Origin of the sequence: Pseudomonas sp. MOIL14HWK12:I1 (assembly GCF_000510705.1) — a bacterium.
GTDB lineage: Bacteria > Pseudomonadota > Gammaproteobacteria > Pseudomonadales > Pseudomonadaceae > Chryseomonas > Chryseomonas oryzihabitans.
Genome location: NZ_KI783308.1, coordinates 115,435 through 172,473, shown reverse-complemented (window position 1 = coordinate 172,473; position 57,039 = coordinate 115,435). Strand labels below are relative to the sequence as shown.

The following is a 57,039-nucleotide window of genomic DNA, read 5'->3' as shown; positions in this document are numbered from 1 at the left end:
CAGCCCGACGAGGGGCGCCTGCTGGTGCTGGTGGATCCCCTGGAGACCCACTGGAAGGAGCAACTGATTCTGGCCCAGGGCATGTGGCCCTTCGAGACCTTCCTGCGCAGCCTGGCCTTGCGCCTGTGCGACGCCCTGAGCGAGCGGGCCAAGGTCTATCACGTGGACACCAAGAGATTCGCCTTCCTGCTGCCGGAGGACTGCGATTATCAGCCGCTGCTCGACGCGCTCATCGCCCAGTTGCGGATGCCGGTCCAGGCCGACCGCATTCCCATCGATCCGCCGGTCAAGGCCGGTGTGGTGCCCTTCCTGCTCGACGCGGGCGAAGTCCGCGACCTGCTGCGCAAGGCCATGGTGGCGGTCGATCAGGCGGCGCTGAGCAGTCGTCACTGGGTGGTCTACGAACGCCCCCGGGACGAGGCCTTCCAGCGGATCTTCCAGCTGGTCCGGCAGATTCCCGAAGGCCTCGAACGCGGCGACTTCAGCCTGGCCTTCCAGCCACGCCTGGCCCTGCCCGGACGTCGACTGTGCAGCGCCGAAGCCCTGTTGCGCTGGACCCATCCGCAACTCGGTCCCATCGCGCCCGGCGACTTCATTCCGGCGATCGAGAAGACCGCGCTGATCCACAGCGTCACCCGCTGGGTGATCCGTACCGCCATCGGCCAGCTGGCGCACTGGGACACTAGCTATCAGGGGCGACTGTCGCTCAACCTGTCGCCACGGGATTTCGACGAAGGCGATCTGGTCGAGTTGTTGCGCGAGACCTGCCAGCGCCAGGGTGTCGATCCGCGGCGGCTGGAAGTGGAGATCACCGAAGGCGAATGGCTCAGACGCAATCCCGAGGCCATCGCCCAGCTGCATGCCCTGCGCGAGCTGGGCCTGGAGATCGCCATCGACGACTTCGGCAGTGGCTACAGCAACTTCGCCTATCTCTACGAATTGCCGGTCACCAGCGTCAAGCTCGACCGCTCGCTGATCCATGACCTGCCCGAGGATCCACGCAAGCAGGAGGTCGTCAGGGCACTGCTGGCGCTGATCGGCAAGCTCGGCTATCGCAGTGTCGCCGAGGGCATAGAGACGCCCGAGGTGCTGGCCTTCCTGCAGGAAGCCGGCTGCGACGAGGTCCAGGGCTATCTGCTGGCCCGGCCCATGGCCCTGCCCGCTTTCGAGGCCTGGTACGCCGAACGGGGTTAAGCCGAATGGATGAGGTCATTTGACTGACAAATTCATTCCAGGCTCTACACTGGTTCAGGTCGTAGTTTCCCGGGAGTGAGGACATGAGGGAATCAGGTACCGAGTTGTTGGAGGTGGTTGGCCTGGATACCGGCAACCTGAGCAGCCAGGGCTGCATCGACAAGGTGCTGCACGCGCTGCGCATCCACCTGGACATGGACGTGGCCTTTCTTGCCGAATTTCGCCAGCAGGATCGGGTCTTTCGCAACGTCGATGCGGCGCCCGATGCGCCGCTCAAGGCCGGCGATGCCCTGCCGCTCAGCCAGGGCTATTGTCAGCAGGTGGTGACCGGCCACCTGCCCGAACTCATCCCCGACACCCGCGCCGTCGGCGCTACCCGGCTGATCCCGGAAACCCGCAGCGTGCCCATCGGCGCTCACGTCAGCGTGCCGGTGCGGCTCAGCGATGGCGAACTCTATGGCACCTTCTGCTGCTTCAAGTACCAGCCCGATCCGACCCTGAGTCCCCGTGACCTGGAGTTGGTGCGGACCTTTGCCGAACTGGTGGCCGATCGCCTCAGCCTGGACGTCTCCAGTCGCCGCGGCCAGGTGGAGATGCGCGAGCGCATCCAGGGCGCGGTGGCCGCCCACCAGCCGAGCATCGTCTACCAGCCGATCTATCACCTGACGGATCTGCGCATCGCCGGCTGGGAATCCCTGTCGCGCTTCCACTGCCCGCCGCAGCGCAGCCCGGACCTGTGGTTTTCCGAAGCCAGCGCCGTCGGTCTCGGCGACGAACTGGAAGAAAGCGCCATGCGCTTCGCCCTGCAGGGACTGCAGAGTCTGCCCGACGACAGCTACCTGACCATGAACTGTTCGCCGCAGACCATCCTGGGCGGGCGCCTGCCAGCGCTGCTGGCCGGCAATCCTCCCGGACGCCTGGTGCTGGAGATCACCGAACATGCCGAGGTCGACGACTACGACGCCCTGCATGCCCAGCTGCAACCGCTGCGGGCCCAGGGCGTGCGCCTGGCCATCGACGATGCCGGCGCCGGCTATTCGAGTCTGAGACACATCCTTCGACTGCGGCCGGACATGATCAAGCTGGACATGAGCCTGGTGCGCGACATCGATCGCGACGCCGAACGGCGGGCGCTGGCCTCGGCGATCATCGCCTTCGCCCGCGAGACCCACAAGGAGGTGATCGCCGAGGGGGTGGAAACCCTCGCCGAGCTGGAAGCGCTCAAGGCGCTGCAGGTGGACAAGGTGCAGGGCAACCTGCTGAGTCGCCCGCTGCCGCGCGACGACGCCCTGCGCCTGCCCCGGCAGCGCCAGCTGGAAGGCCAGGCGGACCGCTGAACCGGGAAGGATCGGCGGCCATTCAAGTCGTCGATCCTTTGGCCGATACGCCTAGGCGAATGATCCCTTCCTCTGACGCCAGAACTATTCTCGGCCGATCTTTGCCCTGCAGGAGTTACCGGTGCGCTCCATCCTGGTCATCGAAGACAGCCCCATGGTCCTCAAGATTCTGGCGCACCTCTTTCGTCAGCAGCGTGACTTCGAGCCGGTATTCTGCGCCACCCTGGCCGAAGCCGAGCTGATGCTGGAAACCTCGGCCAATCTGTTCTTTGCCGCCCTGGTGGACCTCAACCTGCCCGATGCGCCCAATGGCGAAAGCGTCGATCTGGTGCTGCGCTATCGTCTGCCCTGCATCGTCCTCAGCGGTTCCTACGACGAGCGCCGGCGCGACGACCTGCTCACCAAGGGCGTGGTCGACTATGTGCTCAAGGAAAGCCAGTACTCCTACGAATTCGCCTTTCGCCTGCTGCGGCGGCTGGACAGCAATACCGCGGTCAAGATCCTCATCGCCGAGGACTCCGACGCCACCCGCAACTACATCCGCCATGTGCTGACGCCCCACCGCTACCAGTTGCTGGACGCCTGCGACGGCAACGAGGCCCTGCGCCTGCTGCAGGAGCAGCCGGACATCGACCTGCTGGTGGTGGACCACAGCATGCCCGGCCTCAGCGGCTTCGAACTGGTGCAGATGTTGCGGCAGAAGCTGCGCCGCCACGACCTCAGCATCATCGGCCTGTCGGCCGACGAAAAGGGTTCGCTCAGCGCCAAGTTCATCAAGCAGGGGGCCGACGACTTCCTGCGCAAGCCCTTCTGCCCCGAGGAGCTCAATTGCCGCGTGGTCTCGACTCTGGAACGGCGGGATCTCATGCGCGCCCTCACCCACGCCGCCCAGTACGATTCCCTCACCGGGCTGCGCAACAGGCGCGCCTTTCAGGATCAGGCCCAGGAGCTGTTCCGCCAGGCCGAACGCGAGGGCCACGCCCTGAGCGTGGCCATGCTCGACCTGGATCACTTCAAGCGCATCAACGACGAACACGGCCATGCCAGCGGTGACAGTGCCCTGGTGGTCTTCGCCCAGGCCTTGGCCCGGACCCTGCCCCAGGATCTCACCGGTCGCCTGGGTGGCGAGGAATTCGCCCTGGTCAGCCGGATGCCACCGGAGCAGCTGCTGCAGGCGCTGGACCTGCTGCGCCGCTACTGCCACGCCCAGAGCTATGCCCCCGGCGCCCCGCCGCTGTCGTTCAGCGCCGGCGTCTTCAGCGGCCTCGCCGACGACCTCGAAGGCTTTCTCCACGAAGCCGACCGGCGCCTCTATCAGGCCAAACGCCAGGGCCGCGGTCGGACCTGCCTGGTGCTCGAGGCCGACTAGGCCCGTGCCCCGGTTGGCGCCATCCATCACAAGACATATGATGTCATACGATTGACCTGCCGATGCAGGTTGATCCGCATTGCCTCGTCTGAACAATAACAATCAAGGACCTGCACCATGCATGACTCCCTCCCGGGCCTCGCCCGGCCATTGTCACGTCGCCAGTTGCTCCAGAGCGGCCTGGTCTGCGGCGCCGCCCTCGCCCTGCCCGGTCTCGCCCGCGCCGGGGAACCCCTGAGCCAACGCTATCCCGATCCGCTGATCGAGATCCTCGACGACCGCTTCCTCGAGCTGCGGCTGTTCAACGCCAGTGTCGAACGCCTGGCCACCGGCCTGCGCTGGGCCGAAGGCCCGGTGTGGATCGGCGATGGCAACTACCTGCTGATGAGCGACATCCCCAACAACCGCATCGTACGCTGGGATGAGGTCAGCGGCCGGCTGGACACCTACCGCGCCCAGTCGAATTTCGCCAACGGCCTGACCCGTGATCGCCAGGGTCGGCTGATCGCCTGTGAAGGCTCCACCACTCACGGCCTCGGGCGGCGGGTCACCCGCACCGAGCACGATGGGCGTATCACGGTGCTGGCCGATAGCTTCGACGGCAAGCCGTTCAATTCGCCCAATGACGTGGTGGTCAAGCGTGACGGCTCCATCTGGTTCAGCGACCCGCCGTTCCAGGCCAACAGCGACTACGAGGGTCATAGGGTCAAGACCGAGCAACCCGATGGGGTCTATCGCATCGACGGCGAGAGCCTGGCGGTGACCCGGGTGATCGGTGATCTCAACGGCCCCAACGGCCTGGCCTTCTCGCCGGACGAAAAGCTGCTCTACGTGGTCGAGGGCCGCGCCAAGCCCAATCGCCTGGTGTGGGCCTATACGGTCAGGGACGACGGCAGCCTGGGCGAGCGCCACAAGCACATCGAGGCGCTGGAATACGGCGCCCTGGACGGCATCAAGTGCGACGTGGCGGGCAATCTCTGGTGCGGCTGGGGCAGCAGTGGCGCGCCGGCGGCCAAGCCCGAGGCGCTCGATGGCGTGCGGGTCTTCGATCCCAGCGGCAAGGCGCTGGGGCACATCCACCTGCCGGAACGCTGCCCCAACCTCTGCTTTGGCGGCCCGGAAGGCAACCGCCTGTTCATGGCCGGTTCCCACTCGCTGTACAGCCTCTACGTCAAGATCCGCGGTGCCGGCCTCTAGCGGCTAGCGGGACTCGGGCGGCGACTGCTCGGCCAGGACGGTCAGGGAGTCGAGCACGCTGTCCAGGGCATAGGCCGCTTCGAAGCGCGCCAGATTCTGGGTGAGGTCGGCCAGGCTGGTGGTGATCCCCAGCCAGTTGCCCAGGCCGATCTGGCGCGCCGCTTCCGGCAGCGAACAACCGCCATCGCGGCGTTCCAGCCAGGCCAGCACCAGTTCCGGCGGGGTATCGGCTTCGAGGCCCAGGGTGCGCAGCAGTCGCAGGGCCTTGGCTTGTTCGCGGGGTGGCAGCCGATGGCGGGCCGTGGGAGTGGGCTGGTCGACGATCAGCGTCAACCGGGAGCCGGGGGTATCGGTCATCTGGACCTCTAGGGACTACACCAGAACCGTACGGCGCGAGGCCGCTTCATCGCCCCATGTTAGGCGAATAGTCTGGCCAATTGCCATCCCCGGGCCCGACCCTCGTCACCTGGAAAACGCCGTTCGGCCCCCTGCTCCCCTCAGCGCGCGGCGCGGCCCCGGCAGCGCTGCCAGCGTTCCTCAACCCGCTGGGCGAACCAGGCGGTGGTGAGGGTGCGGGTGATCTTGGGACTTTCCAGGGTGATGCCCGGCAGGATGGCGCGCGGCAGGCTGCGACCGGCCTTGCGCTCGGCCAGGGCATAGACCTTGGCATAGAGATCGGTCTTGGCGAAGTCCTCGGACTCCCCCGCCTCCAAGTCGTGGCGGATGGCGATGTCGCTCATGCCCAGGGCCGGCGCCAGGCGATTGACCGCCCGCTCGGTCTCGCCCTGGGTCCGCGAACCGGGCACCACCAGATCGCCGTCCAGCGCCAGCTTCATCCCCGTGGCCCGGCTTACCGCGCTCTGGAAGGCGGCATTGCGACTGGCGTACCAGCCGGCGTTGAAATCGGCGAAGCGATACAGCGGCGTGGCATAGTCCGCGGGATAGCCCAGCAGGTGCGCGGTGCCGAAATAGAGACCGCCCCGCCGGCTGAACACCTCATGGCGGATGGAACCCTCGCGCTCATAGGGATAGCCGCGGGCATGAGCCTCGGCGAAGTCGATGCTGACCTGCATGGGGCCGCCGGTGCGCACCGGATTGAAGCGCCCGAACAGCTGGCCTCCCAGGGGCACCATGGCGATGAAGTCCTCGAAGATCAGACTCAGCTCGCGCTCGGTTCGGGCACTGTCCAGGCGCTGGGCGTAGGTCTTGCCGGTGGGCGACCTGAGGTTGAGCGCGGTGCGCACCAGCAGTTGAGGCACATAGGCCCGCGCCGCACGCCTGTCGATCTCTTCCCGGGCGATCCGCCCCAGTCCCGGCACCGGCGGATCGACCTGGTAGGTGGATTCCTGCTCCGCCACCGCCAGCACGGCGCAGAGGTTGTCCGTGGAGGGCTCGAGGCCCTGGGCGCTGAAGGCGGTCTGGATATCGCTGGCCCAGCCCTGCCGATCCGCCACGCTGGCCGGCAGCAACCGCAGGAGCTCGGCGCGCACCTCGGCCGGCGAACGGGTCGGACCCTGGGAGCTGGGCGTCAGGCTGCAACCGGCCAACACCAGGGCAGCGGCCAGGGCGGTCCAGCCGCGCAATCGCGACAGGGTGGGCAAGGCGGGAACAGACGGCACGGCAGCGGCGGACACGGCGACTCCAAGGGATTCCTTTGGCCGCTTTGACCACGCCCTCGGCCAAACGGCTGCCCTGAACGCTAGATAACTTCTGGCTATATCGATGTAACCCTTTCATTGAACCAGAGCTGCCGGGTGGCTGGGATTCCCGGGCAAGTCCTACTAAAATGGTCGGACTTTAGTTCGAAACTACCGGAACCATGATGCAGCAGACCTCTATCCTTTCCTCTCCTCGCCTGCCCTGGGCGGCCCTGTGGGCGACCTGCCTGCTCGCCCTGGGCATGGTCTTTCTAGGCCAGGCCGTGGGCGGCCGTCAGGCGCTCCTGCTGCTGCTCGTCGGCGCCCTCGGCCTGACCCTCTACCACGCCGCCTTCGGCTTCACCTCGGCCTGGCGGGTGTTCATCCTCGACCGCCGCGGCGCCGGCCTGCGCGCCCAGATGGTGATGCTGGCCCTGGCGGTGCTGCTGTTCTTTCCCGCCCTGGGCGCCGGCAGCCTGTTCGGCGAGGCGGTGCGCGGCAACGTCTCGCCGCTGTCCACCTCGGTGGTGGTCGGCGCCTTCCTGTTCGGCATCGGCATGCAACTGGGCGGTGGCTGCGCCTCCGGCACCCTGTTCACCGCCGGCGGCGGCAATGCGCGGATGCTGGTGACCCTGCTGTTCTTCGTCATCGGTTCGCTGATCGCCACCCAGCACCTGGGCTGGTGGTTCGCCCTGCCCAGTCTGCCGCCGACCTCCCTGGTAACCAGCCTGGGCGTGCTGCCCGGCATCCTGGTCAGCCTGGCGGCCTTCGCCCTGATCGCCGGGGTCTCGGTGGTACTGGAGCGCCGTCGCCACGGCTCGCTGGAAGTCACGGTGCCCGGTGAACACCAGGGCGCGGCGCGCCTGCTGCGCGGCAGCTGGCCGCTGGTCTGGGGCGCCATCGCCCTGGCCATACTGAACTTCGTCACCCTGGCCCTGGCCGGTCGCCCCTGGGGCGTCACCTCGGCCTTCGCCCTCTGGGGCGCCAAGGGTGCCGGTCTGCTCGGGCTGGACGTCTCCGGCTGGGCCTTCTGGCAGCAACCGGCCAATGCCCGGGCGCTGGCCGAGCCCTTCTGGTTCGACGTCACCAGCGTGATGAATCTCGGCATCATGCTGGGCGCCCTGGCCGCCGCGGGCCTTGCCGGGCGCTTCGCCCCCAGCCTGCGCATTCCCGCGCGGTCGCTGGTGGCGGCGGTGCTTGGCGGCCTGCTGCTGGGCTACGGCGCGCGGCTGGCCTATGGCTGCAACATCGGCGCCTACTTCAGCGGCATCGCCTCGGGCAGCCTGCACGGCTGGCTGTGGCTGGTGGCCGCCTTCTTCGGCAACAGCCTGGGCGTGCGCCTGCGCCCCTTCTTCTTTCCCGGCGAACGCCGCGTCGAACGCCTGACCGGCTGCTAGACCGGCAGGACCTGGCGACCGGGCGGCAGCGCTCCCGGTCGCTCCGGCAGGCTGATCACTCCGTACTGGGGCGCGCCGTGGTAGGTCTTCAGCGCCTGCATGACGAAGAGCAGGGCCGCGGTGCCCTGGTATTCGAACAGTCCCTGCAGCGGCCAGATGGTCATGAAGGCGAGGAATACCGCCAGGGTGAATTCCAGGTCGCGGCTCAGCTTGCGCGCCACCAGGTAGTGGACCGCCAGGCCGATGGGAATCACCAGGATCGACAGGAAGCCGAAGCGGAACACGGTGCCGAAGATGCCGACGTCGGAAAGGAAGAAGTAGTCGCCGAAGATCGGCTTGAAGCCGTCGTTCCACATCAGGCTGAGGCTGCCGCTGGGCAGGCCGTTGTACAGCTGCAGGTGGTTGATGATCTGGGAAATGGTGTTTTCCCGGACGTTGTCGGTGGGGCCTTCCTGCACCGAGCGCGCATAGAAATCCAGGTTGAAGCCGAGGGTTTCCAGGAGGTGCGGATAGAGGATCAGCGGCGCGATGATGATGGCGCCGAACAGCGCCGGGCCGACCAGGCGCGCGCGCAGGGCGAGGATGGTGAACACCAGGCAGACCACGATCAGCTGGCGAGTCTGCAACACCACCACGATGGTCGCCAGAAAGAACAGCGCCAGCAGGCCGTGCCTCAGCTTGGGCCGCAACTGGCCGTCGATGAAGGAACGCCCGCGACCGGCGAAGTAGATGCAGATGAAGTAGCCGAAGAAGATGGCGCCTGCCCCCGTGGAGGCCCGTCCGGGACGGCTGAGGTCCTTCACCTCCTCGCGCAGGTCCGGCAGCATCTTGAAGTAGGACAGCCAGCACAGCAGCGCCGAGAGCAGCCCGACCAGGATGATCAGATTCTCGAACTGCACGGCATTCAGCCGCTTCGCCAGGTAGAGCACCAGGAAGGCGCTGAAGCAGTAGAGCACCCGCCGCTCCTCGATGAGGCCGTAGACCAGCGGCTGGCCCCAGAACAGCTGGGCGAACACCGCCGGCAGGCCGACGAACACCGCCGTGGAAAACAGGCAGAAGCCCATCAGCAGCCGATAGTCGCGCTGCGGCCGATGCCAGGTGCTCAGGGTGAAGAGCGCGAAGAAACCCAGGCAGATCGCCAGGTACAGCTCGCCCACGTAGCGGATGCCCACCGGATTGGTCGGACTCTGTTCGAAGACGCCGAACTGCAGGACCATCAGGCCACCCAGGGCCAGAAAACTCAGTCGATTGATCAGCGTACCCGGCATACCCGGTTTCCTCGCAGCACGTTCATGGATGGGGCGTTCATTGCAGGCGCCAGTCACCCTCGACCTTGGCGTAGGTCAGTTGGCGACCGTCCGCCAGACTCAGGCGGGCGCGGGTGTATTCGGGCAGGTCGACGCGGAAATCCCGGCCTTCCAGATAGAGTCCGCCACAGGCCCCCGGCTCGCCGTGGTAGTCCAGCGGCTGGCGCTGCAATTCGTGGATGCTGCGGTGGAACAGCAGGTTGGCGTAGCCGCGCACCGTCATGTCGGTGGAGATGAGGGTGCAGTCCAGCGCGACCTGGCCTTTCACCAGCCCGACCAGGGCCTGGTTCTGCCGGTCGATGGCGCCCCAGCCGGCATAGCCGGCGAGGTCCTGGCGATAGGTCTGGCCGTTCTGCAGGGCCGCGGCCACCAGCACCACGGCGAGCACGGCGCGCCCCGGGGTCTTCAGGGCCAGAAAGGCCAGGCCGAGCAGCAGCGCGGCGGGAAAGATGAACTTGAGGCGATCGAAGGAAAACTGGGTGGCATGCTGCAGCAGCAGCAGATTTTCCAGCAGCGGCACGCTGGCGGCGACCAGCAGCAGCGCGGTGCTGCGCGGCCAGTTCAGGCTCTTGCGCTTCCAGACCAGTACCCCCAGGGCGATGGCCACCGCGGCCAGGAACAGGCCGAAGGACAGTCCGTAGCCAGCGAAGAAATCAGTCAGGTGGGCATTGTTCGGACTGCGGGCGAGAAAGCGCCGGGCAAAGGCCTTGAGCGTCGGCAACAGGCCCGCCGCCAGGCTGTAGTGCAGCAGCACCAGTAATCCGGCCAGCGCCGTGGCGAAGGCCAGGCGCCAGGCCATCCGCTGGCCTTCCGGCAATTGCCGGCGCTGCAGCCAGAACAGCGCGACCAGCCCGCCGCCGAAGACGTAGCCGGTCCATTCGGTCAGGGCGCCGAAGCAGACCAGGCCGGCCAGCAGCCAGCCCAGCCGCTGGCGCTGGCCGGCAGGCGCCTGCAGGTAGTGGAAGAGCGTCAGCAGACTGGCCAGCAGCAGCACCTGGTAGAAACTCTGCACCCAGTAGAGCAGGCCCTGGGACAGCAGCGCCTCGCGGCTGAACACTGCGATCAGGCAGCCCAGCACCGCGCTCGTGGCGGCCAGGCCGCGGCTGGCGCCGTGACTGCGCAGCACCAGGTAGAGCAGGCGGAACAGCAGCAGCGCCGTGAGGGCGCCGAGGGCGGCGTTGAACAGCGCGAGGCTGTGCAGCGAAGGCGTCAGCCCCGCGGCCTTGAGGCCGAGATAGGGCGCAAGGAAGCCGTAGCTGCTGAAGCTGGTGTAGACGTAGTCGCCACTGTGGGTGGGGATGGTCGCGCCCCAGGACACCTGCTTGTCGTGACTGCCGCCCAGGGTCACCGTGGGCAGCCACCAGTGGCGGGTCACGCCGGATTCGTCCAGGGCATTGAGACTGAGCAGGACGTGATAGCTGGCTTCGAGATTCTGCGCCCCGGTGCCGTCGCGAAAATCCGGCAGGCGCCAGAGCAGCGCCAGCAGCAACAGCAGACCGACCACCAGACCGCCCAGCCAGAACGGCCACCGTCCCACCCGGACCCCGGGATGGGTAACGTCAGATACCACGCTCATTGTCCTGTCTCCTGACAGCCATGCAGTCGAGAACGCCGTCCAGGGCAGTGAAGAACCAGGCGCCATCCTCCGCAGGCCTGGTACAACCGGTGCAAGACCGCCCACGCAGGCCAAGAGGCGCGTGGGCGGGTAACCGGGCTTCAACCGCTGACTACATTCAAGAAGCCGTCAGGAACACGCCGGTGCCAGGGGGCCGCGGCGTTTGCATTTGCTACCTGGGGTGCCTTCGCCAGCAAGGGCACGGGCACGAGCGACTCCGGAACACCAGGCGCTGGCCATGGCTTGTCGTCCGGAGACACGACAGGTCGCGAAGAAGACTGCCTTAGCACCTTGACGCTGCCAAGCGGGCATCCGTCGCGTTCTGCACGGAGTGTCACATTTTTGGCTTTTGCTTTCGCTTAGAGTCGACGCAGCACTCCAGCCGACAAGGCGCGGATCCCCGATCCAGCGCCTGGCGTTCCCAGCTGTGCCCTGCCTGGTGTGATGATTTCGACCCCCGGTTCGCCGCGCGCTGCCCTCTCGCCAGCGTGTGGCTGCGACGGCTGTCCTTTCTCGTACCTGCCCCAAGGCCCGCTCCTGCATGGACAAGTCGCATCAGACGCTCCCCGCCGCCACCCAGGCCGCGGACATAGGTTTCGCCCGTTACTGCGCCGCGCTCTGGCGCCATCGCCGCAGCCTGCTCGTCTGCATCGTCCTCTGCACCCTGCTGGGCGTGGCCTATGCGCAACTGGCCGCGCCGCGCTATCAGGCGGTGGCGACGGTGCAGATCGAATACCAGCGCGGCATCGTGCGGCTGGACGAAGCCGACAACGGCCGACCGCTGCCGCCGCCGGAAGCCATCACCGAGATGCAGCTGCTCACCTCGCGGCGGGTGGTCGGCGAGGTGGTGGACGCCGAGGGCCTGGACCTGAGCGTCACCCCGCGGCGCCTGCCGCTGCTGGGCGACTGGCTGGCGCGCCGCCACGAACGCGCGGGCACCGGGGTGGCCCCGCCGCTGTTCGGCCTCGCGCGCTTCGCCTGGGGCGGCGAACAGCTGACCATCGCCAGGCTGAGCGTGCCCGATGCCCTCTATGGCCAGCCACTGACCCTCACCGCCGAGGCCCCGGATCGCTTCCTGCTGAGCGATGCCCAGGGCAAGCGCCTGCTGGAAGGTCGGCTGGGCCAGCCGGCCAGCGCCGGCGAGCTGCAGCTGGACATCGCCCAGCTGCACGCCTATCCGGGCACCGAATTCATCCTCCTCAAGCAACGCCGCGGTGTGGCCATCCAGGCGCTGCAGGAGCGGCTGATGGTCAGCGAGCGCGGCAAGCGCTCGGGCATCCTCTCGATCCAGCTGCAGGACACCGACCCGCAGCGGGCGCAACGCATCCTGCGCGGCATCACCGAGGCCTATGTACGCCAGGACGTGACCCGCAACGCCGACGAATCCACCCAGCAACTGGCCTTCCTGCGCCAGGAGTTGCCGCGGGTGAATCAGCGCCTGGCCGACGGCCGCCAGGCGCTGGACCGCTATCAGCGCCGCCAGGGCTCCATCGCCATCGGCGAAGAGGGACGCAGCCTGCTGCGCCAGGCGGTGGACCTCGATGGCCAGCTGTCGGCCCTGGAGATGGAGCGTCTCGGACTGGCACTGCGCTTCACCACCACCCACCCGCTGTACCAGACCCTGCTGGCGCGCCGCCAGGTGCTCAACGGCGAGCGCCAGGCCGTGCAGCAGCGCCTGGCCAAGCTGCCCCAGACCCAGCAGGAGGTCCTGCGCCTGCAGCGCGACGTCGAGGCGGCGGACAAGCTCTATGCGCTGATGAGCAAGCGCATCCAGGAATTGTCGGTGGTGCGCGCCGGCACGGTGAGCGATGTGCGCATCATCGACAGCGCCTATACCCAGATCGCCCCGGTCTATCCCAAGAAGCCCCTGCTGATCCTTAGCGCCCTGCTCTTCGGCTGCCTGGCCGGGATGGCCTGGGTCTATCTGCGCGCCAGCCTGGAGCGCGGCATCGAAGACGCCGAGGGCCTGGAAAACCTGGGCCTGCCGGTGCTGGCGCAATTGCCGCTTGCGCCGAGCCGCCAACTCGGCGGCCCGCTGCAGACCTCACTCGACAGCGGCTACCAGGAGGCCCTGCGGATCCTGCGCACCAGCCTGGCCTTCGCCCGCACCGAGGCGCGCAACGACCTGCTGCTCATCACCAGCGCCAGCCCCGGCGCCGGCAAGTCCTCGGTGGCCATGCAACTGGCGCGGGTGCTGGCCGAAGGCGGGACGCGGGTGCTGCTGGTGGATGCCGACCTGCGGCGCGGACGCCTGCACCGGCGCCTGCAACTGGCCCGCCGCCCGGGTCTGGCCGAGGTGCTGGCGGGGCTGGCGACGCCCGAGCAGGCGATCCAGGCCTCGGCGATCCCCGGCCTGGATTGCCTGGTGGGCGGCGTCCGCCCGCCCAATCCGGCCGAATTGCTGATGAGTGCGCGCTGTACCGAGCTGCTGCGCGGCCTGCAGCAGGACTACGAACTGGTCATCCTCGACACCCCGCCGGTGCTGGCGGTGACCGATGCGGTGCTGCTCGCCGCCCAGGCCGGCACCTGCCTGCTGGTGTCACGCCATGGCTGCAACACCGCCAAGGAAATCGAGGCCACCCAGCGCCAGTTCGCCCACAGCGGTCTGGTGCTCCAGGGTGCGGTGCTCAACGCCGTGCCGCCCCCACCGTTCACCCGCGCCGCCCTGGGGGTCCTGACCGGCTGACGCCCACCTGGCCAGGCCCGGCGCTATGCTGGCGCCTGGCCAGCTCCTGTCATCAAAGCTCAACACGGAGCGCCTAGGCTGCATCGACCTCCCGAGAACGGATTCGTATCGATGTCGTCCGCTCCCCTGCCCTCCGCGCGTGCCGCCTCCCGCCCCAGCCAACGCTGCGCCCTCGACCTCTGCACCCAGTGGCCCGCCGTCGAGGCCGAGCACACCAACGCCATGGTCATGGACCTGTTCAACGAACGTCGCGAGATCACCAGTCTCGCGGTAGTCGAGCACGACCGCCCGATCGGCCTGATCAACCGCGACATCTTTCTCTCGCAGATGAGCAAGCCGTATCACCGCGAAGTCTACGATCGCAAGAGCTGCATCGCCTTCATGGACAAGGAGCCGCTGGTGGTGGATGCCGGTCTGTCCATCGAGGAGCTGACCCGGCGCACCGTCGAGGTGGGCGAAAAGGCCCTGGCCGATGGCTTCATCGTCACCCGCGAAGGGCGCTTCGCCGGGCTCGGCCTGGGCGTGCAGCTGATGCGCATCGTCTCGGACCTGCAGGCCGAGAAGAATCGCCAGATCATGCACAGCATCGAATACGCCAGCGTCATCCAGCGCGCCATGCTGCGCAGCTCGCGCGAAGCCCTGGCGGTGATGGAACAGGACGCCACCCTGGTCTGGCAGCCGCGCGACGTGGTCGGTGGCGACTTCTATCACTTCGCCCAGCACGCAGACGGCTGGTTCGGTGCCATCGCCGACTGCACCGGCCACGGTGTGCCCGGCGCCTTCATGACCCTGATCGCCTCGGCGTCCCTGACCCAGGCCCTGCAACAGCTGGGACCGCGCGATCCCTCGGCGTTGCTCTCGGCGATCAACGCCAGCGTCAAGGCCATGCTGGGGCAGTCCGGCGGCATCTCCGAATCCAACGACGGCCTGGACCTGGCCTGCTTCTGGGTGGACAGAGGCAGTCACAGCCTGACCTACGCCGGCGCCCGCATGCCGCTCCACCTGCTGGCGCCCGACGCCGCGGACGTCCTGACCCTGGCGCCGCTGCGCCTGGGGATCGGCTACGCCGACAGCCCGCTCGACCAGTGCTGGCCGGCCACCACCCTGCCGTTGCCGCCGGGCAGCCTGCTGTTCGCCACCACCGATGGCCTGATCGACCAGATCGGCGGCCCGCGGCGCACCTCCTTTGGCAAGCGCCGCGCCCTGAGCCGGCTGAGCGAATCGCGTGCGCTGCCCACCGCGGCCTTCTGTGAGCAACTCAGCGCGGACCTCGCCCACTGGCAAGGCGACGAACTGCGTCGCGACGACCTCACCTTCCTTTGCATCCGCGTGGCCTGACCGACATGACCGCCTCCTTTCCCGCGAACGGCGCCTTTCTCGACATCGCCCAGCAGCAGCACGTGATCTTCTATCACCGCGGTTATTTCTCCCATGGCATCGTCGCCGCCATGGCCGAAGTGGTGAAGCTGCAACTGGAATTCGAAGGCATCAGCGGCGCCACCCGGCGCAAGCTGTTTTCTTCCTTCATCGAATTGTCACAGAACGTCCTGCATTATTCCGCCGATGCCCTGCCGCCGGACGCCCTGGCGGACACCAAGCTGGGCCAGGGCTCGGTCTGTATCACCCGCCAGGACGGCAACTACCAGATGCTCTGCGCCAACCCCATCGCCAGCGACAAGGTCGACGCCCTGCGCGAGCGGCTCGAGCCGCTGTGCAGCATGTCGCTGGAACAGATCAAGCAGGCCTATCGCGAATCCCTGCGCGCCGAGACCCCGGCCGACAGCAAGGGCGCCGGTCTCGGCTTCCTGACCATGGCGCGCGACGCCAGCGCGCCTCTGGAATTCGCCTTCCATCCCTCGACGCAGACGCCGGGCACCACCCTGTTCTGCCTGAAAGCCATCATCTGACAGGGACCTCCACCTCGTATGGACACCATGTTCATCGCTCCCACCGCCACCTCTCCGGAGGTGGACTTCCGTTTCGCCGAGGACGAACTCTGGCTCAAGGGCGAATCCTTTCCGGAAAACGCCGCGGCCTTCTATCTGCCGGTAATCGAGTCGCTGCGGGCCTACCTCGACCAGCGTCGGGACGCCTGCATCCGGGTGCACGTGGCCCTGGCCTACTTCAACAGCTCCAGCACCAAGATGCTGTTCACCCTGTTCGACGCCCTGGACCAGGCGGCCCAGGCCGGCAACCGGGTGGAGCTGCACTGGTATTACGATGCCGAGGACGAGACCATCCAGGAATTCGGCGAAGAACTGCGGCTGGACTTCCAGGCGCTGACGTTCATCGAGCATCCCGAGCTGCCGGCATGACCGCCAGCGTCAGGCGCTGCAGCCCGGCCGAGGCGGGCCCCGACCTGTTCGAGCAGGAAGCCGGGGTGCTGCAAGCGGCGCGCGCCCTCTATGGGGCCGACGACGCCGATGCCGAGCGCTACCGAGCCGCCCTGGGCGACCTGACGCTGCACTTCGAACGCCTGATGCGCGAGACCCGCCGGCTGATCGCCCGCAGCGATCGCGCCGAACGCGAGATGAATGCCCTCAACCAGCAATTGCAGACCCTCAGCCAGCAGCTGGAGTACCGCGCCACCCACGACGCCCTCACCGGGATGCTCAATCGCGGCGCGGTGATCGACCAGGCCGGCCAGGCCCTGCGGCAACGGGGTGGGGCCATGATCGTGCTGGACATCGACCACTTCAAACGCATCAACGACGAGTTCGGCCATCCCGCCGGCGATCGGGTGATCCAGGCCATCGCCCGCTGCCTGCAGGAGCTGGTCCAGGCGCCGGCCATCGTCGGTCGGGTGGGTGGCGAGGAATTCACCGTGCTGCTGCCGACCCTGGCGCGGGACGAGGCCCTGGCCATGACCGAACGCCTGCGTCTGCGCATCGCCCGGGAGGCGACCGGACCGGCGCCGGTGACGGCCAGCTTCGGCCTCAGCCTCAACCTGCCGGGGACCGACTTCGAGCTTGCCTACGGCCTGGCCGACGCGGCGCTCTACCGGGCCAAGCGCGCGGGGCGCAACCAGGTGGTGCTGGCCGACTGACCACCGCGACCAGTCAGCCCCAAGCCCTTCTTCCGGGCACAAAAAAGCCGCTGCGCCGGGGAGGCACAGCGGCTTTTTGCTGACCGCTTAGGACTGCTTCCAGTCCGGATAGCGGCGCTTATCGGCAGCTGGCGGGAAGTACTGGTACAGCCAGGTTTCGCTCAAGGCGCGATCCTGGGTGCGGATGAAGGCACGCATCTGCACCGGATCGGCCTTGTCGCTGGTGGGGTACCAGTCGAAGATCACCCGGTAGCCGCCGATCTCGTCGATCTTGAGCACGTGGAAATCCTGCACCTTGCCGTCGGTGACGGTGACCACCGGCTCGATGCCGGTACCCTCGGGCAGGAACGACAGGCCGCCGCCATTGAAATCGATGGCGAAGCGCCGCGCCCAGACCTTGGGCCAGTGCTCACCGGGCGCCCAGCCCTCGGGGAAGCCGCCGATGCCGGAACGGGTGGCATAGACCCGCGCCAGCGGCGTGCTCACCGGCGGCAGCGCACTCCAGTGCAGCTTGTAGCCATAGTGCAGCGACTTGCCGGCGGTGATGGTCTCGGCCGGCGCCCAGAAGGCCACGATGTTGTCCAGGGTCTCGCCGGTGGTGGGGATCTCCAGCAACTGGATGGCACCCTCGCCCCAGGCGGAGGTGGGTTCGACCCACAGACTCGGCCGGCGGTCGTAGCGGACCATGACGTCCTGGTAGCTTTCGAATTCGTGGTCGGTCTGCACCAGGCCGAAGCCCTTGGGACTGTCGTCCTTGAAGGCGTTGAACTGCAGCTTGGGCGGATTGTTCAGCGGACGGCAGATCCACTCGCCGTTGCCCTTCCACATGGCCAGGCGGTCGGAGTCGTGGATCTGCGGGTGGTAGGTGTTGCAGGTCTGCCGCTCGTGGGTGCCGCAGCCGAACATGCTGGTCATGGGCGCGATGCCCAGTTGCTTGATGTCGCGGCGGGCGTTGACGTTGGCGTCCACGTCCATCACCACGCGGTCGTTCAGGCAGTCGATGTCGAAGCGATAGGCGCCGGTGGCGCTGGGCGAATCCAGCAGCGCATAGACCACGAAGCGGGTGCTGTTCTTGTTCGGGGTGACGAACCAGAACTTGGTGAAATCGGGGAATTCCTCGGGCCGATCGGCATAGGTGTCGATGGCCAGACCGCGGGCCGAGAGGCCGTACTGGCGGGTCTTGTCCACGGCGCGGAAGTAGCTGGCGCCAAGGAAGGAGACGATGTCGTACTGGGCCAGGTGCGGCGCCTTGAACAGCTTGAAGCCGGCGAAGCCCAGGTCGCCCTTGAGCTGGCTCTTGTCGACGCCGCTGTCGTTGTAGTTGAACAGCTCGGGGCGGAAGTGGACTTCCTTGGCCTCGTTGGTCTTGGGGTCCACCGAGAACATCCGCACCGGGGTCTTGAAGCCCATGCCGACGTGGAAGAACTGCACGTCCAGCTGGCCCTTGAGGTCGTGCCAGAGCGAATGCTTGGCATCGTAGCCGATGGCGTTGAACTGCTGCGGCGTCATGTTCGCCAGGGTGTCGGGCAGTTTCTGGGCGGTGGGCTGGTAGGCCTGGCCGGCCAGCTCCTTGGCGTGCTGCTTGAGCCAGTCGAAATCGAAGGCCTGGCCATCGCCATTGGCCGGATTGGCAAAGGCCTGGAGGGCGAACAGCCCGGTGGAGGGAATGCCGGTGTAGGCCGCCAGGGCCAGGGACGCTTTGAGCAGGTGTCTACGCTGCATGGATCAACCTTGGTCACTAAGGATGAAAGATTCGGCCCAGCCGAACCGCCAGAAAGGAAAAAGAATGCACGATACCCGGATAGGTTCGCCATCGCACCGGTGAACTGCAGCCTAGCGCACGCTCTGGCCTGCCAGAGGGGTTACCAAAGCTTTCCGGATCACAGTTCCGGTTGCCGGGCCGCCCGGAAAGGGCATCATCGACCTTCCCTTGCCGCTTCCCTGGAGATCCTCATGGCCGCTGCCGCCATCGCCTTCGGGCCACCCAGCCCCATCCTGCGCATCTTCGATGACGAAAAGGCGCGTGAATTCTACTGCCACTTCCTAGGTTTCCGCCTGGTCTGGGAACACCGCTTCGAACCGGGGCTGCCGCTGTACGCGGAAGTCGAGCGCGCCGGCCTGCGCCTGCATCTCTCCGGCCACCACGGCGATGCCTGCCCCGGCTCGACGGTCTTCGTCCGCCTGACCGGCATCCGCGCCTTCCAGGCCGAATTGCTGGCCAGGGACTACGGCTTCGCCCGCCCGGGTATCGAGGAATTGCCCTGGGGCCTGGTGATGGAGATCGCCGATCCCTTCGGTAACAGGCTGAGGTTTTGCGAGGAGACGCCGGAGGCCTAAGCAACGGCTGGACGGTGATCGCGGCCATGGGCCGCTCCTACAGGCTCGATGACGGAGATGACCGCCTGCGCGGATGGCTCCCTCTCCCCTCGGGAGAGCGTTGGGGTGAGGGCGCCCTCGCCACGAAGTCCTCAGTGGAAAAGGCTGCGCCGTTTTCCACGCTACGGCTCTACACCTGGTGCGCCCCTATAACGGCTAAGACAGTTGCTCCTACGGGCTCGATGTAATCGTAGGAGCGGCCCATGGCCGCGATAGTCTTCAAGCCGGCGCAGGTTCGCCCGTGTGCACCGCGCCCTCCTCCACCTGCCACCAGCTCGGCAGCAGCGCCCTGACCTCGGGCTGGGTGAATCTGTCGTCGATGAGATAGAGGCAGCCGCGGTCCTGCACGGTGCGGATCACCCGGCCGGCGGCCTGGATGACCTTTTGCAACCCAGGATAGAGGTAGGCATAGCGATAGCCGTCGCCGAAGCGCCGTTGCAGGCGCTGGCGCAGCTGTTCGTTGACCGGATTGAGCTGGGGCAGGCCCAGGGTGGCGACGAAGGCGCCGATCAGGCGGTCGCCGGGCAGGTCGATGCCCTCGCCAAAGCTGCCGCCGAGCACGGCGAAGCCGATGCCGCGGCCGTCGGCCTGGAAACGCTCGAGAAACGCCTGGCGGGCGGCTTCGTCCATGCCGCGGGACTGGCGCCACTGGGGCACGTCGGGCGCCAGCTCGGCCAGCGCCTCGGCCACCTGGTCGAGGTAGTCGAAGCTGCTGAAGAAGGCCAGGTAGTTGCCCGGGCGCTGGCGATAGCGACTGGCGATCAGGGCGGCGATGGGCGCGCGGGAGGCGGCGCGGTCGGCGTAGCGGGTGGACAGCCGCACCAGGCGCACCTCCAGCTGCTCGGCGGCGAAGGGCGAGGCGACGTCGACCCAGGCGCTGCCGGCCGGGACCCCGAGCAGGTCGCGGTGGAAATGCTGGGGAATCAGGGTGGCGGAGAACAGGGTGCAGCTGTGCGCCGCCGCCAGCCGCGGACCGACGAAGGGCGCCGGCACCAGGTTGCGCAGGTTGAGTTGCGACTGCGCCTTGCCGCGACCCTTGAGCAGGGTGACATCGAACAGCGAGTGATCGCCAAAGGTCTCGCCCAGGCGCATGAACTGCAGCAGGTCGAAGAACAGCGTCTGCAACTCCGGGGCCGGCGGCTGCCCGGATTCGCCGAAGTGCTCGGTGAGCAGACCCACCACCCGTTGCAGGGCGGTCAGGAAGGCGGCGGGCAAGTCCGGCTGCACCTGGTAGTCGACCTGCTGCTCCTTGTGCAGGCGATTCCATTCGCGATTGAGCGCCTGCAGGCCCTTGGCGATGGCCGGTGGCGCTACCGTCTTGCCCGCCGCCAGGCGGCGCTGGTCGAGGCTGGCGCTGTACATCCCACGGGCGCGGTCGAGCAGGTTGTGGGCTTCGTCCACCAGCACCCCGACCCGCCACTCCTGGGTCTGGACCAGGGCGTGGAGCATGGCGCTGCCGTCGAAGTAATAGTTGTAGTCGCCCACCACCACGTCGCTCCAGCGCGCCAGTTCCTGGGCCAGGTAATAGGGGCAGACCTCATGGGCCAGGGCCGTCTCCCGCACCCGCGCCCGGGTCAACTGCGTGGGTTCGGCCAGGGCGGCGGCGCGGGCTGCCGGCAGGCGGTCATAGAAGCCGCGGGCCAGCGGGCAGGACTCGCCATGGCAGGCCAGCGCCGGGTGCTCGCAGGCCTTGTCCCGCGCCACCAGTTCCAGCACCCGCACCGGCGCGGCCAGGGACTCCAGGCCATGCAGGGCCAGGGCGCGGCCAGGGGTCTTGGCGGCGAGGAAGAACAGTCGGTCCAGGTTCTGCCGCGGCATGGCCTTGAGCAGCGGGAACAGGGTGCCCACCGTCTTGCCGATACCGGTGGGCGCCTGGGCCAGCAGGCAGCAGCCGACGCTGGCGGCCTTGTAGACGGCTTCCGCCAGGGGCCGCTGGCCGTGGCGAAAGTCGGGATGGGGAAAGGCCAGGGTCGCCAGCGCCGCATCCCGCGTGGCGCGATGGGCCAGCTCCTGGCGCGCCCAGGCGAGAAAGCGCGAACACTGGAGTTCGAAATGCGCGGCCAGGTCCGCCGCCGTCCACTGCTCGGTGAAGACGGTCTCGGCACCCGTGCCGATGTCGAAATAGACCAGCGCCAGGGTCAGCTCAGGCAGCTCGCGGCTCTGGCAGAGCAGATGGCCATAGACCTTGGCCTGGGCCCAGTGCAGGTGGCGATGGTTGCCTGGCTGGCGCTCCAGACTGCCCCTGTGGGTCTTGATCTCCTCCAGGCGCTGGGCTGCGGCGTCGAAGCCGTCGGCACGGCCGCGCACCTGCAGGTCTTCGAAGTCGCCCTGCAGACTGACCTCGCGCTCATAGCCGGGGCCGCGCCGGGCGGCCACCCGCTGGTGGCCCTCGATGCCTTCCAGGGCGGTGGGCGACGGGGTGAATCTGAGATCCAGATCGCCGGCCTTGGCGGTGAATTCGCAGAGGGCGCGAACGGCGATGCGATAGCTCATGCGGAGGTCGCGGCCACCTGCCACTGCACGTGGCAGACGCTGACCGGGATGTCATGGGCAGCGAAGAAGTCCAGCCAGCGGCGCTGGTTGTCCTGCAGACGGTCGCCCGGGCCCTTGACCTCGATCATCCGGTAGCGGCCTTCCGCCGGCCAGAACTGGATCAGGTCGGGCAAGCCGGTGCGGTTGTTTTCCGGATCCTCCAGCAGCCGTTCGAAGCACAGCCGCAGGTGCCGCGCCGGCAGGCAGGCCAGGGCCTGGTCGAGCAGGTCGCTGCCGAGGATGCCCCAGGCGACGAAGGGCGAGGCCAGGCCGCGCTTGCTGGCGAAGCGCTCGCGGATCACCGCGGGATAAGAGCCGTCGTCCAGGCGCGCCAGGCAGGCGGCGAAGGCCTCGGCCCGCCGCTCGCGAAAGCCCGGCAGACGCAGGTCGGCCGGTTCGCGCTGATAGGGGTGGAAGAAGGCGCCGGGGATGGCGAGGAAGATGGCGTCCCAGCATAGCAGCCCGAACAGGCTGGTGAGCAGGGTGTTTTCCACGTAGTGCACCGGCGCCTCGTCGCAACCCAGGTGCTCGCGCACCAGCCACTCGACCCGGCGCAGGCCGTCGTTGACCAGTTCGAAGTCGAGGCGCTCCACCGGGCTGGCCGGACGGCGCCTGTTGGGCGGGCCGCCCTGCTTGCGCACCAGCCGCGGCAGGATGCGCGCCACCTGCTGGCGTTCGGCGTCATGGGCCGGGGCGGCGACGATGGCTTCCGCCAGCGCCTGGGCAGCGGGCCAGTCCTCCAGCCGTTCGAGCATGCGCAGGGCGCGGATGCGCGATTCGGGGTGCGCCGAGGCGGCATAGAGCGCCTGGGCCTGGGCCAGTTCGCCGAGGCGTTCGTGGTGCTGCGCCAGTTCATGCAGCAGCTTGCCACGGCGCAATTCCAGCCAGGTGTTGGCGAAGCGTTCGGCCGGCAGCAGCGGCAGCAGCTCGGCGGCCGGCAGGCCATCGCGCAACGCCTGGCGGCAGCGCTGGATGTGAAGGTAGGCGTCCACCTCGTGGCGCTGGCCGAAGGCGCGGGATTCGGCGCTGAAGGCCACCGTCTCGTACTGGAAGATACCCAGATCGGCCAGCACGAAGTCGGTCCAGTCCTGGTGCAGGTTGCCAAAGAACAGCAAACGCAGGCGATCGCAGAGGTCCATCAGCGTCAGCCGCCAGACGCCCTCCGCCACCAGCTCGGGCACGGTGGCGGTCCAGCCGCTGAAGGTCAGGGGCGTGGCCTGCTCGGCTTCCAGCCGCGCCAGCCAGTCTTCCTTGCGCCCGGCCTTGGGCAGGCGATTGCCAAAGCAGCCGAGCAGCTCTTCCTTGCGCAGCAGGGCGAAGAGTTCGATCAGGTGCAATTCCGGATCGGCCAGCAGCCAGCCGAGCTCCACCAGCGGACTCGCCGCGGCGCGGGGGCAGCCGATCTCGCCATAGACCAGCTTGCTGGCACGGAACACCTCGCCCTTGCGCATCACCAGGCGCACCAGCAGCGCCCGCGAGGGCTGCGGCAGCTCGGCGAAGGCGGTGATGAAGGCCTGCTCGCGGTCGTCGAGCAGGTCGGGATAGCGCAGGGCGACCCAGTCCAGTACCCGCTGGAAGTTGTGCAGATAGTAGAAGGGATCTTCGAGCGGAGCTTTCATGCGAAAGGTGCGAATAGGGTGGCGGCTGGCTATTTATCCAGCCCCGACCGGAGCGGGCAACCCCGATGCGATATGCGGTCATCCCGCCGGGGTCATGGCACTTCTTTCGGTTGAAGATCCCGACCGGTAGTCATACGATGACTGACAAAGACCACCACAACTACAAGTCCAGGAGTCTGAGCGTGAAGATCAAACGGATCACCGTCACCCCCATCGCCTTTCGCGATGCCCCGCTGCTCAACGCCAGCGGCATCCACGAACCCTATGCGCTGAGATCCATCATCGAGGTGGAAGGCGACAACGGCCACATCGGCCTCGGCGAGAGCTATGGCGACGCCCCGGTGCTGGCGGTGTTGAAGGCCATGGAAAGCAGCCTGGTCGGCCTCTCCGCCTGGGACCTCAACGGCCTGCGCGCCCGGGTGGTGGAGACCGTCGCCGGCCTCGCCGGCGGCGTGGTGGCCGGTGCCGAACTGGCGCCTGGCTCCCATCCGAGCAAGCAGGTGGCCAACGCCTATTCCGCCTTCGAGGTGGCCTTCCTCGATCTGCAGGCGCGCTCCCTGGGCATTCCCCTGGTCGAATTGCTGGGCGGTGCGGTGCGCCGCGAGGTGCCCTTCAGCGCCTACCTGTTCCTCAAGTACGCCGAGCATATCGATGCGCCCTACCCGCCCGATCGCTGGGGCGAGGCCATCAGCCCCGAGCAGGTGGTGGCCCAGGCGGCGCGGATGATCGAGGAGAACGGCTTCCAGAGTATCAAGCTCAAGGCGGGCACCCTGCTCGGTCCGGATCACGAGGCGGCCTGCATCAAGGCCCTGCGCCTGGCCTTCCCGGAAGCGCCGCTGCGTATCGACCCCAACGGCAACTGGTCGCTGGAAACGTCGCTGCGCATCGCCGAGGTGCTGAAGGACGACCTGCAGTACTACGAGGATCCGACCCCGGGCCTGGACGGCATGGCCGAACTGCATCGGCGCACCGGCATACCCCTGGCCACCAACATGGTGGTCACCGATTTCGACGAATTCCGCCGCAGCGTGGCCCAGAACAGCGTGCAGATCGTGCTCGCCGACCACCACTACTGGGGCGGCCTCCGGGACACCCAGATCCTCGCGCGGCTGTGCGACACCTTTGGCCTGGGCGTCTCCATGCACTCCAACTCGCACCTGGGCATCAGCCTCATGGCCATGACCCACGTGGCCGCCGCGGTGCCCAACCTGGCCTATGCCTGCGACACCCACTATCCCTGGCAGGAAGAGGACGAAGAGGTCATCCGGGGCGGCAAGCTGCCGATCCGCAATGGCTGCGTGGCGATCACCGATGCGCCCGGCCTGGGCGTGGAGCTGGACCAGGACCAGCTCGCCAAGCTGCACGAGCAGTTCCTCGCCATCGACATCCGCAGCCGCGACGACGTGCGCCAGATGCGCAAGTACCAGCCGGACTGGGAAACCCGCAAGCCGCGTTTCTAGATCTTCGCCCCCCTCTCCCAGGCCCCTGACGACCGGCTCGCCCGCCGGCCGTCAACGGCTCCGCTTCCCGGCGTCGCGGCTGTACAATCCCCTCGGCACAAGGGTGCCCAAGAACAACGAGAAAGTACGCACAGGGAATTGGGGGACGATGTTGAACGCACCACGCCTCACCGCACTCATGCTCGGCCTGGGACTGGCGGTCAGCGCCACCCTCGCCCCGGCGCAGGACAGGGATCCGGCACGCGCCTACGTCGACGCCCTGCTGGCGAAGATGACCCTGGAGGAAAAGATCGGCCAGCTCAATCTGGTGAGCGTCGGGCCGGACTATCCCAAGGAAGCCATCATGGCGGACATCCGCGCCGGCAAGGTGGGCGCCATGTTCAACACCGTGACCCGCCCCGACATCCGCCAGATGCAGGACCAGGTCGCCCACAGCCGGCTGAAGATCCCGCTGTTCTATGCCTATGACGTCATCCACGGCATGCGCACCATCTTCCCCATCAACCTGGGCCTGGCCAGCACCTGGAATCTCGACGCCATCGCCACCAGCGGGCGCATCTCCGCGCTGGAAGCGGCGGCCGATGGCCTCAACCTGACCTTTTCCCCCACCGTCGACGTGACCCGCGAACCGCGCTGGGGCCGTGCCTCGGAAACCTTTGGCGAAGACACCTGGCTGACCTCGCGCATTGGCGCCACCCTGGTGCACGCCTACCAGGGCAGGGACCTGCGCGCCCCCGACAGTCTCATGGCCAGCATCAAGCACTTCGGTGGCTACGGCGCCGTGGAAGCCGGGCGTGACTACAGCAACGTCGACATGAGTCCGCAGCGACTCATGCAGGACTACCTGCCGCCCTATCGCGCCGCCGCCGAGGCCGGTGCCGGGGCGGTGATGGTGGCGCTCAACAGCATCAACGGCGTCCCGGCCACGGCCAATCGCTGGCTGCTGCAGGACCTCTTGCGCAAGGACTGGAACTACCAGGGCCTGCTGATCAGCGACCACGGCGCCATCAACGAGCTGGTGCTGCACGGGGTGGCCAAGGACACCCGCGACGCCGCCGAACAGGCGCTCAAGGCCGGCGTCGAGCTGAACATGCACGACGACGTCTACGGCAAGCAGCTGCCCGCACTGCTGGCCGCCGGCAAGGTGACTCAGGCCGAGATCGACCAGGCCGTGCGCGACATGCTCTTGACCAAGTACCGCATGGGCCTGTTCGACGATCCCTATCGCCGCCTGCAGGGCCAGGATCCGGCCGACACCAACGCCGAATCGCGGCTGCACCGCGCCGAGGCGCGTCAGGTGGCCCGCGAGAGCCTGGTGCTGCTGAAGAACGAAAAGGCCGTGCTGCCGCTGCGCAAGGGCGCCACCCTGGCGGTGGTCGGTCCGCTGGCCGACAGTCCGCGCGACGTCATGGGCAACTGGTCCGCCGCCGGCGTGGCCGCCCAGGCCGTCTCCATCCGCCGCGGCCTGGAAAACGCCGTGGCCGGTCAGGGCAAGGTGCTCTATGCCAAGGGCGCCAACCTGCTGGACGACCGCGATGTGCTGGCCTACCTGAACTCCTACGAACCGGCGGTCGCCGTGGATCCGCGCAGCGCCAGCGAACTGATCGCCGAAGCCGTGGCCACCGCGCGCCAGGCCGAGGTGGTGGTGGCCGTGGTCGGCGAATCCCAGGGCATGGCCCACGAGGCCTCCAGCCGCGCCCGCATCAGCGTGCCCGACACCCAGCGCGAGCTGATCAAGGCGCTCAAGGCCACCGGCAAGCCGCTGGTGCTGGTGCTGATGAACGGCCGCCCGCTGGCGCTGGAATGGGAGCAGGAACAGGCCAACGCCCTGCTGGAAGCCTGGTTCCCCGGCACCGAAGGCGGCAACGCCGTGGCCGATGTGCTGTTCGGCGACCACAACCCCTCCGGCAAGCTGACCATGACCTTTCCCCGTGAAGTGGGCCAGGTGCCGCTGTACTACAACCACCTGAGCAGCGGTCGCCCCTTCGATGCGGCCAAGCCGAACAAGTACACCTCGCGCTACTTCGACATCGTCAACGGTCCGCTCTACCCCTTCGGCTACGGCCTGAGCTACACCTCCTTCGAGGTCTCGGCGCCGCAGCTGTCCAGCGCCACCCTGAAGAAGGGCGATACCCTGACCGCCAGGGTCACGGTCAAGAACACCGGCAGCCGCGCCGGCGCTACCGTGGTGCAGCTCTATCTGCACGACGTGACCGCCTCCCTGGCGCGACCGGTCAAGGAGCTCAAGGGCTTCCAGAAGGTGATGCTGCAACCGGGCGAGAGTCGCGAGCTGGACTTCCCCATCACCGAGGCGGACCTGCGCTTCTACAACAACGATCTCAAGCTGGTCTCGGAACCGGGCGAGTTCAAGGTGATGGTCGGCCTGGATTCGGAGCGGGTGCGCGAGGGGAGTTTCACGCTGCTCTGAGGGGGCTCAGCCCTCACCCCAACCCTCCCCCAAGGGGAGAGGGGGTAAAAATCCTGCATTTTGATGCCGCCGCATCCCTTCATGCCCCAGCCGCCCCCTCTCCCTCCGGGAGAGGGTTGGGGTGAGGGAACGGGTGCGCGCCCTGAGTCCAACCCGTTGGGCTTCGCTGGCGCTCAACCCCACCTACGGGGCCCGTAGGTGGGGTTGAGGCGACTCCATCGCCGAAGCCCAACGAATCGAACCACGCCTCGTAGCGGCAGGCTCGCGGCCGATCGAGCCCCGCTCCTATTACAGTCCGTTATACGCAAGCAACGACTTGCTCTAGGCTAGAGCCCTCGGGATCAACCATAAGCAACCGCGGTATAACGGTCGGTCAATGAAGCAGCTCGCCAGCCTCAACGCCATCATGTCGCGCCTGCACGCCAAGCAGCTGCGCCTGCTCATCGCCCTGGCGGAAAAGGGTTCGCTGCTCAATGCCGCGGAAGGCCTGGGGCTCACCCAGCCGGGCGCCAGCAAGGCGCTCAAGGAGCTGGAGTCCGCCCTGGGAGTCGAGTTGTTCCTGCGCACCAATCGCGGCCTGCTGCCGACCCCGGCGGGCACCTGCGCCATTCGCTTCGCCCGGCTGATTCAGGCCGACCTGGACAATCTGCGCCTCGAACTCCACGCCATCGCCAGCGGCTCCGGCGGCAAGCTGGCCATCGGCACCATCATGGGCGCCGTGCCCCTGCTCACCCATGCCATCTCGCGGCTGCTGGACTTGCAGCCGCGGCTGTCCATCGAGGTGGTGGAAGACACCAGCACGACCCTGCTCGGCCTGATCGACCAGGGACGGCTGGACGCGGCCATCTGTCGCCTGTCGGTCAGCGAGCGGCCGGAAAGCTACGACGCCCTGGTCATCAAGGACGAGTCCCTCGCGGTCATCGCCCACGCCGCCCATCCGGCCGCCCAGCGAGAGCGGGTCGAGTTGCGGGATCTCTCGGACAGTCGCTGGGTGGTCTATCGAGCCAACATGCCCATGAGACGCACCCTGGAACACGAATTCTTCGAGGCGCAGCTGCCCTTTCCGCTGCACCTGATCGAGACCACCTCGGCGCTGACCACCCTTTCGCTGTTGAGCCGCAATCCCCGGCTGGTGGCCCTGGTGTCGGTCGAGGTGGCGGACTATGTCTGCCAGCATGGCCTGGTCAGCCGCCTGCCGCTGGAGCTGAGGTCGCACAGCGAGCCCTATGAGCTGGTCTCGCGGCGCAGCGCCCAGCAGAATCCGGCGTTCGCGCTGCTGGTGGAATCGCTCTACGCCATCCAGCGGGAAGACTGAGCCGTCCCGCAGCTCAGGACGTGCGACTCGTCTCCGCGGCCTCCGCCCGGGCCGCCTTCGCCACCGCGGCGATGGCATCGCCGGCATGCGTGGCGCAGCAGTCCTCCTGCCAGCGATAGCGCCGCGTCAGCTGCCCGATGCCCGGATTGAAGGCGTTGGTCGGATCGAGCTGGCGATAGTGCCGCTCCAGTTCCGGCGCCGCGGCGTAGAGGTGACCGACATTGTGCTCGGCGGGATAACGGGCGCCGCGGGCCTCCAGCAGGGCCAGCAGGCGACGCTTGAGCGCCGCGCAGTCCCGGCCCTTCTTCACCAGGTATTCCTGGTGCAGCACGTGGCAGAAGAAGTGCCCGCAATACATGGTCACCTCGATCTGCTCCGCCAGCTCCGGCGGCAGGGTCTCGAACCAGTCCTGGGTGTTGCGCGGCAGGGCGATGTCCAGGGCGAGGATGTCCTCCACGGTGTCCCGGTGCACCGCCCGGTAGCGATTCATGGCATTGCCGACCGCGAAGCGATTGAGGAAGGCGGCGTTGCCCTCCTCCGCGTCGCACTCGATGAAGTCCGCGTCGGCGCTGGGCAGCCAGGACTGCAGATAGGCGCGGGCCTCGTCGATGCCGTCTTCGCCCATCTTCAGCAGCAGATGATGCTCGAAGCGCGAGGCAAAGGCGTTGAGGCGCGCCGGCAGGTGCTCCGGCAAGGGCGCCGCCAGACGTTGCAGCAGGCGATCGCCAAGCTGGGCACCCAGGCCCAGGCGTTCGCTCAGGGCATCGAAGCGGGTCTTCCAGGCAAAGGCCTGGGGCACCCGTTGCGCACCACAGCGCTGGATGAAGAGGAACAGGTCCTTGCCGTAGGTACGACTGAGTTCGTAGGCCGTGCGGTGCATGTATTCGCCGGCGATGGGCAGCTGGGCGAAGTTGACCAGGATGTGCCGGCGGATGGCTTCCAGATCGGCGGCCCGATTGGAGCCGATGTAGAACACCCGGGTGTTGCGATCGGCGGCGAAGGTGTCCAGGCGCAGGGCGAACACGGCGATCTTGCCCGCCGAACCCGAGGCTTCGTACAGCCGCCGCGGATCGGCGTTGTAGCGCGCCGGGGTGGCCGAGGCCACGTCGCGGACATGGCGGGCGTATTCGCGATCGGAGGCCATGTCCCCGGCCGGATCCTGCACGACGCTGTCGTCGAAGCGGCCCTCGTCGAGTCGGCTGAGGATCTCCTCGGGGGTATCGCCCAAGGCCAGGCCCAGGTGATTGACCAGTTGCAGCTGCCCGGCTTCGTCGATGCGGGCGAACAGCGACAGCTGGGTGAAGGCCGGTCCGCGGCGGATCAGCGAGCCGCCGGAGTTGTTGCAGACGCCACCGGTGACGGAGGCGCCAATGCAGGTCGAGCCGATCACTGAGTGCGGCTCGCGCCCCAGGGGTTTCAGCGTCGTCTCCAGCTGGCTCAGGGTCACACCCGGCTGGGACAGCACCTGTTCGCCCTGGCGCAACAGGGCCAGGCGGGTCAGGCGCAGGGTGTTGATCAGCACCACCGGCCGGTCGTAGCCCTCGGCCACCGGGGTGGAGCCGCCGGTCAGGCCGGTGTTGGCCGCCTGGCAGATGATGATGGTGCCGGCGCTGTGGCAGCGCTGCAGCACGCGCCACATCTCCAGCAGGCTGCCGGGCCGCACCACGGCGAGCACCGCCCCGCCACCATAGCGGATGCCCAGGCGGAAGCGTCGGGTCGCCGCGTCGCCCTGCAGGACATGGCGCCGCCCGACGATGGTGTGCAACTCGCTGACCAGATCCATGACGTCCTCTTCACTGACAGGGAAAGCGGCAGCGAAGGATAGTCGCTTCCGCTCGAAAGGCGCGGCTGGCGCGGCGTGGCTACTCGGCCAGTAGCCCGGTAGTCGACGGCGCGGGCCGGCGGGTCACCCACAGCATCAGCGCCGCGCACCCCAGCAGGCAACCCCCGAGCAGCATCAGCCCGACCTGCGCCGAGCCGAACAGCGTGGTCAGCAACCCCAGCAGATAGGGCCCGGCGAAGCCGCCGAGATTGCCGAAGGAGTTGATGATGGCGATGCCGGCCGCGGCGGCGGCGCCCTGCAGAAAGGCGCCGGGCAGCCCCCAGAACAGCGCGATGGCGCTCAGGCTGCCACCCACGGCGAAGGCGACACCCAGGATCATCAGCAGCAGGTGCTGGGGAAAGGCCGCGCAGAGGATCAGGCCGATCCCGGCCAGCACCGACATCAGGGCGCCATAGGCGCGCTGGTTACCGGTACGCTGGGCCTGGCGGGTGACCCAGACCATGGTCGCCGCGCCGAACACATAGGGGATGGCGGTGATGAGGCCGATGTCCAGAACCGAGGCCACCCCGGCGTTCTTGATGATGGTCGGCACCCAGAAATTGATGCCGTAGTTGCCAAGCATCAGCAGGACGTAGATGAGCGTGAGCAGCCAGATGATGGGCAGGGCATACAGCCGCTTGAGGGCGATGCGCGGCTTTTCCGCGGCCTCCAGGGCCAGGCGCCGGGTGAGTTCGGCCTTTTCCTGCTGGTTCAGCCACCGGGCGTCCTGGATGCCGTTGTCCAGCAGCCAGAGCACCACCACCCCGACCACCACGGCCGGCACCGCCTCGATGACGAACATCCACTGCCAGCCCGCCAGCAGGCCGTTGCTGCCCATGTAGTACATGATGGCGCCGCTGAGCGGACCACCAAAGATGAAGGACACCGGATTGCCGAGGATGACGATGGCCATCATGCGGCTGTGCAGCGCCGCGGGAAACCAGTAGGTCAGGTAGAGGATGACCCCGGGAAAGAAGCCCGCCTCGCAGATGCCGAGCAGGAATCTCAGGCCATAGAAGGTCAGTTCGTGGCTGATGCCCAGCAATTGGGCGATGGGCCCGGTGAAGGCCATCAGCGACGAGACCAGGCCCCAGGTGATCATGATGCGGGCGATCCACAGCTTGGCGCCGACGCGATGCAGCATCAGGTTGCTGGGAACCTCGAAGATGAAGTAGCCGATGAAGAAGATACCAGCGCCCAGGCCATAGGCCGCATCTGACATGCCGAGGTCGCTGAGCATGGCGAGCTTGGCGAAGCCGACGTTGACCCTATCGAGATAGGCGATGATGTAACCGAGCAGCAGCAGCGGCAACACGCGCCAGGCCACCTTGCGATAGAGCGGATCGAATTGCACCGGGGATGCGGCGGTACTGGGATGGGCCATGATGTTTCGCGTCCTTTAATTGTTGTGATTGTCGCGAGGGTCTTGCAGAACGGCTGTCGGTCATCCGCAGCCCACTACCCGCCCGGATCGAGTCGAGGCGCAGGGCAGGACGGCGGATGGCACTGCAGCGGAAGGGCTTGCCGCTACACAAGCCAGGGCCTCAGAACGAGGCCTGGATCAGGTCGGCATAGTCCTCCGCCGAGGCTTCCCGGGGATTAGTCCGGTGGCTGTGATCGGCCAGGGCGCCGGTGACGATGCGCGGGATGAGTCCCCTGTCGACCCCCATCTGCGCCAGCCCCGTCGGCAGCCGCAGGGCTTCGGCCTTGTGCGCCAGCGCCTGCTCCACCGACAGCTGCGGCGGCAGTTCCATGGCCTGGGCGAGGCGTTCGAGTTTCTCGTCGCGGATCACCGATTCGGCGCTCCGGTTGAAGGCCACCACGGCCGGCAGCAGGACCGCGTTGAGGGTGCCATGGTGCAGCCGCGGATCGATGCCGCCCAGCGAGTGACTCAGGCTGTGCACGCAGCCCAGCCCCTTCTGGAAGGCCAGCGCCCCCTGCAGCGAGGCGCTGAGCATCTGGGTACGGGCTTCCAGGTTGCTGGGCTCGTTGAACGCCAGTTCCAGATGGCGCCAGGCCCGGCGCAGGCCGTCCAGGGCGATGCCCTCGGCCGGCGGATTGAAGCCGGGCGCGAGAAAGGTCTCGATGCAGTGGGCCACCGCGTCCATGCCCGTGGCGGCGGTCAGGTGCGGCGGCAGGCTGAGCGTCAGCAGCGGATCGCAGATGGCCACCCGCGGGATGACATGGGGCGAGAGGATGCCAACCTTGCGGCCATCGTCGAGAATGATGATGGCGCCGCGTCCCACCTCGCTGCCGGTGCCGGCCGTGGTCGGAATGGCCACGATGGGTACCGTCGCCGCGGTGATCCACGTCAGGCCGCCTTCGATGAGGGCGAACTGCTTCAGCGGTCCGGGATGGCGCGCGGACACGGCGATGGCCTTGGCCAGGTCGATGGGCGAACCCCCGCCGACGGCGATGATGCCGTCGCAGTCCGCATCCCGGAAACAGGCGACGCCCTCGCGGGTGGCGGCCTCGGTGGGATTGGCCGGGGTGGCGTCGAACACCTGGTAGGCGGCCAGGGGATTCTGCTCCACCAGTTGCTCGATAAGACCGGCGGCCACCACGCCCCGATCGGTGACGATCAGTGGCCGTTGGAAGCCCAGCCGGGCGTTGACGTCGGCCAGTTCGGCCGCACAGCCGGCACCGAAGCGGATCTCCGTTACATAGTTGATTATCGCCATGACCCGTCCTGTTATTCTTGAAATTGATAGACGGCCCGACTATAGCGAGGCGCCTCCCGGCCAAATACTGAGAGGTAGCGATAGCGGTATAACCAGGAGGCAACCCAGCCTGTTCAGCTAAAGCCGGCATAGCCCTGCCTCCCCTGCCGGACGCCCTCCCCATAGCGATGGCCGGGCCCGCTCTCCCGGGCGCTGCCGCTTTCCCTGGAGTCCCGATGCCCACCCCTACCCTGGCCGCCGCCCAATCCGTTTCGCTCGCCGGCGACCTCGCCGCCAATCTGCGCACCCATCTCGATTTCATCGCCGCGGCTGCCGACGTCGGGGTGGAGCTCCTGCTGTTTCCGGAACTGTCCCTGACCGGCTATGAGCCGACCCTGGCGGCGGCGCTGACGCTGGAGGGTACCGATGCGCGTCTGCGGCCCTTGCGCGAGGCCTGCCGCGTGGCCGGGCTCACGGCCGTGGTCGGGGCGCCCATCCAGGGTCTGACGGGGCTGCAGATCGGTGCGCTGATCCTTGGCGCCGATGGCAGCTGTCGCGTCCACACCAAGGAATACCTGCATCCGGGCGAGGTGCCGCCCTTCGTGCCCGGCCATGGCGGGGACTTGCTGGAGGTGCGCGAGCTGAAGGCCGCACTGGCGATCTGCGCCGACAGCAATCACGAGGCCCATGCCGATGCCGCCCGTGCCCGCGGCGCCGATCTCTATCTGGCTTCGGCGGTGATAGGTCCGACCGGCTATCCCGCCGACAGCGCGCGCCTGGCCGGCCATGCCCGACGCCTGGGCATGCCGGTGCTCCTGGCCAATCACGGCGCGCCCACCGGCGGCTATGCCTGCGTGGGCCGCAGCGCCTTCTGGCAGGCCGATGGCGGGTGCCTGGTCGCGGCGCCAGGCGACGGTCCCTGCCTGGTGATCGTCCGGCAGGTCGCCGGTGCCTGGCAGGGCGAAATCCGCACCGCGCGACCCTGATCGTCGCACGGCGCAATCCTCTGACCGGAAAGCGGCTGCCAGGTCACGCCGCGACTGGATTCGCGTCCCGGTATCCCGCGCCTCCTGCGACTAAAGGTCACACGTCAGACGCCGATAAGGCTCTGACATCCTCGTTCAGAACACCGCCAAGGATGCCTTTCGCAGCGTGAACGACGCTGTAACCGCAGGAGCGACACCATGGCCTTGAACACCATTCGGACCCGCTACACCCTGATCTTCCTCGGCTTCATCGGCGCGACCCTCGCGGCCACCGTCATCGGCATTCGCCTGTGGGTGACGCCGGATCTGGTCGCCGCCGGTGAATCCGCCGTGCTCACCCGCGTCAACGAGGTGGGCACCCGCATCTATCGCGAACTCAACCAGATCCAGGCGCAGCAGCGCGCCATCACCCAGACCGTGCCGCTGCTGGACAGCGCCGCCATCGACCGGGTGCTGCCCGGTCTGGTGGACCAGTACGGCGATGCCAAGGTGTTCGGCGGCGGCATCTGGCCGCTGCCCAACCAGCGCGAGCAGGGTCGCGACAAGTTCAGCACCTTCTATCACCGCGATGCCGGCGGAAAGCTGATCGTCAACACCCACTGGAACTCCCCCGAGTCGCTCAACTACTGGGAGCAACCCTGGTTCCAGGCTGGCCTCAAGGCTCCCGCCGGCCAGTGCGTCTGGGCGGCCGCCTACAAGGACGCCGCCAGCGCCGAGCCGCGCACCAACTGCGCCATGGCCATCCAGCGCGACGGCAAGGCCTTTGGCGTCTCGACCATCGACCTCACCCTGGGCTTCTTCAACCCCCTGGTGGACAGCCTGCGCAAGGAACTCGACGACACCGACATGATGATTGTCGAGGCCGACGGCAAGATCCTCAGCAACCTCAGCGAACTCGGCGATTCGCAGATCCTGAACAACGTCTCGGCCTATGCCACCCGTTCGCCCTTCGTCGCCGCCATCCAGCAGAACCTCGGCAAGCTCAAGGGCGAGGCCGTGGTGCGCGACACCTATGTCGACGAGCACGGCACGCCCCACACCTTCTTCCTGCGCCCGCTGGCCGGCACCCCCTGGCTGCTGGCCACGGCGCTGCCCACCTCGCTCATCGCGGCGACCAACACCGGTATCCTCAAGACCCTGGCGGCGATCCAGCTGCCGCTGGTCCTGCTGCTGGTAGGCATCATGGTGCTGGCGCTCGGCAAGCTGATGGGTCGCCTGGGCCTGCTGCAACGCAACATCGAATCCCTGTCCGCCGGCGATGCCGACCTGACCCGGCGCATCCCGGTGCACGGCCAGGACGAGGTGGATGCGGTGGCCGGCGCGGTCAACGGTTTCATCGGTTATCTGCAGCGGCTGATCGGCGAGGTGGGCGATGCCACCGACCGCATCGACACCGGTCTCAAGCAGCTGCACGGCCAGGCCCAGCAGAACGGTGCCATCCTGGCCCGCCATGCCAGCGAGACCGACCAGGCGGTAACCGCCATCACCGAGATGAGCGCCACCTCCGACTCCGTGGCGCGCAGTGCCAGCGACACCGCCACCCTCACCCAGGCCGCCAACGGCCAGGCCGAGCGTTCCCGCGCGGTGGTCCAGCAGGCCTCGGCCAGCGTGCTGGCCCTGGTGGATCAGGTGGAAGACGCCACCCTCAAGGTGCAGGCCATGCAGAGCGATGCCCAGCGCATCAACGACGTGCTCGGGGTGATCGGCGGGATTGCCGGTCAGACCAACCTGCTGGCGCTCAACGCGGCCATCGAGGCGGCCCGGGCCGGCGAACAGGGTCGCGGCTTCGCGGTGGTGGCCGACGAGGTCCGCGCCCTGGCCGGCCGTACCCAGCAGAGCACCGCCGAGATCAACGAGATGCTCAACCGGTTGCAGCAGGGGGTGAGTTCCGCGGTCGCGGCCATGGAAATGACCAAGGCCAGTTGCCAGAGCACTGCCGAGCGCACCCGCGAGGTCACCGAAGGCCTGGACGAGATGAGCGGTTCGGTGGTGCGCATCAGCGATCTCTCGACTCAGATCGCCGCAGCGGCCGAAGAGCAGAGCGTGGTGGCCGGCGAGATCAACCAGAACATGGTTGCCGTGCGCCATATCGTCGACGACCTGGTCACCAGCGGTCAGCGCACCGCCGAGAGTACCGCGGCGGTGCAATCGTCCAACGAGCAGCTGATCGCGGTAGTGCGGCGCTTCCGGGTGAGGTGACCCGAGCGCCGCAACATGAAAAAGCCGGGCACTGTGCCCGGCTTTTTCGTCTAGCCCACTAGATGCAGAAAATGCATGTGACGCTCGTACTGGTCGAGGATGTCGCCGATGACGTCTTCGCGGGACCAGCCCATGACGTCATGGTCCTGGCCCCCCTCGCGCAGATAGACCTGGGCGCGGAAGTACTTGCGCTCCTCCCCCGGCTCGCTGCCCATGACGAAACTGGGCATGGCGTAGGCGTGGGGTCTGACCTGGTAGACGAACTCGGGCTGCTCGGCCGGACCGACATACAGCCGCACCCCGCCATCCTCGCGGTCTTCCACGCCACAGACATAGCCCTGCTTGCGCCATTCCTCGGCCACCGCCAGGCAAGCCGGCTTGGCCACCTCGCCGATGAAGCGCACCACGTGGCTACGCCGCGGAAACATCGCCAGGCCGCGCAGGCGGCGCTGCCAGCCGCCCGGCGTACGGCTGGTGGGCGGGGTGAGACTCAGCGACTGATGGCGCAGGCCGCGCTTGGTGGCGTCCAGCTTCAGGGCCTTGAGCAGGCCATGCATGCTGAACAACAGGGCGAGGGTGAACGGCAGGGCACTGGCGATGGTGGCGGTCTGCAAGGCCTTGAGGCCATCGGCCAGCAGCAGCGCGATGGCCACCAGCCCCATGCTGGCGCCCCAGAAGACGCGCTGCCAGACCGGCGTCTGGTCCTGGCCGCCGGAGGCCAGCATGTCTACCACCATGGCGCCGGAATCGGCGGAGGTGACAAAGAACACCACCACCATGACGATGGCGATCAGCGAGATCACGCTGGCGAAGGGGAAGTGCTCGAGGAAGGCGAACAGCGCCAGGGAGCTGTCCTGGGATACCGCGGCGGCCAGATCGGTGATGCCCTCGGTGAGGATCATGTGGATCGCCGTGTTGCCGAACACCGTCATCCACAGCAGGGTGAAACCGGCCGGCACCAGCAGTACGCCGGAGACGAATTCGCGGATGGTCCGCCCGCGCGAGATGCGCGCGATGAACAGCCCGACGAAGGGCGACCAGGCCAGCCACCAGCCCCAGTAGAACAGCGTCCAGCCGCCGATCCAGTCGGTGGGTCGATAGGCGTTGAGGTTGAGGGTGCGGCTGACGATCTCGCTGAGATAGCCGCCGGTGTTCTCGACGAAGGTCTGCAGGATCAGCACCGTGGGGCCGAGGATGACCACGGTCAGCATCAGCAGCACCGCCAGGCCCAGATTGAGTTCCGACAGCCGCCGGACGCCCTTGTCCAGCCCCGAGACCACCGAGAGGGTGGCCAGCGCCGTGGTGACGACGATCAGGCCGATCTGCACCGGGGTGGACACCGGCACGCCGAACAGTACGTTGAGTCCGGTGTTGATCTGCGAGACGCCGAAGCCCAGGGAGGTGGCGACGCCCAGCACCGTGCCGATGATGGCGAAGATGTCCACGGCATGGCCGATGGGGCCATGGATGCGCTCGCCGATCAGCGGATAGAGCGCCGATCTCAGGGTCAGCGGCAGGCCGTGGCGATAGCTGAAGTAGGCCAGGATCAGGGCGACGATGGCATAGATCGACCAGGCGTGCAGGCCCCAGTGGAAGAAGGTGATGCGCATGGCCTGGCGCGCGGCGTCCACCGTCTGGCCATCGGCATAGGGCGGGTTGAGAAAGTGCATCACCGGCTCGGCGACGCCAAAGAACATCAGGCCGATGCCCATGCCGGCGGAAAACAGCATGGCGAACCAGGTGGTGTTGGCGTAGTCCGGCTCGCTGTGGTCCGGGCCGAGCTTGATGTCGCCATAGCGACTCATGCCGAGAAACACCACGGTGCCCAGGATGATGGCCACGGCGAGGATGTAGAACCAGCTGAGGTTGGTGATGATCCAGCCTTGGATGGCGGCGAACAGCCACTGGGCGTTGGCCTGGAACAGACTGGCATAGAGCACCAGCACGAGTAGCAGCAGGGTCGAGGTCCAGAAGACCGGAGGACTGAAGGTGGGACGAGCGGCGGATTCTCCCTGGCCGGTCATAAAAGGGCTCCTGTTCATGAAGTGCGCACAGGTTGACTGCCCTCGCCCGTGATCGTTTCGCTGGCGACGCTGCGGGAACGGCGCATGCCGCTGTGTGCTACCGCACCAATCGCTGGGGCGCTAAGGGTCGGATACGCCAGCCAGCACAGTGGCGCCGGGTGCTCCCGCCAGCCCGCGAAACCAGCGCGCCGGCGCCACGCCGAAGGCCTGGCGGAAATGTTTCGTCATATGACTCTGGTCATAGAAGCCGGCGGCAACGGCCGCCTCGGCCAGCCCCCGACCGAGGCGCACCTGCAGACGCACCTGGTCGAGGCGGCGCAGGGTCAGGTAGCGATGGGGACTGGTGCCGAAGTAGGCACGGAAATCCCGGGTCAGACTCCAGCGATCCCGACCGGCGCAACGGGCCAGGTCGTCGAGGGTGACCGCCTGGTCGAGATGATCCTCCAGGTATTCCCGCGCACGCAGCGCGGCGGCGAAGTCCACCCGTCCGCGACTGGGCCAGGCCTGGCAGACCTCGGCCAGGATCGCGACCAGGCCATAGAGGGCGTCGTCGCGAGCCAGGACATCGGATTGCGCGTCGAGGGCGGCGAACACCGCCTCGGTGGCCTGTGCCAGGCGCGGGTCAAGGGAAACGCCCTCCCGGTGGAAGGGCAAGGGCCGTCCACCCAGGATGTCCTGCACCAGGGTCGGCGGCAGATAGACCATGCGATAGCGAAAGCCATCGGCAGCGCCGGCACGCCCGTCATGGACCTCGTCCGGATGCAGGATCATGGTCTCACCGGGCAGGCTGTTGGTCCGGGCGCCGCGATAGGAAAAGCTCTGCACACCGGCCAGGGTACGGCCGATGGCATAGGTGGCATGGCGATGGGGGTCGAAGGCATGGCCACTGAAGAAGGCCTCGATGGACTCCAGCTCGGCATGGGCCGGGGCGTGCCTCACCCAATCCGTGGCACCGGGCAATTCGATCTGGCTGCTCATGGCGACTCCTCCGGCGCTCAGCCTAGCAGACCGCGCCAGGCGTCGTGGAACAGCAGCAGGGCACAGCCAACCAGACTCAGGCCCAGCAGCCGATTCACCGCGCGAAAGCCGCGTCCCCGCACCAGGTAGCGCCCGAGCAGCGCCCCGAGCAAGGCGTAGCTCGCCGGGGCGCCGCAGGCCGACAGCGCCAGCGGCAGCGACCAGAGGGCGATCTTGCCCCCGGTCACCTGGGCCGCCGGAAACATCACCGTGGCGATGGGCAGCACCGCCAGCCACGCCTTGGGATTGAGGCCCTGGATCAGCAGGCCGCTGGCAAAGGTCAGCCGCGTGGCGGCGCCCTCCCCCTCCGCCGTCGGCGGCGCGGCCCGGGCGATGCGATAGCCGAGGTACAGGCAATAGCCACCGCCGAGGAGCGCCAGCCATGGCAGCAGCGCCCCCGAGACCACGACCGCCCCGGCATAGCCCAGCGCCAGAAAGAGCATCAGCATGGCGCAGCCCACCCCGGCATAGAAGCCCAGCGCCCGGCGGGCCTGGCCGCGCAGACCGGCATTGAGGCCCAGGGCGTTTACCGGGCCAGGGCTGTAGATGACGCTGAAGGCATAGAGGACGATTTCCAAGGGGCACCTGCCAGGCTTCGAGAAGGAAGCCCAGGCTAGCCAGCGCGCCCGGGGTCTGGCTTGTACGTCTGTGGCTGAGATGAGCCACCCGCTCTGGCACTCGAACTCCGCCGGGGTGTGGCACTCTATCCAGGCCAAGGCCTGGAAGAGAAAGCCCATGTTCGGATCGCTGCGCAGTCGTCTGATTGCCCTGCTGCTGATGCTCGGCGGCATGGCCGTCGGGGTCGGCTGGCTGATGATCCTGCTCTTGCGCCAGTCGGAAAGCGCCCAGCTCGGCCAGGCCACGGTGGAAGCCGAGCAGGCCTGCCAGGCCATCGCCAGCAGCTATCGCTTCTACAGCAATGGCTGGTCCGGCCCTACCGCGGGCCTCGCCGACCCGACGCTGCAGCGCAGTCTCGGGGGCGTGGCCAGTGTCGCCCTGCTGCGCTATCGCGGCATGGCCGGCGGCCTCTGGCAGGAACAGGCGGGACTGCTGGCCGATGCCAGTCCCTTCCCCCTGACCGCCGCCGAACGCCAGCACCTGGCCGATCTCTCCGCCGCGACCCTGGCCGAGGCACGCAGCCTGAGCGACAGCTTCAGCGCGGACGGCGCCACGGTGCTGGTGGCCGCCTGCCCGCTGTCCGGGCCCATTGCCGATCTCGCCGCCTGGACCCTGACTCGCCTGACCTTCGCCGAGGGCAGCGGGCAGCGCCAGCTGAAACTGGGCCTGGGCCTGCTGCTGCTGGCCATGCTCGCCGCCACCCTGCTGCTCGGCCGACTCACCTGGCAGTGGTCGCGCCATGTCGCGCGGGTCGAGCGCGATCTGGGCGCCAATGCCAGCCACGACCTGCCCACCCTCGCCCTGACTGGCGAACGCGAGCTGGACCGGGTGCTGGCGGCGCTCAACCAGGCCGGGCAGCGCCTGACCCAGGCCCGGGACGAGGCCCAGCGGCTGACCACCCAGGTCCACGCTAGTGAACGGCTGGCCGCCCTCGGTCGGGTGGCCGCCGGGGTCGCCCACGAGATCCGCAACCCCCTGGCCGCTATGCGCCTCAAGGCCGAGAACGCCCTGGCCGGCGACAGCGGCCGGCAGCAGAAGGCGCTGGACGCCATCCTCACCCAGGTCACCCGGCTGGACCGCCTGTTGCGCCGCCTGCTCGACCTCACCCAGCCGCTGCACCTGCAACCCACTGTCATCGCGCTGCCGGCCTTTTGCCGCGAGGTGCTGGCCGGTCACGAAGACCAGGCCGTCCAGCGCGGCATCCGCCTGACCGCCCGGGTGGCCGTCGATGAGGGCTGGTTCGATCGCGACGCCCTGGCCCGCGCCCTGGACAACCTGCTGCTCAACGCCCTCCAGGCCGCCCCGGCAGACAGCGAAATCCGTCTCGATGCCAGCCGGCGCGGCGACTGGCTGGTGCTGGCGGTGGAAGACGAAGGCCAGGGGCCACCCGCCGAGTTGCGCGCCCAGCTCTTCGAGCCCTTCGTCACCGGTCGCCCGGAGGGCACCGGCCTGGGCCTGGCCCTGGTCCGCGAGACCGCCCGCGCCCACGGCGGCGAGGCGCGACTGATCGATCCCTCCCTTCCCACGCGCTTCGAGATCCTCCTGCCATGCCAACCCTGCTGATCATCGATGACGACGCCGGTCTGCGCGACGCCCTGGCGGAAACCGCCGCGGACCAGGGCTACCGGGTGCTGCAGGCCGACGGGGGCGAAGCGGGCTTGCAGCTCCTGACGCAGGAGGCGGTGGACGCCGTGCTGCTCGACCTGCGCATGCCCGGGCTGGATGGCCTGGAGGTGCTGGCGCGCATCCGCGCCCTCCCCGAACCACCGGCGGTCACGGTGCTGACCGCCTTCGCCAGCGCCGGCAACACCATCGAGGCCATGCGCCTGGGCGCCTTCGACCACCTCACCAAGCCCATCGGCCGTGACGAGCTGATCCGGGTACTGGCCGGCATGACCGCCCAGCGCGGTCCGGCCAGTGCGCCACCGGCCACAGTCGAGGGCCATACCCTGGTGGGCGGCAGCGACGCCCTGCGCCAGGTGCAGAAGACCATCGGCCGCCTGGTGGACAGCGAGGCCACGGTGCTGGTCACCGGCGAGACCGGCACCGGCAAGGAACTGGTGGCCCGGGCCATCCACGAGCATGGCAAGAGACGCGGGGCGCCCTTCGTGGCGGTCAATTGCGCGGCCATCCCGCCGGATCTGCTGGAAAGCGAACTCTTCGGCCATGTGCGCGGCGCCTTCAGCGGGGCCACCGCCAATCGCCTCGGTGCCTTTCGCGAAGCCCAGGGCGGCACCCTCTTTCTCGACGAGATCGGCGACATGCCGCTGCCGATGCAGGCCAAGATCCTGCGCGCCCTGCAGGAACGCGAGGTGACGCCGGTGGGCGGCGCGCCGGTGCGCCTGGACGTGCGTCTGGTAGCGGCCACCCACCGCGACCTGGCCCAGCGGGTCGCCAGCGGCGACTTCCGCGAAGACCTCTTCTATCGCCTGCACGTGGTACCCATCCACCTGCCGGCGCTGCGCGAGCGGCGGGCCGACATCCTGCCGCTGGCCGAACACTTCCTCGCCCCCAGCGGCCGCGTCCTGGCGGACGATGCCGCCGCCCTGCTCTTGCGCCACCCCTGGCCGGGCAACGTGCGCGAATTGCGCAACGCCATCCAGCGCGCCGCGACCCTGGCCCAGGGCGAACGCATCGTCGCCGCCGACCTGGCCTTTCTGCAGGGCGAGACCCCGGATGAGGTGGCCATCGACGCCAGCTGGCCGGAGGAGACCCTGGCCGAAGCCACCGCGCGCCTGGAACGCCTGCTGATCGAGCGCGCCCTGCAGCGCAGCGGCGGCAATCGCGCCGAAGCGGCCCGCCGGCTGGGCATCCATCGCCAGCTGCTCTACACCAAGCTGAGTCGGCTGGGCCTGGGTGTCGGCACAGACGACAGTCCCGCTTAGAGCCTATTCAAAGTCTCGCGAGCTAGAGACAAACAAGGCGAAAATGACTGAGGAAGCGGAGTTTACGAGTGGTAAATGAGCATTCCGAAGCCATTTTCAACGCCGTTTGGCCGACGCGCAGCAGACTTTGGACAGGCTCTTAGGCTGTCCGCTTTGCCGACAGGCATGTCCGCCAACCGGACGCAATGCCTGGCTCGGACGGTCCCAATAAATCGCAAAGTATTGATTTATATAGAAAATAAAAGTTGGCACAGGCCCTGCAATATCCTGATCGTCAACCACCGCAGGAGTCATCCATGCCTACCAAGACCCAAACCCTCGTGATCGGGACCTTCGCCCTGCTGTCCGTCAGCGGCCTCGTCCTGGCACAAACCGCACCCGCCGGCAGCGCCGCCTCCACCACCGCGGCCAGCGCCCAGATCCCTACCCAGCAGGGCCAGCTCAAGCAGTTCCTGCTCAATCCCCGTGGCGATATCGACGGCCTGATCCTGGCCGACGGCACCGAGGTCAACACCCCGCCGCACCTGTCCGAGCAACTGGCCGCCACCTTCAAGCCGGGTGACAGCATCAACGTCGCCGGCCTGCGCGCCGCCAGCCTGCCGCTGGTCCAGGCGGTGTCCCTGACCAACGTCCAGACCGGCAAGACGGTCACCGACGAAGGCCCCGATCGCGTGGCTGGTCGCCGTCCGCCGGCCCCCCCGGCACCGGGCACCGAGCGCGATGGCGACAGCCTCCAGGGCCAGATCGTCCAGTTGCTGCACGGTCCCCGTGGCGACGTGAACGGCGCCCTGCTGCAGGACGGTACCGCCCTGCGCCTGCCGCCCCATGAAGCCCTGCGCCTGCAAGCGCTGCTCAAGCCCGGTCAGACCGTAGCCGTCCGCGGCGAGCTGGTGGCCAATGCCCAGGGCCGTGCCTTCCGGGTCAGCGCCCTCGGCGCCGATGCCAACTCGCTGCAGACCCTGGATACCCCGCCGGCACCCCGCGGTCCCGGTCGTCTGCCGCCGCCCCCGCCCCCCGGCGTCCAGCCGGTCGCCCCGGGCGCCCAACCGCCGGCGCCCCCGGCACCGCCGGCCGGCTGATCAGGCCAGCAGCCGCCGGGTCGCTTCGGCGATCCGGCGGCAGGCTTCCTCCAGCACCTCGTGCGAGGTGGCGTAGGAAACCCGGAAGTAAGGCGCCAGGCCAAAGGCCGAGCCTGGCACCACCGCCACCCCGCCCTCGTCCATGAGGTAGCGGGCAAAGGCCGTATCGCTGTCGATCAGCTCCCCGCCCGGCGTCCGCCGACCCAAGACCCCCGCGCAACTGGCATAGACATAGAAGGCCCCCTCGGGCCGCCGCGCCGACAAGCCCGGCACCGCGTTCAGCGCGTCCACCACCAGATCCCGCCGCTGGCGAAACAGCTCGCAGCGCTCGCGCACGATGTCCTGCGGCCCATCCAGGGCGGCGATGGCCGCGGCCTGGCTGACCGAGCAGGGGCAGGAGGTCACCTGGCTCTGCACACTGGCCATGGCCTGGATCAGCGCCTTGGGTCCGCCGGCATAGCCCAGGCGCCAGCCGGTCATGGCATAGGCCTTGGAGACGCCGTTGATGGTCAGGGTCCGCTCGCGCAGCCGTGGCTCCACGGCCGCCGGAGTGACGAAGCGAAAGCCGTCGTAGAGGATGTGCTCGTACATGTCGTCGACCATCAGCCAGACCTGCGGATGGCGCAGCAGCACCTCCAGCAGCGGGCGATAGTGTTCCTCGCCATAGGCCGCCCCCGAGGGGTTGGAGGGCGAGTTGAGCATCACCCAGCGGGTGCGCGGGGTGATGGCCGCTTCCAGGGCCTCGGCGGTCAGGCGGAAGCCATCCTCCTCACGGCACGGCAGCACCACCGGCGTGCCGCCGAGGATGGTGACGATGTCGGCATAGGTCACCCAGAAGGGCGCGGGAATGATCACCTCGTCGCCCGCGTCCAGGGTCGCCATCATGGCGTTGAAGATCACCTGCTTGGCCCCGGCCGAGGCGGTCACCTCGTCCTGGGCGAACACCAGGTCGTTCTCCCGGGCGAACTTGCGGCGAATGGCCTCCTTGAGCGCCGGGCTGCCGTCGAGCACCGTGTACTTGGTCTGGCCGGCGCGGATGGCCTGGATCGCCGCCTCCTTGATGTGCTCCGGGGTATCGAAGTCCGGCTCGCCCGCACCCAGCACCAGCAGATCGGCGCCCTGGCGGCGCAGGGCATTGGCGCGCTCGGTGATCTTGAGGATCTCGGAGACGCCCACGGAGGCGAGGCAGTGGGCGAGGTGCAGGGTCGAATCGGCGGCCATGACAGGGCTCCAGGCAGGACGAAAAGAGGTGCCGGAAGCGTCCGGCAGGGATCGTCTCGCACTATCGAACCGCGGCCGCTTGCCTTCAAACGCTATAAAGGACTCACGTCATTCCGCCGGGGCATGGTCTGGCGTCAACACGGAGGCTAGAGTGGCGACCATGACCACCGCACCCTCCCCCCTCGCCGCCTACCACCACGCCCTGGCCCAAGGCGATCGCCTGCCCGATGCCGCCCAGGAGGCCGCCGCCCTGCGCCTGGAGGCCTGCCACGCGGCGCTGCTGGCGGACCAACCGGCGCGCGGTCTCTATCTCTGGGGGCCGGTCGGCCGTGGCAAGACCTGGCTGCTGGATCTGTTCCACGCCAGCTTGCCGGTGCCCGCCCGCCGCCAGCACTTCCACCACTTCATGCGCTGGGTGCACCAGCGTCAGTTCCAGCTCGCCGGCACCCGCGATCCCCTGCAGGTGCTGGCCCGGGAGCTGGCCGCCGAGGTGCGGGTGCTGTGCTTCGACGAACTCTTCGTCAGCGACATCGGCGATGCCATCCTGGTGGGCGGCCTGCTGCGCGCCCTGCTGGACCAAGGTCTGGTGCTGGTGGTCACCTCCAACCAGCCGCCGGAGCAGCTCTATGCCGGCGGCTTCAATCGCGAGCGCCTGCTGCCCGCCATCGCCGCGCTGCAGGCACACCTGGACGTGCTGGAGGTGGACGGCGGCCAGGACCACCGCCTGCACCAAGGCCAAGCCGAACCGCGCTTCTGGGTGGACGATCCCACCGCCCTCGCCACGACCTTTGCCCGCCTCACCGCGGGGGAAGCCGTGACGACCGCGCCCCTGATCCTCGGCGAGCGCCCGCTGCCCGTGGTGCAGCGGGCCTCCAGCGCGATCTGGCTGGATTTCGCCGTGCTCTGCCAGGGCGCCTGGGCCACCACCGACTACATGGATCTCTGCACCCGCTTCCCCGCCCTGTTGCTGAGCGGCGTGCCCTGCCTGTCCGGCGATCCCCGTGCGGGCCGCATCGCCCGCGGCACCGAAGACGGCGCGACGCGGGTCCTGGCCGGCGACCGCGAACTGCCCCGCCTGGCGCCCCAGGACGACGCCGTGCGCCGCTTCATCGCCCTGGTCGACGAAGCCTACGACCGCCGCCGCCCGCTCTACCTGGACGCCGCCGTGCCCCTGGATCAGCTGTACACCCGCGGCTTTCTGGAATTCCCCTTCCGCCGCACCCTGAGTCGCTTGAAGGAGATGCAGCAGGCCCGGTACTAGGCCTAGCACGGCAATCGGGCGCTGCGGCGACGAGGCACGCCGCGGAGCGGCGGAGCCCCGTGGTAAGGTGGGACATCCCACAGCTTGACGAGGCCCGGTCATGACTCCGCGCATCGAACCCTTCTTCGACGCCACCACGTCCACCTTCACCTATGTGATCTACGAAGCCCCCGGCAGTCGCTGCGCCATCGTCGATTCGGTGCTGGACTACGATCCGCATTCGGGCCGCACCGCCACCCTTTCGGCGGATCGCGTCGCCCGCTTCGTGCGCGATCAGGGGCTGACCGTGGAGTGGCTGCTGGAGACCCATGCCCACGCCGACCACCTCTCCGCCGCGCCCTATCTGCGGCGGCAGTTGGGCGGGCGCATCGCCATCGGCGAGGGCATCCGCCGGGTCCAAGGCGCCTTCAAGGACGTCTTCAACCTGGAGCCGGAATTCCGCCTCGACGGCTCCCAGTTCGATCACCTGTTCCAGCCCGACGAGGTCTTCCATATCGGCGCCCTGACCGCCCGCGCCCTGCACGTGCCCGGCCACACTCCGGCCGACATGGCCTACCAGGTGGAAGAGGAGCATGTCTTCGTCGGCGACACCCTGTTCATGCCCGATGTCGGCTCGGCGCGCTGCGACTTCCCCGGCGGCAGCGCTCGCGACCTCTATCGTTCGATCCGCCGGCTGCTGACCCTGCCCGAGGCCACGCGCCTCTATCTGTGCCACGACTATCCGCCCGCCGGCCGCGAAGCGCGCCACGAGACCACCGTGGGTGAAGAGCGCGCCCTCAACGTGCATGTCCGCGACGGAGTGGACGAAGACGCCTTCGTCGCCCTGCGCACCCGCCGTGATGCCACCCTGTCCATGCCAACGCTGATCCTGCCGGCGATCCAGGTAAACATCCGCGCCGGCACCCTGCCGCCCGCCGAGGCCAATGGCCGTCGTTACCTGAAGATTCCCATCGACGGTTTCTAGACCCGCCGCCACCCGTCGTACAAGGTAAGAGCCACAGGTATTGGACGCAGCGGCGCCGCTGCGTCCAGGCTTTTTCACTTCGCACAGCGTCTCTGCTCCGTCCAACCCAGCGGCGAGGTTGGACAGCGCCTCGGCCGAATTTAGATACAGACCTGGTAGTGGCCCATGGCCTGCGACCACCCATCCCCTGGCCGGGAAACCTCGCCGCGTCCGCTCCTCAATACCAGGGCAGGCAATGTGTTCTGCACTACATTCCCAAAAGAGGTAGAGCGACCATGACCACCAAGAATTCGAACTCCAATCCCGGCAACTTCGCCAATGATCGCGAAAAGGCTGCCGAGGCCGGGCGCAAGGGCGGCCAGAACAGCGGGGGCAACTTTGCCAACGATCGCGAGAAAGCCTCCGAAGCCGGACGCAAGGGTGGTAGCCGCTAGGCGCTTCCCTCCTTGTAGCGGAGCCACGTCCGGGTGGACCCGGCTCCTTCGTCCCACGATCAAGAGGAATTCACGATGAGCACCAACAACTCCAATCCCGGCAACTTCGCCAATGATCGCGAAAAGGCCGCCGAAGCTGGCAGCAAAGGTGGGCAGAACAGCGGGGGCAACTTCGCCAACGATCCCGAGCGCGCCGCCGAGGCGGGCAGCAAGGGCGGCCAGAACAGCGGCGGCAACTTCGCCAATGACCCCGAGCGCGCCGCCGAAGCCGGCCGCAAGGGCGGCGAGAACAGTGGCGGCAACTTCGCCAATGACCGCGAGAAGGCGTCCGAGGCCGGCCGCAAGGGCGGTCAGAACAGCGGCGGTGGCGGCCAGCAGTAATCCGGCCTGATCCAGGCCAGGGCGAAGGGCAGGCTCATCCTGCCCTTCCTGCTTTCACGTCCGTTCACTTTTCTCCCGGCTCGGGTATCACCGAGATCTGGCCGTTCTTTTCCAGCACCGCGAAGCGGATCTGCTCCAGCCGTTCCAGCCCCTGACTCTGCCGCGCCGCCTCGAGGATGTCTTCCTCGGTGAGGCGGGCCTTGCGCAGTCGCTCCGTCAGCGGCTTGCCGTACTCCACCACGATCAGCGGCACCCCGTCGAGAAAGCGCCCGACCCGGGGCGAACGTTCCTTGAACAGCGACAGCAGGATGTCGATCAGCACCAGGGTGGCGATCACCAAGAAGGCATTGATCACCGAAAAATCATCGCCTAGCAGCGCCTGCTGGGTCGCCTCGCCGATCACTAGCAACAGGACGAAATCGAAGGTGGTGATCTCCGACAGCGCCCGCCGTCCGGTGATGCGAAACAGCACCAGCAGAAAGGCGTAGAGGGCGGCGGCGCGCAGGACGGATTCCATGGCAATTCCCTAGGGATAGATGAAGGCGGAGAGTGCCAGCGGTGGCTGGCCGGGTCGCAGAATGCGCCAGTCGACGGTGCCCAGGCGGTCCGGGCGCAAGGCGAGGTGCAGTCGACTCGACCCCGTTCCCGGCGCCAGATCGAGCCAGAGCACCCCGTCGCTGCTGGTCATGCGCAGCGGCTGGGGATAGAGGGCTTCCACCGTCCAGTCGGCCACCAGGCGTTCATCCAGGCCGATGCGGTCGAGCCCGGGTGCCAGTTCCAGGGTCAGGGTCGCCGGCGCACCGCGGCGCTGGAAGCGCTCGTATTCGACACTGAGCTGGCCGTCCGCGCTGACCCGGGTCGCCGTGGCCCAGGGCCCGCCGCTGGCGAACAGGCCGGCCAGGGCCAGGGCGACAAACAGGCCCAGCAACACCCAGCCCAGCCGCTCGCAGCGCCAGATCCAGCGTTGCAGGCCCGGCTCCTCGCGGATTGGCAGAGGCTTTTCCACCCGTGGCGTCATGGCGGTCGCTCCGGAATTCAATAGAGCTTGGAGCCCGACCGGAGGTCGCCGGTTCGACCGCTTCGCCCACCCACTGGGGCATACTGCGCGCCCCTTTTTTCCTGGAGTCCTGTCGATGCCCGTCTGGTGGCTGCTCGTCCTGCCCTTCATCGCCGGTGCCTGCCTGCCGCTACAGGCCGGCATCAACGGTCAACTCGCCCGGCACCTCGGCAGCGTCTTCGCCGCGGCGTCCATTTCCTTCATGGTCGGTCTCGTCGCCCTGCTGGGCCTGACCCTCTGGCAGCGTGGTATCCCCACCCTGGGTGCGCTGCGCGACCTGCACTGGTGGCACTGGTGCGGCGGCCTGCTGGGCATGTTCTTTATCGCCATGGCCGCCTTCGCCGGTCCGCGCATCGGCGCCACCCTGTTCATGGCGCTGGTGATCGCCGGGCAGCTGGCCATGTCGCTGAGCCTGGATCACTTCGGCTGGGCCGGCTTTCGCCAGGATCCGGTCACCCTCGGCAAGCTGGCCGGCGTGGCGCTGATCGGCGCTGGCGTCTGGTGCATCGCCCGGGCCTAAGCCTAGTAGAGGTCGCGACGGTAGCGTTCTTCGTCGATCAGCCGCTGGACCTCGGCCTCGCCGAGCAGCGCCGCCAGGGTCGCCTGGACACTGCGCCCCAGGCCCGGCAGGCTGCCGCAGACCATGATCACGGCATCCGCCGCCAGCCAGTCCAGCAGCCGCTTGCGCTGCTCCCGCAGGTGGTCCTGCACATAGCCATCGCCGTCCCGCGAGAACACCCGGTCCAGACGGGCCAGCTCGCCCCGCGCCTGCCAGGCATCCAGCTCCGCCCCATAGAAATCGTCGTGGGCCGCCGTGCGTTCGCCGAACAGTAGCCAGTTGCGCCGGTACCCGGCGGCGATACGGGCAGCCAACAGCGGGCGCACCCCGGCCAGTCCGGTACCGGCAGCGATCAGGATCAGCGGACGCGGGTCCAGCGGCGGTCTGAAGCCCGGATGGGCGCGGAGCCGCGCCTGCACCGCATCGCCCGGCCTCAGCCCTGAGGTCAGCCAGCCGGAGGCGATGCCCAGGCGACCGTCCGCCTTGCGCTGCTGGCGCACCAGCAATCGCAGCGCACCTTCGTCGGGCAGCGAGGCGATGGAGTACTGGCGCACGGCGAGCGGTATTAGAGCGTCGAGCAGCGCCTGGGCGCCCAGGCCCGCCAGCGCGGCCTGGTCTTTCGGCAACAGGCGGGTGTCCAGGGCCGCGGCGAGGGTCTGGCTGACGCCGTCGCCCACCACCACGCTGTCCGCGGCCAGCCCCAGGGGCGACAACCAGGCCGCCACGCGCTCGGCGCCCTGGCGCGGCGCAATTTCGAGGATATCGCCGGGTGCCCAAATGCTCTCGGGCGGCGGCAACAGCTGCAGCTCGAAGACGGCTCCACCGGGGCTGCCGGCATTGAGCGGCTGCACCGCTAGCAGCGGCCAGGCCCGCAGTGGCCGTTCGACCGTTGGCTCGATGGCCACGGCGCCCAAGGCCTCGAGTCGACCCTGCCAGAGCGCGAGCGCCCGAGCGTCGCCATTGTCCACCTCCACCGGGGCGAACAGCGGCCGCGCGCCCTGCCCGGCGAGCCAGGCATCCAGCCGCCGGGCGAAGGCGCAATAGGCCGGATAGCGGCGGTCGCCCAGGGCCAGCACCCCGAAGTTCAGATTCGGCAGCGCGTTCTGGGTCAGCATCCGTCGTTCGAAGCCACGGGCGCCGTCCGGTGCCTCGCCATCGCCGTGGGTGGCGACGACGAACAGCGCCTGGGTGGCCTGCTGCAGGCGCTCGACCGAGAGTCGTCCGAGCGCGATCACCTCGGCGCTGAGGCCCGCCGCCTGCAACTGGCCGGCAGCCTGCCAGGCCAGTGCCTCGCCCTGGCCGCTCTGGCTGGCATAGCCGATCAGCCAGTCGGCGGCGCCCGGCGTGGCCGGCAGCAGGCCGCGCCGGGCCTGGTGCGCCTGGCGACGCTTGCGGCGGCGGTCCAGATAGAGCCAGAGGCCGGTCACCACGAACAGCGGCATGGCCAGGCTGGCGAGCGCCAGGGCCACCCGTCCGGCCAGACCGAAATACTCGCCCGAATGCAGCGCATAGACACTGAGCAGCAGCCGAGCGCCGAGCGGCTGTTCGCTATAGCGGCGGTGATCGAGCACCCGTCCCGCACCATCGAAGACGATCCGATTGAGGGCACGGACATGCTCGGCCTCGTCGGGCAGGTACCAGAGGGTCGGCTGACTGACCTTGCGCGCCGGATTGGGCAGCAGCAGGCCATAGCCCTCGACCTGTCCGCCGGTTTCCTGCCGAAAGCTCTGCCAGAGCGCATCCAAATCCACGTCCTGGCGCGCCACCACGCCACTGATCCGGGGTTCCGGCGCCGCCCCCAGCAATCGCTCGCTGGCCTGGCGATACCAGTCATAGGACCAGTACAGACCGGTCATGGCCGCCAGCAGATAGAGCAGCAGGCACCAGGTGCCCGCCACGGCGTGCAGGTCCCAGTGGAAACTCCGCCCCCGACGCGCCCAGTCGAGGGTCAGCCAGGTGCGCCAGCGCCCTGCCTGGCGCGGCCAGCGCAGGTAGAGGCCGGACAGGCAGAGCACCAGCAGGATCAGGGTGGCGGCCCCGGTCAGGGCCTTGCCTACCGGCCCCAGGGCCAGGGAGCGGTGCAGGTCCAGGACCAGGCGAAAGAATCCCTGGCCGCGCGGCGCCTTCAGCACCTCGCCGGTGTAGCGATCGAACAGCAGCACCTCGCCACGGCCCTGGCCGCTCGCCGGCGCCAGGCCGAGCAGGCCGTAGCCCTCCCCCGCCATGCTGGAGACGAAGCCTAATTCCTGACCCGGAGCGAGCAGACGCTGCCGCACTTCCGGCAGTGTCAGCGGACGCCGGTCCGGCGTCGCGGCGGTCGGCGGCGGATTGAGCAGTTCCAGCAACTCCAGCTGAAAGCTGTAGAGCGCCCCCGTCACCCCCAGCACCACCAGCACCAGGCCCGCCGCCAGCCCGAGCAGGCTGTGCAGCTGGAACAGACCCCCGCGGATCAGGGCTGGGCCCACAGCCGCAGGAGGTTGTGATAGACACCGGTCAGCTGCAGGCAGGCCTCGTGGCCCTGCCCCAGCTCGGCCGCCGCCCGCTGGATACCCTGGTCGAGTTCGAACAGCTGGCCGCGCTGGCCGGCATCGCGCACCAGGCTCTGGATCCAGAAGAAGGAACACAGCCGGGTACCGCGGGTGACCGGCAGCACCCGGTGCAGGCTGCTGGCCGGATAGAGGATCAGATCGCCCGCCGCCAGCTTTACGCTGTGGGCGCCATAGGTGTCTTCCACCACCAGCTCGCCGCCGTCGTACTCGTCCGGCTCGCAAAAGAACAGCGTGGCCGACAGATCGGTGCGCAGGTAGCCGCTGCCATCCGGTAGCGGCCGCAGGGCATTGTCCACGTGCAGGCCAAAGGACTGGCCGCCCTGGTAGCGATTGAACAGCGGCGGAAACACCCGTGCCGGCAGCGCCGCGGCGACGAACAGCGGATGCCGTGCCAGCGCCTGCTGGATCAGCTCGCCCACCGCGCGCGCCGCCGGCTCGTCCGCCGGCAGCTGCAGATTGTCCTTGGCCATGGCCGACTGGAAACCGGCCGTGTGCCGGCCATCGGCCCAGGCGGCCGCCTCCAGCCGCTCCCGGCATTCCCTTACCTGCTCGGGCGTCAGCACGCCCGGAACGCTGATCATCATGGTGATTCCCCTCTAACGCCGAAAGCCCTGCGCAGGCAGGGCTTCGGTTGCTGCAGGCGACCTCAGAAGCTGTAGGTCGCGGTCAGGATGGCGGAACGGGCATCGCCGTATTCGATGGCCGACGACCGGGTGCTCACCCCCAGTTGCGAACGCACCCGCTCCACATAGTCCTTGTCGAAGACGTTGTTGACGTTGAGCTGCAGGTCGACGTTGCGATTGACGCGATAGCCGACCATGGCGTTGTGCAGCCAATAGTCGTCGAGCTTGGCGCCGTCGTTGCTGGAGGTGACGTTGCGCTCGCTGACGTAGCGGGCGCCATAGCCCACCCGCCAGCCGGCCGGCAGCTCATAGGTGGTCCAGAGATTGAGCGAACGCGGCGGAGTGTTGGCCAGCGCCTGGCCTTCACGATTGCGGCCGTCCAGGGTGTCGGCGGCCTTGAGCGTCTCGCTGTCGAGGAAGGTGAAGTTGGCGTAGACGTTCCACTGCGGAGTGATCCGTCCGGTGGCGCCCAGCTCGATGCCCTGCACGCGCTGCTTGCCGGCCAGGGCGGTGCTGCCGTCGGCCAGGGTTTCCCGCGCATTGCTCTTCTCGACGCGGAACAGCGCGCCGTCCAGCTCCAGGCGCTTGTCGAGGAATTCCCACTTGGTGCCCAGCTCCCAGGTCTTGTTCTTTTCCGGACCCAGATCCTGGTTGGCGGCGCTCAACCCGGCGCCGGTGGAGGTCAGGCTTTCCGCCGAGGGATTGAAGGAGGTGCCATAGGCCACGTAGACCCGGCCGTTCGGAGCCGGCTTGAACACCAGGCCGGCGCGCCCGCTCAACTTGGCGTCATCGGAACTCAGCTTGGTCTTGGCGCCGCGCACGCCGTTGGCGACCGGGGTGGTGTCGCTGTCGCCATCGAACCAGTCGTAGCGCAGGCCCAGGTTCAGATCCCAGTAGTCGTTGAGGGCAATGGTGTCGAAGGCATAGAGCGCCTTGTCGGTCAGCACGTTGTTGGCGATGGCCGAGGTCTGCTTGTCGGACGCGCCGTCATAGCGCTCCGGCGGCGCAGCCAGGGAATAGCCGGCGGCCGGGAAGGTCAGGCCATAGCTGTAGGTGTCGCGGTCGTAGTCCTCGCGGGAGAACTCGGCGCCCAGCACGAAGGAATGACCCAGGCCGAAGGTATCGACATTGCCGGTCAGGTTGGTCTGGTTGATCCACATCTCCGAGGTCACGTCGCGGCCATAGCCCTGGGGACCGGCCGGGCGATAGCGACCCGCGGCCACGCCACCCAGGTTGACGTGGGACGCCGAGATCACCACGTCGCGCTCGATGCGGCTGTAGCGGGTCAGGTTCTGCAGACTCAGGTTGTCGTTGAAGCGGTGCTCCAGCTCCACGGTGAAGACATTGTTGTTGATGTCTTCCTTGTCGATGTTCTTGAAGCCGAAATAGGCATCGCGATCCACCCCGCCCAGGCGCTTGCCGTTGAGCGCCGGCACCCCGTAGTCGGGCTGGTTGTTGTCGGTCTGATGGAAGTAGCTCAGGGTCAGGCGGGTATCGTCCGACAGGCCCAGGGCCAGCGACGGCGCGATGCCCCAGCGCTCGCGATCGATCTGGTCGCGGCCGGGCACGTCGTTCTCGTGCGCCATCAGATTCAGGCGGAAGGCGCTGTCGGTACCCACGCCCTGCAACGGCTGGTTGGTGTCCAGGGTCAGGCGGCGATAGCTGTCGGTGCCCAGGCCCGCGCCGATGCGGGTGAACTGGCGCTCCTGGGGCTTCTTGCTGATCAGGTTGATGGAGCCACCGGTGGTGCCGGCGCCGCCGAACACCGAGTTGGGGCCCTTGATGACCTCGACCGACTCCAGGTTGAAGGTGTCGGTACGGTTGGTCTGGGTGCTGTCGCGCAGGCCATCGATCTGGATGTTCGAGTTGGCGCTGAAGCCGCGGATATTGATGCTGTCGCCGGAGCCACCACCGCCCTCGCCGGCGTTGAAGGTGATGCCGGATACGTTGGACAGCACCGATCTCAGACTCAGGGCCTGCTGGTCCTGGATGACCTGCGCCGGCACCACGGTGACGGTCTGGGGGGTGTCCAGCAGGGGCGCGGTGTACTTGCGCGAGGCGGACTGCTCGGCCTTGAAGCCTTCCTGCTGCGCCTGACCTTCGATGGTCAGACTTTCCAATCGGGTCACCGGCTCCTTGGCGTCCTGGGCCTGAGTCCCGAGGGACAGCGAAGCGACGGCGACACTGAAGGTAGAAACCAGCAAACGGCGCTGGGACAGCGAGGACATTTCCTTGGACATGATGGCGGGCCGCCTCCTTATGTGAATGCGGCGCGATTCTATTTGCAAACGATTATCAAATCCATAGCGAATGTAAATTATTCTTAACAATCCGGAAAACCGCCTGACACAGGGCTTTTCCACAGGCATGAAAAAGCCCGCGTCCCTGATGGGACGCGGGCTCGACTACCGCGGGAAGACCTTAGAGGTAGAAGGCCTTCAGCGGCGGGAAGCCGTTGAATTCCACCGCGCTGTAGCTGGTGGTGTAGGCACCGGTGGACAGCCAGTACAGGCGGTCACCGCTGGCCAGGTTCAGCGGCAGGCCGTACTTGTAGTGCTCGTACATGATGTCGGCGCTGTCGCAGGTCGGCCCGGCGATGACGACTTCTTCCATCTCGCCCTTCTTCTCGGTCCAGATCGGGAACTTGATGGATTCGTCCATGGTTTCGATCAGGCCGGAGAACTTGCCCACGTCGGTGTAGACCCAGCGCTCGACGGCGGTACGCGACTTGCGCGCCACCAGCACCACTTCGCTGACCAGGATGCCGGCGTTGGAGATCAGCGAACGACCCGGCTCCAGGATGATTTCCGGCAGTTCGTCGCCGAAGTCTTCCTTGAGGAAGCGGATGATCTCCTCGGCATAGGTCTCCAGGCTGTTGGTGCGCTGGATGTAGTTGGCCGGGAAGCCACCGCCCATGTTGATCATCTTCAGGGTGATGCCGTCTTCTTCCTTGAGGCGCTCGAAGATCACCTTGACCTTGGCGATGGCGGCGTCCCAGACGTCGATGTCGCGCTGCTGGCTGCCGACGTGGAAGGAGATGCCGTAGGGCTCCAGGCCCAGCTGGCGGGCCAGGATCAGCAGATCCAGGGCCATGTCGGGCTGGCAGCCGAACTTGCGCGACAGCGGCCAGTCGGCGGAGTTGGAGCCTTCGGTGAGGATCCGCACATAGATGCGCGAGCCCGGGGCGGCCTTGGCGATGTTGCGCAGGTCGGCCTCGGAGTCGGTGGCGAACATGCGCACGCCCTTCTCGTAGAAGTAGCGGATGTCCTTGGATTTCTTGATGGTGTTGCCGTAGCTGATACGCTCCGGCTCGACCCCGGTGGACAACACTTTGTCCAGCTCGTAGATGGAGGCGATGTCGAAGTTCGAGCCCTTGTCGCGCAGCAACTCGGTGATCTCGATGGCCGGGTTGGCCTTGACCGCGTAATAGATCTTGGCGAACGGGAAGTTGCCAACGAGATCGTCATAGGCCCGGCCGATGGTGGCGGTGTCGATGACGACGAAGGGGGTTTCCTGCTGGTCGGCGAAGGCCTTCATCTTCTGGAAGGTTTCGCGAGAATAGTAATCTTCGACCTTGATGGACATGCGTCGGACTCCCGATGGGCAGAACAAATTGAAGGAGGGGGTGTTCTGAACGCCTAATCCGTTTCCCCACTTTGGTTCGCCTACTTCCCAAGGCACATCGCCGAAAGCAAAAAGGTCAACGCGTACTGGCGTTGACCTCGCTGTCTCGTCGTCGGTACTTGAGCCGGATGGATCGTTTCCAGCATGGACGTTCGGGCGCGAACTTTAGGGCCAGACGCCTCAGAGATCAATGTTAAATCCATGATCTTTACCGAACGGTGACGCGCACGGACTCACCCCTCTCCTGCAACCGACCGGAGCGGGCGCCGAGATGTTCCTGGGGGGCGATGACAGGAGGTTTCCACGCGGGGAATCAAGAGGCCGGACAGCGCCATCGTCGGGCTTTAACGGTGGCGCTGGGCAATCGCGGCCATGGGCCGCTCCTACAGGCACGAAAGCAACCGTAGCATCGGCCGCATCGGCGGACCGCCATGATCGCGATCAGTCCCTTGCCACCGTAGCGTGGAAAACGGCGCAGCCTTTTCCACTGAGACTTTCGATGCTGAGGCGTGCCCTCACCCCAGCCCTCTCCCAGGGGGAGAGGGAGCCATCCGCGCGACT

General features: G+C 67.7%; 43 protein-coding genes and 2 pseudogenes (1 of these 45 only partly in view). 25 read left to right on the top strand and 20 right to left on the bottom strand.

What is annotated here, in order from left to right; genetic code table 11:
• The 4 genes from PSEK12I1_RS0118420 to PSEK12I1_RS0118405 form a co-directional block, all read left to right on the top strand.
• A protein-coding gene (locus PSEK12I1_RS0118420; protein ID WP_027602527.1) for a bifunctional diguanylate cyclase/phosphodiesterase crosses the window boundary here: on the top strand, positions 1-1,194 show its 3' portion. The gene continues 564 nt to the left of window position 1, outside the view; 1,194 of the gene's 1,758 nt are visible here — the last part of the coding sequence; its start codon lies beyond the left edge, outside the window; its stop codon occupies positions 1,192-1,194.
• Between the two features lie 83 nt (positions 1,195-1,277).
• Positions 1,278-2,531, top strand: coding sequence for an EAL domain-containing protein (locus PSEK12I1_RS0118415; protein ID WP_027602526.1), 1,254 nt, complete (start codon positions 1,278-1,280; stop codon positions 2,529-2,531).
• Positions 2,532-2,652: 121 nt separating this feature from the next.
• Entirely contained in the window at positions 2,653-3,900 is a 1,248-nt protein-coding gene (locus PSEK12I1_RS0118410; protein ID WP_027602525.1) for a diguanylate cyclase domain-containing protein, read from the top strand.
• Between the two features lie 117 nt (positions 3,901-4,017).
• On the top strand, positions 4,018-5,097 hold the full coding sequence (locus PSEK12I1_RS0118405; protein ID WP_037007200.1) for an SMP-30/gluconolactonase/LRE family protein: 1,080 nt from the start codon (positions 4,018-4,020) through the stop codon (positions 5,095-5,097).
• 3 nt (positions 5,098-5,100) lie between these two features.
• Here PSEK12I1_RS0118405 and PSEK12I1_RS0118400 read toward each other — a convergent pair whose 3' ends face one another.
• Positions 5,101-5,454, bottom strand: a complete 354-nt coding sequence (locus tag PSEK12I1_RS0118400; RefSeq protein WP_007159597.1) for a hypothetical protein — start codon at positions 5,452-5,454, stop codon at positions 5,101-5,103.
• A 140-nt stretch (positions 5,455-5,594) separates the two neighbouring features.
• The gene (locus PSEK12I1_RS0118395; protein WP_371099746.1) at positions 5,595-6,698 is read right to left on the bottom strand and encodes a DUF1615 domain-containing protein; all 1,104 of its coding nucleotides are present in this window, start codon (positions 6,696-6,698) and stop codon (positions 5,595-5,597) included.
• A 221-nt stretch (positions 6,699-6,919) separates the two neighbouring features.
• Here PSEK12I1_RS0118395 and PSEK12I1_RS0118390 point away from each other — a divergent pair, with 221 nt between their 5' ends.
• Complete coding sequence (locus PSEK12I1_RS0118390) at positions 6,920-8,131, top strand: YeeE/YedE family protein (protein WP_027602523.1); 1,212 nt, start codon at positions 6,920-6,922, stop codon at positions 8,129-8,131.
• On the opposite strand, the gene PSEK12I1_RS0118385 is transcribed toward PSEK12I1_RS0118390, so the two are convergent.
• Together PSEK12I1_RS0118385 and PSEK12I1_RS0118380 are read right to left on the bottom strand one after the other, a co-directional pair.
• The gene (locus PSEK12I1_RS0118385) at positions 8,128-9,399 is read right to left on the bottom strand and encodes a hypothetical protein (RefSeq protein ID WP_027597144.1); all 1,272 of its coding nucleotides are present in this window, start codon (positions 9,397-9,399) and stop codon (positions 8,128-8,130) included. The genes PSEK12I1_RS0118390 and PSEK12I1_RS0118385 overlap by 4 nt on opposite strands.
• A gap of 37 nt (positions 9,400-9,436) precedes the next feature.
• A complete protein-coding gene (locus PSEK12I1_RS0118380) occupies positions 9,437-11,014 on the bottom strand; it encodes a hypothetical protein (protein WP_027602522.1) in 1,578 nt (525 codons plus the stop codon).
• Between the two features lie 580 nt (positions 11,015-11,594).
• Between PSEK12I1_RS0118380 and PSEK12I1_RS0118375 the strand changes: the two genes are divergently transcribed.
• From PSEK12I1_RS0118375 to PSEK12I1_RS0118355, 5 genes are all read left to right on the top strand, one after another.
• Positions 11,595-13,739 (top strand): polysaccharide biosynthesis tyrosine autokinase, encoded by a 2,145-nt coding sequence (locus PSEK12I1_RS0118375; RefSeq protein WP_027602521.1) that lies wholly within the window; start codon positions 11,595-11,597, stop codon positions 13,737-13,739.
• A 111-nt stretch (positions 13,740-13,850) separates the two neighbouring features.
• Positions 13,851-15,077 (top strand): SpoIIE family protein phosphatase, encoded by a 1,227-nt coding sequence (locus PSEK12I1_RS0118370; RefSeq protein WP_027602520.1) that lies wholly within the window; start codon positions 13,851-13,853, stop codon positions 15,075-15,077.
• Positions 15,078-15,082: 5 nt separating this feature from the next.
• Entirely contained in the window at positions 15,083-15,646 is a 564-nt protein-coding gene (locus tag PSEK12I1_RS0118365; RefSeq protein ID WP_007159604.1) for a SiaB family protein kinase, read from the top strand.
• An 18-nt stretch (positions 15,647-15,664) separates the two neighbouring features.
• Positions 15,665-16,054: a DUF1987 domain-containing protein gene (locus PSEK12I1_RS0118360; protein WP_027597148.1), complete on the top strand. Its 390-nt coding sequence runs from the start codon at positions 15,665-15,667 to the stop codon at positions 16,052-16,054.
• A complete protein-coding gene (locus PSEK12I1_RS0118355) occupies positions 16,051-16,785 on the top strand; it encodes a GGDEF domain-containing protein (protein WP_027602519.1) in 735 nt (244 codons plus the stop codon). The genes PSEK12I1_RS0118360 and PSEK12I1_RS0118355 overlap by 4 nt, the downstream gene beginning before the upstream one ends.
• An 87-nt stretch (positions 16,786-16,872) precedes the next feature.
• Here the strand turns inward: PSEK12I1_RS0118355 and PSEK12I1_RS0118350 are convergent, their stop codons facing one another.
• Positions 16,873-18,507: a glucan biosynthesis protein D gene (locus PSEK12I1_RS0118350; protein WP_027602518.1), complete on the bottom strand. Its 1,635-nt coding sequence runs from the start codon at positions 18,505-18,507 to the stop codon at positions 16,873-16,875.
• 231 nt (positions 18,508-18,738) lie between these two features.
• On the opposite strand from PSEK12I1_RS0118350, the gene PSEK12I1_RS0118345 reads away from it, so the two are divergent.
• Positions 18,739-19,122 (top strand): glyoxalase superfamily protein, encoded by a 384-nt coding sequence (locus PSEK12I1_RS0118345; protein ID WP_027597151.1) that lies wholly within the window; start codon positions 18,739-18,741, stop codon positions 19,120-19,122.
• 258 nt (positions 19,123-19,380) lie between these two features.
• Here the strand turns inward: PSEK12I1_RS0118345 and PSEK12I1_RS0118340 are convergent, their stop codons facing one another.
• Together PSEK12I1_RS0118340 and PSEK12I1_RS0118335 are read right to left on the bottom strand one after the other, a co-directional pair.
• Positions 19,381-21,654 carry an ATP-dependent DNA helicase gene (locus PSEK12I1_RS0118340; protein WP_027602516.1) on the bottom strand — a complete coding sequence of 758 codons (2,274 nt, stop codon included), beginning with the start codon at positions 21,652-21,654 and terminating at the stop codon, positions 19,381-19,383.
• Positions 21,651-23,312, bottom strand: coding sequence for a VRR-NUC domain-containing protein (locus PSEK12I1_RS0118335; protein ID WP_027602515.1), 1,662 nt, complete (start codon positions 23,310-23,312; stop codon positions 21,651-21,653). The genes PSEK12I1_RS0118340 and PSEK12I1_RS0118335 overlap by 4 nt, the downstream gene beginning before the upstream one ends.
• A 182-nt stretch (positions 23,313-23,494) precedes the next feature.
• Between PSEK12I1_RS0118335 and PSEK12I1_RS0118330 the strand changes: the two genes are divergently transcribed.
• The 3 genes from PSEK12I1_RS0118330 (at position 23,495) to PSEK12I1_RS0118320 (ending at position 28,515) form a co-directional block, all read left to right on the top strand.
• Positions 23,495-24,772, top strand: coding sequence for a glucarate dehydratase family protein (locus tag PSEK12I1_RS0118330; RefSeq protein WP_027602514.1), 1,278 nt, complete (start codon positions 23,495-23,497; stop codon positions 24,770-24,772).
• A 148-nt stretch (positions 24,773-24,920) separates the two neighbouring features.
• Positions 24,921-27,200, top strand: coding sequence for a beta-glucosidase BglX (bglX, locus tag PSEK12I1_RS0118325; protein WP_027602513.1), 2,280 nt, complete (start codon positions 24,921-24,923; stop codon positions 27,198-27,200).
• Between the two features lie 376 nt (positions 27,201-27,576).
• Positions 27,577-28,515, top strand: a complete 939-nt coding sequence (locus tag PSEK12I1_RS0118320; RefSeq protein ID WP_027602512.1) for a LysR family transcriptional regulator — start codon at positions 27,577-27,579, stop codon at positions 28,513-28,515.
• A 13-nt stretch (positions 28,516-28,528) separates the two neighbouring features.
• Here PSEK12I1_RS0118320 and dld read toward each other — a convergent pair whose 3' ends face one another.
• The 3 genes from dld to PSEK12I1_RS0118305 form a co-directional block, all read right to left on the bottom strand.
• Entirely contained in the window at positions 28,529-30,298 is a 1,770-nt protein-coding gene (gene dld, locus PSEK12I1_RS23955; RefSeq protein ID WP_028700308.1) for a D-lactate dehydrogenase, read from the bottom strand.
• A 79-nt stretch (positions 30,299-30,377) separates the two neighbouring features.
• Positions 30,378-31,721, bottom strand: a complete 1,344-nt coding sequence (locus PSEK12I1_RS0118310) for an MFS transporter (protein ID WP_027602511.1) — start codon at positions 31,719-31,721, stop codon at positions 30,378-30,380.
• A gap of 160 nt (positions 31,722-31,881) precedes the next feature.
• Positions 31,882-33,018 carry an iron-containing alcohol dehydrogenase gene (locus PSEK12I1_RS0118305; RefSeq protein ID WP_027602510.1) on the bottom strand — a complete coding sequence of 379 codons (1,137 nt, stop codon included), beginning with the start codon at positions 33,016-33,018 and terminating at the stop codon, positions 31,882-31,884.
• A 215-nt stretch (positions 33,019-33,233) separates the two neighbouring features.
• On the opposite strand from PSEK12I1_RS0118305, the gene PSEK12I1_RS0118300 reads away from it, so the two are divergent.
• The 3 genes and pseudogenes from PSEK12I1_RS0118300 (at position 33,234) to PSEK12I1_RS25405 (ending at position 36,182) form a co-directional block, all read left to right on the top strand.
• Positions 33,234-33,983: a carbon-nitrogen hydrolase family protein gene (locus PSEK12I1_RS0118300; protein WP_027602509.1), complete on the top strand. Its 750-nt coding sequence runs from the start codon at positions 33,234-33,236 to the stop codon at positions 33,981-33,983.
• Between the two features lie 198 nt (positions 33,984-34,181).
• A pseudogene (locus tag PSEK12I1_RS25410) lies at positions 34,182-35,321 on the top strand (cache domain-containing protein); the annotation flags it as partial.
• Between the two features lie 153 nt (positions 35,322-35,474).
• On the top strand, positions 35,475-36,182 hold the full coding sequence (locus PSEK12I1_RS25405; protein WP_371099745.1) for a methyl-accepting chemotaxis protein: 708 nt from the start codon (positions 35,475-35,477) through the stop codon (positions 36,180-36,182).
• 50 nt (positions 36,183-36,232) lie between these two features.
• Here PSEK12I1_RS25405 and PSEK12I1_RS0118290 read toward each other — a convergent pair whose 3' ends face one another.
• From PSEK12I1_RS0118290 to PSEK12I1_RS0118280, 3 genes are all read right to left on the bottom strand, one after another.
• Positions 36,233-38,206 carry a choline BCCT transporter BetT gene (locus tag PSEK12I1_RS0118290; protein WP_027602507.1) on the bottom strand — a complete coding sequence of 658 codons (1,974 nt, stop codon included), beginning with the start codon at positions 38,204-38,206 and terminating at the stop codon, positions 36,233-36,235.
• 120 nt (positions 38,207-38,326) lie between these two features.
• Positions 38,327-39,184, bottom strand: coding sequence for an AraC family transcriptional regulator (locus tag PSEK12I1_RS23950; RefSeq protein ID WP_028700309.1), 858 nt, complete (start codon positions 39,182-39,184; stop codon positions 38,327-38,329).
• A 17-nt stretch (positions 39,185-39,201) separates the two neighbouring features.
• Positions 39,202-39,801, bottom strand: coding sequence for a LysE family translocator (locus PSEK12I1_RS0118280; RefSeq protein ID WP_027602506.1), 600 nt, complete (start codon positions 39,799-39,801; stop codon positions 39,202-39,204).
• 157 nt (positions 39,802-39,958) lie between these two features.
• Between PSEK12I1_RS0118280 and PSEK12I1_RS0118275 the strand changes: the two genes are divergently transcribed.
• The 3 genes from PSEK12I1_RS0118275 (at position 39,959) to PSEK12I1_RS0118265 (ending at position 43,805) form a co-directional block, all read left to right on the top strand.
• Entirely contained in the window at positions 39,959-41,404 is a 1,446-nt protein-coding gene (locus PSEK12I1_RS0118275; RefSeq protein ID WP_027602505.1) for a PAS domain-containing sensor histidine kinase, read from the top strand.
• On the top strand, positions 41,389-42,726 hold the full coding sequence (locus tag PSEK12I1_RS0118270; RefSeq protein WP_027602504.1) for a sigma-54 dependent transcriptional regulator: 1,338 nt from the start codon (positions 41,389-41,391) through the stop codon (positions 42,724-42,726). The genes PSEK12I1_RS0118275 and PSEK12I1_RS0118270 overlap by 16 nt, the downstream gene beginning before the upstream one ends.
• A gap of 296 nt (positions 42,727-43,022) precedes the next feature.
• Positions 43,023-43,805 (top strand): hypothetical protein, encoded by a 783-nt coding sequence (locus PSEK12I1_RS0118265; RefSeq protein ID WP_027602503.1) that lies wholly within the window; start codon positions 43,023-43,025, stop codon positions 43,803-43,805.
• Here the strand turns inward: PSEK12I1_RS0118265 and PSEK12I1_RS0118260 are convergent, their stop codons facing one another.
• The gene (locus PSEK12I1_RS0118260; RefSeq protein WP_027602502.1) at positions 43,806-45,026 is read right to left on the bottom strand and encodes a pyridoxal phosphate-dependent aminotransferase; all 1,221 of its coding nucleotides are present in this window, start codon (positions 45,024-45,026) and stop codon (positions 43,806-43,808) included.
• A gap of 160 nt (positions 45,027-45,186) precedes the next feature.
• Here PSEK12I1_RS0118260 and zapE point away from each other — a divergent pair, with 160 nt between their 5' ends.
• The 4 genes and pseudogenes from zapE to PSEK12I1_RS25050 all read left to right on the top strand — a co-directional run bounded on the left by zapE (position 45,187) and on the right by PSEK12I1_RS25050 (position 48,066).
• Positions 45,187-46,287, top strand: coding sequence for a cell division protein ZapE (gene zapE, locus PSEK12I1_RS0118255; protein ID WP_027602501.1), 1,101 nt, complete (start codon positions 45,187-45,189; stop codon positions 46,285-46,287).
• 100 nt (positions 46,288-46,387) lie between these two features.
• Positions 46,388-47,251 (top strand): MBL fold metallo-hydrolase, encoded by an 864-nt coding sequence (locus PSEK12I1_RS0118250; protein ID WP_027602500.1) that lies wholly within the window; start codon positions 46,388-46,390, stop codon positions 47,249-47,251.
• A 302-nt stretch (positions 47,252-47,553) separates the two neighbouring features.
• Positions 47,554-47,685, top strand: a pseudogene (locus PSEK12I1_RS25055) (general stress protein); the annotation flags it as partial.
• Positions 47,686-47,760: 75 nt separating this feature from the next.
• Positions 47,761-48,066, top strand: a complete 306-nt coding sequence (locus PSEK12I1_RS25050; RefSeq protein WP_007159629.1) for a general stress protein — start codon at positions 47,761-47,763, stop codon at positions 48,064-48,066.
• A 64-nt stretch (positions 48,067-48,130) separates the two neighbouring features.
• Here PSEK12I1_RS25050 and PSEK12I1_RS0118235 read toward each other — a convergent pair whose 3' ends face one another.
• Complete coding sequence (locus tag PSEK12I1_RS0118235; RefSeq protein ID WP_027602499.1) at positions 48,131-48,583, bottom strand: DUF421 domain-containing protein; 453 nt, start codon at positions 48,581-48,583, stop codon at positions 48,131-48,133.
• A gap of 9 nt (positions 48,584-48,592) precedes the next feature.
• Positions 48,593-49,084 (bottom strand): hypothetical protein, encoded by a 492-nt coding sequence (locus PSEK12I1_RS0118230; RefSeq protein WP_027602498.1) that lies wholly within the window; start codon positions 49,082-49,084, stop codon positions 48,593-48,595.
• 109 nt (positions 49,085-49,193) lie between these two features.
• On the opposite strand from PSEK12I1_RS0118230, the gene PSEK12I1_RS0118225 reads away from it, so the two are divergent.
• Entirely contained in the window at positions 49,194-49,643 is a 450-nt protein-coding gene (locus tag PSEK12I1_RS0118225; protein WP_231501057.1) for a DMT family transporter, read from the top strand.
• 2 nt (positions 49,644-49,645) lie between these two features.
• Here the strand turns inward: PSEK12I1_RS0118225 and PSEK12I1_RS0118220 are convergent, their stop codons facing one another.
• The 4 genes from PSEK12I1_RS0118220 to PSEK12I1_RS0118205 form a co-directional block, all read right to left on the bottom strand.
• Positions 49,646-52,132 (bottom strand): sulfite reductase flavoprotein subunit alpha, encoded by a 2,487-nt coding sequence (locus PSEK12I1_RS0118220; protein WP_027602496.1) that lies wholly within the window; start codon positions 52,130-52,132, stop codon positions 49,646-49,648.
• Positions 52,132-52,815: a Fe2+-dependent dioxygenase gene (locus tag PSEK12I1_RS0118215; protein WP_027597177.1), complete on the bottom strand. Its 684-nt coding sequence runs from the start codon at positions 52,813-52,815 to the stop codon at positions 52,132-52,134. Before PSEK12I1_RS0118215 ends, PSEK12I1_RS0118220 begins: the two co-directional genes overlap by 1 nt.
• 62 nt (positions 52,816-52,877) lie before the next feature.
• On the bottom strand, positions 52,878-55,094 hold the full coding sequence (locus PSEK12I1_RS0118210; RefSeq protein WP_027602495.1) for a TonB-dependent siderophore receptor: 2,217 nt from the start codon (positions 55,092-55,094) through the stop codon (positions 52,878-52,880).
• Positions 55,095-55,275: 181 nt separating this feature from the next.
• A complete protein-coding gene (locus PSEK12I1_RS0118205; protein ID WP_007159636.1) occupies positions 55,276-56,439 on the bottom strand; it encodes a type III PLP-dependent enzyme in 1,164 nt (387 codons plus the stop codon).
• Between the last annotated feature and the right edge of the window lie 600 nt (positions 56,440-57,039).

Bases quoted from the DNA above. Each gene is read 5' to 3' on its own strand.
- PSEK12I1_RS0118390 (WP_027602523.1), top strand. From the start codon at position 6,920: ATGCAGCAGACCTCTATCCTTTCCTCTCCTCGCCTGCCCTGGGCGGCC.
- PSEK12I1_RS0118210 (WP_027602495.1), bottom strand. From the start codon at position 55,094: ATGTCCAAGGAAATGTCCTCGCTGTCCCAGCGCCGTTTGCTGGTTTCT.
- PSEK12I1_RS0118310 (WP_027602511.1), bottom strand. From the start codon at position 31,721: ATGGCCCATCCCAGTACCGCCGCATCCCCGGTGCAATTCGATCCGCTC.
- PSEK12I1_RS0118355 (WP_027602519.1), top strand. From the start codon at position 16,051: ATGACCGCCAGCGTCAGGCGCTGCAGCCCGGCCGAGGCGGGCCCCGAC.
- PSEK12I1_RS0118370 (WP_027602520.1), top strand. From the start codon at position 13,851: ATGTCGTCCGCTCCCCTGCCCTCCGCGCGTGCCGCCTCCCGCCCCAGC.
- PSEK12I1_RS25405 (WP_371099745.1), top strand. From the start codon at position 35,475: ATGAGCGCCACCTCCGACTCCGTGGCGCGCAGTGCCAGCGACACCGCC.
- PSEK12I1_RS0118270 (WP_027602504.1), top strand. From the start codon at position 41,389: ATGCCAACCCTGCTGATCATCGATGACGACGCCGGTCTGCGCGACGCC.
- PSEK12I1_RS0118250 (WP_027602500.1), top strand. From the start codon at position 46,388: ATGACTCCGCGCATCGAACCCTTCTTCGACGCCACCACGTCCACCTTC.
- PSEK12I1_RS0118230 (WP_027602498.1), bottom strand. From the start codon at position 49,084: ATGACGCCACGGGTGGAAAAGCCTCTGCCAATCCGCGAGGAGCCGGGC.
- bglX (WP_027602513.1), top strand. From the start codon at position 24,921: ATGTTGAACGCACCACGCCTCACCGCACTCATGCTCGGCCTGGGACTG.
- dld (WP_028700308.1), bottom strand. From the start codon at position 30,298: ATGGATCTGGTCAGCGAGTTGCACACCATCGTCGGGCGGCGCCATGTC.
- PSEK12I1_RS0118360 (WP_027597148.1), top strand. From the start codon at position 15,665: ATGGACACCATGTTCATCGCTCCCACCGCCACCTCTCCGGAGGTGGAC.
- PSEK12I1_RS0118365 (WP_007159604.1), top strand. From the start codon at position 15,083: ATGACCGCCTCCTTTCCCGCGAACGGCGCCTTTCTCGACATCGCCCAG.
- PSEK12I1_RS0118350 (WP_027602518.1), bottom strand. From the start codon at position 18,507: ATGCAGCGTAGACACCTGCTCAAAGCGTCCCTGGCCCTGGCGGCCTAC.
- PSEK12I1_RS0118320 (WP_027602512.1), top strand. From the start codon at position 27,577: ATGAAGCAGCTCGCCAGCCTCAACGCCATCATGTCGCGCCTGCACGCC.
- PSEK12I1_RS0118415 (WP_027602526.1), top strand. From the start codon at position 1,278: ATGAGGGAATCAGGTACCGAGTTGTTGGAGGTGGTTGGCCTGGATACC.
- PSEK12I1_RS0118380 (WP_027602522.1), bottom strand. From the start codon at position 11,014: ATGAGCGTGGTATCTGACGTTACCCATCCCGGGGTCCGGGTGGGACGG.
- PSEK12I1_RS0118340 (WP_027602516.1), bottom strand. From the start codon at position 21,654: ATGAGCTATCGCATCGCCGTTCGCGCCCTCTGCGAATTCACCGCCAAG.
- PSEK12I1_RS0118215 (WP_027597177.1), bottom strand. From the start codon at position 52,815: ATGATGATCAGCGTTCCGGGCGTGCTGACGCCCGAGCAGGTAAGGGAA.
- PSEK12I1_RS0118335 (WP_027602515.1), bottom strand. From the start codon at position 23,312: ATGAAAGCTCCGCTCGAAGATCCCTTCTACTATCTGCACAACTTCCAG.
- PSEK12I1_RS0118235 (WP_027602499.1), bottom strand. From the start codon at position 48,583: ATGGAATCCGTCCTGCGCGCCGCCGCCCTCTACGCCTTTCTGCTGGTG.
- PSEK12I1_RS0118300 (WP_027602509.1), top strand. From the start codon at position 33,234: ATGCCCACCCCTACCCTGGCCGCCGCCCAATCCGTTTCGCTCGCCGGC.
- PSEK12I1_RS0118385 (WP_027597144.1), bottom strand. From the start codon at position 9,399: ATGCCGGGTACGCTGATCAATCGACTGAGTTTTCTGGCCCTGGGTGGC.
- PSEK12I1_RS0118405 (WP_037007200.1), top strand. From the start codon at position 4,018: ATGCATGACTCCCTCCCGGGCCTCGCCCGGCCATTGTCACGTCGCCAG.
- PSEK12I1_RS0118205 (WP_007159636.1), bottom strand. From the start codon at position 56,439: ATGTCCATCAAGGTCGAAGATTACTATTCTCGCGAAACCTTCCAGAAG.
- PSEK12I1_RS0118260 (WP_027602502.1), bottom strand. From the start codon at position 45,026: ATGGCCGCCGATTCGACCCTGCACCTCGCCCACTGCCTCGCCTCCGTG.
- PSEK12I1_RS23950 (WP_028700309.1), bottom strand. From the start codon at position 39,184: ATGAGCAGCCAGATCGAATTGCCCGGTGCCACGGATTGGGTGAGGCAC.
- PSEK12I1_RS25050 (WP_007159629.1), top strand. From the start codon at position 47,761: ATGAGCACCAACAACTCCAATCCCGGCAACTTCGCCAATGATCGCGAA.
- PSEK12I1_RS0118305 (WP_027602510.1), bottom strand. From the start codon at position 33,018: ATGGCGATAATCAACTATGTAACGGAGATCCGCTTCGGTGCCGGCTGT.
- PSEK12I1_RS0118400 (WP_007159597.1), bottom strand. From the start codon at position 5,454: ATGACCGATACCCCCGGCTCCCGGTTGACGCTGATCGTCGACCAGCCC.
- PSEK12I1_RS0118290 (WP_027602507.1), bottom strand. From the start codon at position 38,206: ATGACCGGCCAGGGAGAATCCGCCGCTCGTCCCACCTTCAGTCCTCCG.
- PSEK12I1_RS0118345 (WP_027597151.1), top strand. From the start codon at position 18,739: ATGGCCGCTGCCGCCATCGCCTTCGGGCCACCCAGCCCCATCCTGCGC.
- PSEK12I1_RS0118375 (WP_027602521.1), top strand. From the start codon at position 11,595: ATGGACAAGTCGCATCAGACGCTCCCCGCCGCCACCCAGGCCGCGGAC.
- PSEK12I1_RS0118265 (WP_027602503.1), top strand. From the start codon at position 43,023: ATGCCTACCAAGACCCAAACCCTCGTGATCGGGACCTTCGCCCTGCTG.
- zapE (WP_027602501.1), top strand. From the start codon at position 45,187: ATGACCACCGCACCCTCCCCCCTCGCCGCCTACCACCACGCCCTGGCC.
- PSEK12I1_RS0118275 (WP_027602505.1), top strand. From the start codon at position 39,959: ATGTTCGGATCGCTGCGCAGTCGTCTGATTGCCCTGCTGCTGATGCTC.